This is a genomic window from Curtobacterium pusillum, from assembly GCF_007680845.1.
Lineage (GTDB): Bacteria > Actinomycetota > Actinomycetes > Actinomycetales > Microbacteriaceae > Curtobacterium > Curtobacterium pusillum_B.
Genome location: NZ_VEIY01000011.1, coordinates 1 through 57,671, shown reverse-complemented (window position 1 = coordinate 57,671; position 57,671 = coordinate 1). Strand labels below are relative to the sequence as shown.

The 57,671-nt window shown below is 71.6% G+C and carries 51 protein-coding genes, 2 tRNA genes and 1 pseudogene (1 of these 54 running past the window's edge); 8 read left to right on the top strand and 46 right to left on the bottom strand.

The genetic code is table 11. From position 1 onward, the window contains the following. On the top strand, positions 1–989 hold the 3' portion of the coding sequence (locus tag FS825_RS17625) for a beta-ketoacyl-[acyl-carrier-protein] synthase family protein (RefSeq protein WP_144715589.1). The gene continues 256 nt to the left of window position 1, outside the view; the window shows 989 of its 1,245 coding nt (coding positions 257–1,245); its start codon lies beyond the left edge, outside the window; it ends in the stop codon at positions 987–989. Between the two features lie 268 nt (positions 990–1,257). On the opposite strand, the gene FS825_RS17620 is transcribed toward FS825_RS17625, so the two are convergent. The 6 genes from FS825_RS17620 to FS825_RS17595 form a co-directional block, all read right to left on the bottom strand. Further along, positions 1,258–1,758 carry a DUF3145 domain-containing protein gene (locus FS825_RS17620; protein WP_395886540.1) on the bottom strand — a complete coding sequence of 167 codons (501 nt, stop codon included), beginning with the start codon at positions 1,756–1,758 and terminating at the stop codon, positions 1,258–1,260. A gap of 137 nt (positions 1,759–1,895) precedes the next feature. Beyond that, positions 1,896–2,714 carry a DUF1684 domain-containing protein gene (locus FS825_RS17615; protein WP_144715587.1) on the bottom strand — a complete coding sequence of 273 codons (819 nt, stop codon included), beginning with the start codon at positions 2,712–2,714 and terminating at the stop codon, positions 1,896–1,898. Next, positions 2,711–3,841: an AI-2E family transporter gene (locus tag FS825_RS17610; RefSeq protein WP_260981303.1), complete on the bottom strand. Its 1,131-nt coding sequence runs from the start codon at positions 3,839–3,841 to the stop codon at positions 2,711–2,713. The genes FS825_RS17615 and FS825_RS17610 overlap by 4 nt, the downstream gene beginning before the upstream one ends. Position 3,842: 1 nt before the next feature. Then, positions 3,843–3,917, bottom strand: a tRNA-Ile gene (locus FS825_RS17605). 13 nt (positions 3,918–3,930) lie between these two features. Further along, the gene (locus tag FS825_RS17600) at positions 3,931–5,148 is read right to left on the bottom strand and encodes a glycosyltransferase (protein ID WP_260981302.1); all 1,218 of its coding nucleotides are present in this window, start codon (positions 5,146–5,148) and stop codon (positions 3,931–3,933) included. Positions 5,149–5,275: 127 nt separating this feature from the next. Beyond that, complete coding sequence (locus FS825_RS17595) at positions 5,276–6,190, bottom strand: multidrug DMT transporter permease (RefSeq protein WP_144715583.1); 915 nt, start codon at positions 6,188–6,190, stop codon at positions 5,276–5,278. A 39-nt stretch (positions 6,191–6,229) separates the two neighbouring features. Between FS825_RS17595 and def the strand changes: the two genes are divergently transcribed. Beyond that, positions 6,230–6,805, top strand: coding sequence for a peptide deformylase (def, locus tag FS825_RS17590; protein WP_144715581.1), 576 nt, complete (start codon positions 6,230–6,232; stop codon positions 6,803–6,805). A 35-nt stretch (positions 6,806–6,840) separates the two neighbouring features. On the opposite strand, the gene FS825_RS17585 is transcribed toward def, so the two are convergent. The 11 genes from FS825_RS17585 to dusB form a co-directional block, all read right to left on the bottom strand. After that, entirely contained in the window at positions 6,841–7,329 is a 489-nt protein-coding gene (locus FS825_RS17585) for a hypothetical protein (RefSeq protein ID WP_144715579.1), read from the bottom strand. Positions 7,330–7,443: 114 nt separating this feature from the next. After that, positions 7,444–7,516 (bottom strand) — tRNA-Asn (locus FS825_RS17580). A 99-nt stretch (positions 7,517–7,615) separates the two neighbouring features. Further along, positions 7,616–8,641, bottom strand: a complete 1,026-nt coding sequence (locus tag FS825_RS17575; protein WP_144715577.1) for a D-isomer specific 2-hydroxyacid dehydrogenase family protein — start codon at positions 8,639–8,641, stop codon at positions 7,616–7,618. After that, positions 8,638–9,570 (bottom strand): ATP-binding cassette domain-containing protein, encoded by a 933-nt coding sequence (locus FS825_RS17570; RefSeq protein WP_144715575.1) that lies wholly within the window; start codon positions 9,568–9,570, stop codon positions 8,638–8,640. The genes FS825_RS17575 and FS825_RS17570 overlap by 4 nt, the downstream gene beginning before the upstream one ends. A 146-nt stretch (positions 9,571–9,716) precedes the next feature. Then, positions 9,717–11,435, bottom strand: a complete 1,719-nt coding sequence (locus FS825_RS17565; protein ID WP_260981301.1) for an ABC transporter ATP-binding protein — start codon at positions 11,433–11,435, stop codon at positions 9,717–9,719. Continuing rightward, positions 11,432–12,427 (bottom strand): ABC transporter permease, encoded by a 996-nt coding sequence (locus FS825_RS17560; protein ID WP_144715573.1) that lies wholly within the window; start codon positions 12,425–12,427, stop codon positions 11,432–11,434. The genes FS825_RS17565 and FS825_RS17560 overlap by 4 nt, the downstream gene beginning before the upstream one ends. 2 nt (positions 12,428–12,429) lie before the next feature. Continuing rightward, positions 12,430–13,527: an ABC transporter permease gene (locus FS825_RS17555; RefSeq protein WP_144715571.1), complete on the bottom strand. Its 1,098-nt coding sequence runs from the start codon at positions 13,525–13,527 to the stop codon at positions 12,430–12,432. Between the two features lie 81 nt (positions 13,528–13,608). After that, a complete protein-coding gene (locus tag FS825_RS17550) occupies positions 13,609–15,237 on the bottom strand; it encodes an ABC transporter substrate-binding protein (protein WP_144715569.1) in 1,629 nt (542 codons plus the stop codon). 774 nt (positions 15,238–16,011) lie between these two features. Further along, positions 16,012–17,940, bottom strand: coding sequence for a DNA primase (gene dnaG / locus FS825_RS17545; RefSeq protein WP_144715566.1), 1,929 nt, complete (start codon positions 17,938–17,940; stop codon positions 16,012–16,014). Positions 17,941–18,011: 71 nt separating this feature from the next. Next, positions 18,012–19,298, bottom strand: a complete 1,287-nt coding sequence (locus FS825_RS17540; RefSeq protein ID WP_144715564.1) for a deoxyguanosinetriphosphate triphosphohydrolase — start codon at positions 19,296–19,298, stop codon at positions 18,012–18,014. Then, a complete protein-coding gene (gene dusB, locus FS825_RS17535; RefSeq protein WP_144715562.1) occupies positions 19,295–20,461 on the bottom strand; it encodes a tRNA dihydrouridine synthase DusB in 1,167 nt (388 codons plus the stop codon). The genes FS825_RS17540 and dusB overlap by 4 nt, the downstream gene beginning before the upstream one ends. A gap of 47 nt (positions 20,462–20,508) precedes the next feature. Between dusB and FS825_RS17530 the strand changes: the two genes are divergently transcribed. Further along, entirely contained in the window at positions 20,509–20,994 is a 486-nt protein-coding gene (locus FS825_RS17530) for an aminoacyl-tRNA deacylase (protein ID WP_144715560.1), read from the top strand. A gap of 5 nt (positions 20,995–20,999) precedes the next feature. Here the strand turns inward: FS825_RS17530 and FS825_RS17525 are convergent, their stop codons facing one another. From FS825_RS17525 to FS825_RS17515, 3 genes are all read right to left on the bottom strand, one after another. After that, on the bottom strand, positions 21,000–21,248 hold the full coding sequence (locus tag FS825_RS17525) for a hypothetical protein (RefSeq protein WP_144715558.1): 249 nt from the start codon (positions 21,246–21,248) through the stop codon (positions 21,000–21,002). Next, on the bottom strand, positions 21,245–21,979 hold the full coding sequence (locus FS825_RS17520) for a DsbA family oxidoreductase (protein WP_144715556.1): 735 nt from the start codon (positions 21,977–21,979) through the stop codon (positions 21,245–21,247). The genes FS825_RS17525 and FS825_RS17520 overlap by 4 nt, the downstream gene beginning before the upstream one ends. A gap of 274 nt (positions 21,980–22,253) precedes the next feature. Then, positions 22,254–23,639, bottom strand: a complete 1,386-nt coding sequence (locus tag FS825_RS17515; RefSeq protein WP_144715554.1) for a glycine--tRNA ligase — start codon at positions 23,637–23,639, stop codon at positions 22,254–22,256. 196 nt (positions 23,640–23,835) lie between these two features. On the opposite strand from FS825_RS17515, the gene FS825_RS17510 reads away from it, so the two are divergent. Continuing rightward, entirely contained in the window at positions 23,836–24,060 is a 225-nt protein-coding gene (locus tag FS825_RS17510) for a hypothetical protein (RefSeq protein WP_144715552.1), read from the top strand. Between the two features lie 16 nt (positions 24,061–24,076). On the opposite strand, the gene FS825_RS17505 is transcribed toward FS825_RS17510, so the two are convergent. The 15 genes from FS825_RS17505 to hrcA all read right to left on the bottom strand — a co-directional run bounded on the left by FS825_RS17505 (position 24,077) and on the right by hrcA (position 39,486). After that, on the bottom strand, positions 24,077–24,874 hold the full coding sequence (locus tag FS825_RS17505; RefSeq protein WP_144715550.1) for an isoprenyl transferase: 798 nt from the start codon (positions 24,872–24,874) through the stop codon (positions 24,077–24,079). Then, on the bottom strand, positions 24,871–25,713 hold the full coding sequence (recO, locus tag FS825_RS17500) for a DNA repair protein RecO (RefSeq protein ID WP_144715548.1): 843 nt from the start codon (positions 25,711–25,713) through the stop codon (positions 24,871–24,873). Before recO ends, FS825_RS17505 begins: the two co-directional genes overlap by 4 nt. 332 nt (positions 25,714–26,045) lie before the next feature. Continuing rightward, a complete protein-coding gene (gene leuA, locus FS825_RS17495) occupies positions 26,046–27,821 on the bottom strand; it encodes a 2-isopropylmalate synthase (protein ID WP_144715546.1) in 1,776 nt (591 codons plus the stop codon). A gap of 210 nt (positions 27,822–28,031) precedes the next feature. Beyond that, complete coding sequence (locus tag FS825_RS17490; protein ID WP_144715544.1) at positions 28,032–29,432, bottom strand: ABC transporter permease; 1,401 nt, start codon at positions 29,430–29,432, stop codon at positions 28,032–28,034. Beyond that, the gene (locus FS825_RS17485; protein WP_144715542.1) at positions 29,429–30,181 is read right to left on the bottom strand and encodes an ABC transporter ATP-binding protein; all 753 of its coding nucleotides are present in this window, start codon (positions 30,179–30,181) and stop codon (positions 29,429–29,431) included. The genes FS825_RS17490 and FS825_RS17485 overlap by 4 nt, the downstream gene beginning before the upstream one ends. A gap of 108 nt (positions 30,182–30,289) precedes the next feature. Next, positions 30,290–30,964: a response regulator gene (locus tag FS825_RS17480; RefSeq protein ID WP_144715540.1), complete on the bottom strand. Its 675-nt coding sequence runs from the start codon at positions 30,962–30,964 to the stop codon at positions 30,290–30,292. Continuing rightward, complete coding sequence (locus FS825_RS17475) at positions 30,961–32,208, bottom strand: sensor histidine kinase (RefSeq protein ID WP_144715538.1); 1,248 nt, start codon at positions 32,206–32,208, stop codon at positions 30,961–30,963. The genes FS825_RS17480 and FS825_RS17475 overlap by 4 nt, the downstream gene beginning before the upstream one ends. A 68-nt stretch (positions 32,209–32,276) precedes the next feature. After that, on the bottom strand, positions 32,277–33,209 hold the full coding sequence (era, locus tag FS825_RS17470) for a GTPase Era (protein WP_144715536.1): 933 nt from the start codon (positions 33,207–33,209) through the stop codon (positions 32,277–32,279). Continuing rightward, entirely contained in the window at positions 33,206–34,528 is a 1,323-nt protein-coding gene (locus tag FS825_RS17465; RefSeq protein WP_144715534.1) for a hemolysin family protein, read from the bottom strand. The genes era and FS825_RS17465 overlap by 4 nt, the downstream gene beginning before the upstream one ends. Before the next feature lie 4 nt (positions 34,529–34,532). Next, a complete protein-coding gene (gene ybeY, locus FS825_RS17460; RefSeq protein WP_144715532.1) occupies positions 34,533–34,994 on the bottom strand; it encodes an rRNA maturation RNase YbeY in 462 nt (153 codons plus the stop codon). Beyond that, the gene (locus FS825_RS17455; RefSeq protein ID WP_260981305.1) at positions 34,991–36,052 is read right to left on the bottom strand and encodes a PhoH family protein; all 1,062 of its coding nucleotides are present in this window, start codon (positions 36,050–36,052) and stop codon (positions 34,991–34,993) included. The genes ybeY and FS825_RS17455 overlap by 4 nt, the downstream gene beginning before the upstream one ends. A 67-nt stretch (positions 36,053–36,119) precedes the next feature. After that, complete coding sequence (locus tag FS825_RS17450; RefSeq protein WP_144715528.1) at positions 36,120–36,473, bottom strand: histidine triad nucleotide-binding protein; 354 nt, start codon at positions 36,471–36,473, stop codon at positions 36,120–36,122. A gap of 35 nt (positions 36,474–36,508) precedes the next feature. Next, positions 36,509–37,249, bottom strand: coding sequence for a 16S rRNA (uracil(1498)-N(3))-methyltransferase (locus FS825_RS17445; RefSeq protein ID WP_144715526.1), 741 nt, complete (start codon positions 37,247–37,249; stop codon positions 36,509–36,511). Beyond that, entirely contained in the window at positions 37,249–38,361 is a 1,113-nt protein-coding gene (gene dnaJ / locus FS825_RS17440) for a molecular chaperone DnaJ (RefSeq protein WP_144715524.1), read from the bottom strand. The genes FS825_RS17445 and dnaJ overlap by 1 nt, the downstream gene beginning before the upstream one ends. Positions 38,362–38,466: 105 nt before the next feature. Further along, the gene (gene hrcA / locus FS825_RS17435; protein WP_144715522.1) at positions 38,467–39,486 is read right to left on the bottom strand and encodes a heat-inducible transcriptional repressor HrcA; all 1,020 of its coding nucleotides are present in this window, start codon (positions 39,484–39,486) and stop codon (positions 38,467–38,469) included. Positions 39,487–39,593: 107 nt separating this feature from the next. Between hrcA and FS825_RS17430 the strand changes: the two genes are divergently transcribed. Then, positions 39,594–39,983, top strand: coding sequence for a DUF4870 domain-containing protein (locus tag FS825_RS17430; RefSeq protein WP_260981300.1), 390 nt, complete (start codon positions 39,594–39,596; stop codon positions 39,981–39,983). 8 nt (positions 39,984–39,991) lie between these two features. Here the strand turns inward: FS825_RS17430 and hemW are convergent, their stop codons facing one another. Next, positions 39,992–41,209: a radical SAM family heme chaperone HemW gene (gene hemW, locus FS825_RS17425; RefSeq protein ID WP_144715520.1), complete on the bottom strand. Its 1,218-nt coding sequence runs from the start codon at positions 41,207–41,209 to the stop codon at positions 39,992–39,994. A 28-nt stretch (positions 41,210–41,237) separates the two neighbouring features. On the opposite strand from hemW, the gene FS825_RS17420 reads away from it, so the two are divergent. Beyond that, positions 41,238–41,939, top strand: coding sequence for an HAD family hydrolase (locus FS825_RS17420; RefSeq protein ID WP_186377319.1), 702 nt, complete (start codon positions 41,238–41,240; stop codon positions 41,937–41,939). Here the strand turns inward: FS825_RS17420 and FS825_RS17415 are convergent. Then, positions 41,936–42,583, bottom strand: coding sequence for a DUF1990 family protein (locus tag FS825_RS17415; protein ID WP_144715516.1), 648 nt, complete (start codon positions 42,581–42,583; stop codon positions 41,936–41,938). The two genes, FS825_RS17420 and FS825_RS17415, sit on opposite strands and share 4 nt — an antisense overlap. A gap of 134 nt (positions 42,584–42,717) precedes the next feature. Here FS825_RS17415 and FS825_RS17410 point away from each other — a divergent pair, with 134 nt between their 5' ends. After that, positions 42,718–43,236 carry a hypothetical protein gene (locus FS825_RS17410; RefSeq protein ID WP_144715514.1) on the top strand — a complete coding sequence of 173 codons (519 nt, stop codon included), beginning with the start codon at positions 42,718–42,720 and terminating at the stop codon, positions 43,234–43,236. Here FS825_RS17410 and lepA read toward each other — a convergent pair. Both lepA and FS825_RS17400 read right to left on the bottom strand, forming a co-directional pair. Continuing rightward, entirely contained in the window at positions 43,193–45,040 is a 1,848-nt protein-coding gene (lepA, locus tag FS825_RS17405) for a translation elongation factor 4 (RefSeq protein WP_144715512.1), read from the bottom strand. The two genes, FS825_RS17410 and lepA, sit on opposite strands and share 44 nt — an antisense overlap. A 73-nt stretch (positions 45,041–45,113) precedes the next feature. After that, positions 45,114–46,280: a pyridoxal phosphate-dependent aminotransferase gene (locus FS825_RS17400; protein ID WP_144715510.1), complete on the bottom strand. Its 1,167-nt coding sequence runs from the start codon at positions 46,278–46,280 to the stop codon at positions 45,114–45,116. Positions 46,281–46,471: 191 nt separating this feature from the next. Between FS825_RS17400 and rpsT the strand changes: the two genes are divergently transcribed. Then, the gene (gene rpsT, locus FS825_RS17395) at positions 46,472–46,732 is read left to right on the top strand and encodes a 30S ribosomal protein S20 (protein ID WP_144715508.1); all 261 of its coding nucleotides are present in this window, start codon (positions 46,472–46,474) and stop codon (positions 46,730–46,732) included. Between the two features lie 450 nt (positions 46,733–47,182). Here the strand turns inward: rpsT and holA are convergent, their stop codons facing one another. The 7 genes and pseudogenes from holA to FS825_RS17355 all read right to left on the bottom strand — a co-directional run. After that, the gene (gene holA, locus FS825_RS17390; RefSeq protein ID WP_144715506.1) at positions 47,183–48,202 is read right to left on the bottom strand and encodes a DNA polymerase III subunit delta; all 1,020 of its coding nucleotides are present in this window, start codon (positions 48,200–48,202) and stop codon (positions 47,183–47,185) included. A gap of 569 nt (positions 48,203–48,771) precedes the next feature. Continuing rightward, a pseudogene (locus FS825_RS19130) lies at positions 48,772–49,932 on the bottom strand (ComEC/Rec2 family competence protein); the annotation flags it as partial. Positions 49,933–50,546: 614 nt separating this feature from the next. Continuing rightward, a complete protein-coding gene (locus FS825_RS17375) occupies positions 50,547–51,350 on the bottom strand; it encodes a ComEA family DNA-binding protein (protein WP_144715504.1) in 804 nt (267 codons plus the stop codon). 184 nt (positions 51,351–51,534) lie between these two features. Further along, positions 51,535–54,087 (bottom strand): leucine--tRNA ligase, encoded by a 2,553-nt coding sequence (leuS, locus tag FS825_RS17370; RefSeq protein WP_144715502.1) that lies wholly within the window; start codon positions 54,085–54,087, stop codon positions 51,535–51,537. A gap of 54 nt (positions 54,088–54,141) precedes the next feature. Further along, on the bottom strand, positions 54,142–55,830 hold the full coding sequence (gene cydC / locus FS825_RS17365) for a thiol reductant ABC exporter subunit CydC (RefSeq protein ID WP_144715500.1): 1,689 nt from the start codon (positions 55,828–55,830) through the stop codon (positions 54,142–54,144). After that, positions 55,827–57,476 carry a thiol reductant ABC exporter subunit CydD gene (gene cydD, locus FS825_RS17360; protein WP_144715498.1) on the bottom strand — a complete coding sequence of 550 codons (1,650 nt, stop codon included), beginning with the start codon at positions 57,474–57,476 and terminating at the stop codon, positions 55,827–55,829. The genes cydC and cydD overlap by 4 nt, the downstream gene beginning before the upstream one ends. 9 nt (positions 57,477–57,485) lie before the next feature. Then, the coding region (locus tag FS825_RS17355) for a cytochrome d ubiquinol oxidase subunit II (protein ID WP_186377318.1) at positions 57,486–57,671 on the bottom strand (186 nt) is incomplete at its 5' end.

Genomic DNA, 57,671 nt, shown 5'->3' with positions numbered 1-57,671 from the left:
CCTGGGCCGACGCCGGCATCGACGCCGAGTCCGTCGTCCCGGAGCGCCTCATCGTCGACTGGGCGACCGGCATCGGCGGCGTCAACACCCTGCTCGACGCCTGGGACACCCTGCGCGAGAAGGGTCCGCGCCGCGTCATGCCGATGACGGTGCCGATGCTCATGGCGAACGGCCCCGCCGCCGCCATCGAGATGGAGTTCGGTGCCCGTGGTGGCGCCCGCACCTACCTCTCCGCCTGCGCGTCCTCGACCGAGTCCCTGGCAGAGGCGTACCGCCACGTCGCGTTCGGCGACGCCGACATCGTCATCGCCGGCGGCGCCGAGGCCGCGCTGCACCCGCTGCCGCTCGCGTCCTTCGCGGCGATGCAGGCGCTGTCGCGGCGGAACGACTCCCCCGAGACCGCCTCGCGTCCGTACGACGTCACGCGCGACGGCTTCGTGCTCGGTGACGGCGCCGCGGCGCTCATCCTCGAGTCCAAGGAGCACGCCGAAGCCCGCGGCGCGAAGATCTACGCCGAGGTCGCCGGCGCCGGCATCACCTCGGACGCGTTCCACATCACCGCGCCGGACCCCGAGGGCAGCGCCGCCGCCCGGGCCGTGCTGCAGGCGCTCGAGCACGCCGACGCCTCCCGCGAGGACGTCGTGCACGTCAACGCCCACGCCACCTCCACCCCCGTCGGGGACGTCGCCGAGTACCACGCCATGCGTCGCGTGTTCGGCGACCACCTCGACAGCGTCGTGGTGTCCGCCACGAAGGCGTCGACCGGGCACCTGCTCGGTGGTGCCGGGGCGATCGAGGCGGTCTTCACGGCCCTCGCCTTGCACAACCGGGTCGCGCCGCCGACGATCAACCTCACCGACCAGGACCCGGAGATCGTCATGGACGTCGCGCGCGAGCCGCGGGCGCTGCCGGACGGCGACCTGCTGGCGGTGAGCAACTCGTTCGGCTTCGGGGGGCACAACGCGGTCGTCGCGTTCCGCTCGGTCTGACCCCGCTCGGCCTGGAGGCCCGTCCTGCGTCCGCAGGGCGGGCTTCCGTCGTCCCGGGGCCGGTCACGTCGCGTGCCCGTCTCCGCGCCCGTGCCCGTGTCCGTGCCCGCGCCCGTCTCCTCCGCCAAAGCGACAGATCCCGGCGATCGCACACGTTCGTGCCGCGAGAGCGACAGATTGCCGCCGACAGTTCGCGGCAGAGTGTCGCTTTCGCGAGCCGAGGGCCGCGGGCCGCGAGCCGCGAGCCGCGAGCTGCGCGCGAGCGCGGTCAGCCGACTCGGTGCAGCCAGACGACGGGGTTGCCCTCGGCGGCGTGCCGGAACGGCTCGAGTTCGTCGTCCCACGCCTGACCGAGCGCCAGCCGGAGCTCCCGGTGGAGTTCGAGGGCGTTGCTGCCGGCGACCTCCATCGCGTAGCGGACGCGGTCCTCGGGCACGACCATGTTCCCGGTGACGTCCGTCTGGGCGTAGAACACACCCAGGTCCGGCGTGTGCATCCACCGCCCGCCGTCGGACATCGAGGTCGGTTCCTCGGTGACCTCGTACCGGAGGTGCTCCCACCCGCGCAGGGCGGAGGCGATCGCCGCACCCGTGCCGACCGCGCCGGTCCAGGTGAACTCGGTGCGCCGGGCACCGTCCTGCGCCGGCTGGTCGAGCCACGAGAAGTTCACGGCACGGCTCATGGCGCGACCTGCTGCCCATTCGACGTGTGGGCAGAGCGCGCGTGGTGAGGAGTGCACGTAGAGCACCCCGGTGGTCGTTCCGTCCACGATTCCTCCGATTCGTCAGGTGCGACTTCCCCATCGACCTGGAACCACGGAGGTTCGTTCGGAACCATCGATATCCGATTGTGATGTCCCGAAGGACACGCCCATTATGCAGCCTGGGCGCTGGGAACGCCAGACGGTCAGTGGAACACGTGTCCCGAGGCGTCGACCGGGTGCCGCTCCCCCGCCGTGATCGGCACCGGGATGCGGTTCTGCTCGGGCGGGATGGGGCACGCGAACTGGTACGAGAACGCGCAGGGCGGCAGGACGAGCAGGTTCCAGTCGAGCTCGACGTCGGCTGCGGTGCCGGGGTCGTCGAGGTAGAGGAAGCGCCCCATCGAGTACGTGCTGCCCGGGTCGTCCTCGGGCAACGCGCTCGTGGCGTCCTGCACGATGAGCTGCAGGCGCGCAGCGCCGCGGAACGGGGCGGAACGCACCGCCACCAACCGCACGTCCACGCCACCGGAGGCCGCGCTGCCGACGGTCGTGTCGACGTGGCCGGCGACCTCGAGCGGATCGCCGGCGGCGTCGAGGACGCTGCCCCGCGCCTCCAGGCCGTCGACCGGTGTGTACCTGCCGGACGTGACCCAGGCGTCCGTGCGGTCGAACCGCGCGATGCGGGCGAACCGGGCGATCGGCTCGGCGGACGGGTCCCACACGCGGAGCATGCCGGCCGAGACCGTCCCCGCGAAGCCGTCCGGGAACGCGACCGTGGACGGGACGACGGCTCCGTCGCCCGCGACCAGCACGGTGCCGTCGATCGTGACGCCGTCGACGACCACGCCGTCGTCGGTCGACGCGGTGACCGACAGACCGCCGGGAGCCGGAGCCCACTGTCCGGGGACCGGCCAGACGGGCTGCGGGTGGTCGACGTGCTGCGCGTTCACGAGCGCGAGCGGCCCACGGGGGCCGCGTGCCCAGCGCTCCCGCTCGGCGACGTGGTCCGCGAAGCCGCTCACGCCTGTTCCTGCCGCGGGTAGATGACCTTCTGCACGATGATGATCACCGACGCTGCCACGGGCAGGGCGACGAGGGCACCGAGCACCCCACCGATCGTGCCGCCGGCGACCGCAGCGATGACCACGAGCGCGCCGGGCACCTGGACCGCGCGGGACATGATCCGCGGTGAGATGACGTACGCCTCGACCTGCATGTACACGAGGTAGTAGATCGCGGCGGCCAACGCGGTCGCGGGCGACGCGAACAGGCAGAGCAGCGAGATGACGATCGCGGCCGCGAGCGTGCCGACGAGCGGGATGAGCGACCCGAGGAACGCGAACGACGCCAGCAGTACCGGCAGCGGCGCCCCGATGATGAGCAGGAACACCAGGCTGAGGATGCCGTTGATGAGCGCCTGCGAGATCTGCCCGACGACGTAGCGGCCGACCGCCTGGGTGATCTGCTCACTCACGTCGATGAAGTTCTGCCGGCGTGAGGCCGGGACGAAGCGGTAGGTCATCGACTTCATGCCGCGCATCGACGCGAGGAAGTAGAGCATCAGGATGATGACGATCACGGCGCCGGTCAGTCCGGACAGGATCCCGCTGCCGACCGCCAGGATCCCGCCGCCGAGGCTCAGGAGGTTGCCCGGGTTCTCGACGAAGGACTGCAGCGACTGCAGCGCGTGGTCGATGTCGAACGACCCCGAGAACTGCTTCGAGAGGTCCTGCACCCAGTCCTGCTGCGAGATGTCCTGGACGACGTCCGGGAAGTTCTGGATGAGGTTGGTCGCCTGCTGCACGAGGATCGGGACCACCGCGAAGACGACCCCGGCGAACGCTGTGAGCACACCCACCACGACGACGGTGATCGCGACCCACCGCGGGACGAACCGCTCGAGGAAGGACACGAGCGGGTCGATGCCGAGCGCCAGGAACAGGGCCACGCCGATGTAGACGAGGACCGTGGACAGCTGGTGCACGATCGACCCGGCGACGAGGGCGACGAGCACGCCGATCGCGCCCATGAACCCGATCCTGAAGGCGTTGACGCGCACGCCGGTGCCGCCCCTGGTCACCTCGAACGTCACGTTCGGGGTGGGGCTGTGGTCGTCCAGCTGGCTGTCGCGCTTCTTCGGCAGGTGCACGTGGGGCGGGCGGGACTCGAACCCGCGGATCGTTCGGTTATGAGCCGACTGCCTTGACCAGCTTGGCTACCGCCCCTCGCCGGGGCCCGTCAGGCCACCGGCTCCCCACGATACAGCGCCTCGAACGTCGAGAGCGTGCGGTTGATGTCGTGTGCCTCGATCATCGTGAGGCTGCGTTCCCGCATGGCCACGTAGTCGTCGTCGGAGGCGGTCAGCACCGCCGCGAGCTTCGCCGCGAGGTCCGATGCGTCACCCGGGGTGAACAGGTACCCGTTGCCGTCGATGAGGTGCGGGAGGGCCATCGAGTCGGCCGCGACGACGGGCAGGCCCGACGCCATCCCCTCGAGCGACGAGATGCTCTGCAGCTCGGCGGTGGAGGGCATCGCGAACACCGTGGCGTTCGTGAGCGCCTCCTGCTTGACCTCGTCCGACACGAACCCGAGGAAGCGGACGCGGTCCTGCAGGCCGAGCTCCGCCGCCTGTGCCTTGAGCTTCGGGATCATCTCGCCGTCGCCGACGATCGTCAGCGTCGCGTGCAGCTCGGGCGGCAGCTCCCCCAGCGCAGCGACGAGCACGTCGAGGTTCTTCTCCGGGGCGACCCGGCCGACGAAGACGATGTCGTTGCCCGCGGGACGACCCGGTCGCGCGACGTATCGCGAGGCGTCGATCCCGCACGAGATCGCCAGGACCCGCTGGCCGGCGATCGCGCGACGGAGGTAGTCCGCCGCGAGGTTCGTCGGCGTCGTGATCGTGTCGGCGAGTCGGTAGGTCTTCGCCGCGTCCCGCCACGCGATCTTCAGGGCGATCGGCAGCGTCCACTTGCCGAAGGGCGTGTACTCGAGGAGGTTCTCCGGCATGAAGTGGTTCGTCGCCACGACCCGGATGCCGCGCTCCTTCGCCTCGTGCACGATCCCGCGGCCGATGATCACGTGGGACTGGATGTGCACGACGTCGGGCTGCACGGCGTCGAGGATGGGCGCCGTCCACTTCCGGACGCTCCACGGCCACACGAACCGCAGCCACGGGTGCAGCGGCCACTTGTACGACTTCAGCCGGTGAACGACGAGCGTGACGCCGTGCAGCTCTTCGTCGAAGGTGCCGTACTGGCGGCCGAAGGCGGGGGCGACGACGTGGACCTCGTGCCCGCGCTCGGTGAGCCCGACGGCGAGCTGCTCGGCGAAGGTCGCGGCCCCGTTGACGTCGGGGGCGAAGGTGTCCGCGGCGATCAGGACACGCAGCGGTCGGTGTCCGGCCGTCGCACCCGTCGGCTCGGCAGTTGCGCTGGCGGTGGTGGCGTCGTCTGACACGGCTGGCGTCGTCCTCTCGTGGGCGATTGCTGGTCGTCCCTCGACGGTACCGCACCGCATCCGCAGGGCACGTCCGCCTCGCGGCGGACCCCGTCACACCCAGGTACGACGCGGCGCGGCCCGACGCTCAGGCCCGGGACTGCGGGTGGTACTTCGCGAGCATGAACACCCCGGTGATCGCGATCGCCGCTGCCACGACGAACCCGGCGACGGCGATCCAGGGCGCCCCGGACGCCTCGTCGAGCACGACCACGCCGATGCCGACCGCCACGATCGGGTCGATCACCGTGAGCCCCGCGATCACCAGGTCAGCCGAACCGCTCGAGTAGGCGTTCTGCACGAAGTACCCGCCGAGCGACGCCGCGACGACCACGCCGATGATCGCCAGCACGGTGAGCCAGTCGAACGTGTGGTTCACGAACCGGTTCAGGGTGACCTTCGCCAGCGTCGCCACGAACCCGTAGAGGACGCCGGCACCGACGATGTAGTAGAGCGCGCTCTTGTGCTTCGCGACCAGGCGGAAGGACACCAGCACCAGCACGAGCACGACCGCGAGGATCACCAGCACCGTCACGAGCTGCTGCCGGGTGATGGCGCTCTCGTGCCCGACGAAGGCCGCGATCCCGACGAAGATCGCGACACCGATGATGCACGTCCACACCGCACGGCGGGCCCGCCTGCCGAGGGGGACGCCGCTCGACCGTGACGAGAACCACGTGGTGATGACGAGCGCGACCGCACCGAGGGGCTGCACGACGATGAGCGGTGCGAACGTGATGCTGATGAGTTGGAGGACCACCGCGATGCCGAGCATGAGCGTGCCGAGCACCCAGTAGCCGCTCGAGACCAGCCCGACGACGTGCCGGACGCTGAGCCCCTTCGACTGCCGACCCAACCGGGCTTCGACCCGCTGGACCCCCCGGCTCTGGAACTGCGCGCCGAGGGACAGGAAGACCGCGCCGACCAGCGCGACGGGGATCATGAGCGCCTGGAACGGCGTGAGGTTGCTCACGGCGTCCGGGATCTGGAGGTCCGACGTCACGCGTCGAGGGTACCGGTCCCCGCCGGATAACCTGGGTGAATGGCCGTTCTCCCGATCCGCATCACCGGCGAACCCGTCCTGCACGAGCGTGCAGCCGAGGTCACCGCGTTCGATGACGACCTCCGTTCCCTCGTCGCCGACATGTTCGAGACCATGGACCTGGCTCCCGGGGTCGGGCTGGCCGGACCCCAGGTCGGCGTCGGCAAGCGGCTCTTCGTGTACTCGTGGACCGACGACGACGAGGTCCTGCACCGCGGCGTCGCGGTGAACCCCGTCCTGTGGACCACTCCCCCGGTCCCCGAGTCGGTGGAGGAGCTCGACGAGGACGAGGAGTCCGAGGGCTGCCTCTCGGTCCCGGGCGAGCGCTTCCCGCTCCGCCGCTCCGAGGGCACCCTGCTCCGCGCGGTCGACGAGCACGGCGAACCGTTCGAGGTCGAAGCGCACGGCTGGCTCGCCCGGATCTTCCAGCACGAGTACGACCACCTCGACGGCTGGCTCTACGCCGACCGCCTCGTGCACCCGTTCGGCAAGCAGGTCGCGAAGGCGGTCCGCAAGAACAGCTGGGGCGTGCCCGGCAAGTCGTGGCTGCCCGGACGGGACCACCCCGAGGGCTGACGCGGGCGCACGCCCACCGGTCCAGGAGGCGCGGCTCAGCTCCGCCAGGCAGCGACCGCGTCCCGCAGGTGGCCGGTCTCCGGGTGCCCGGGACAGTACTCGAGGAGGCCGGCGGCGACGTGGGCCGCACGGGCACTCTCGACGGCGCCGACCCACGGCCCGGTCCCCCGCTCGGCGCACGTGGCGGCCAGTTCCTCCAGCGTGGCGTCGCCGTCGGTCGCGTCGACGGCCGCGCGCTGCTGCGGCGACATCTCCGTGCCGGTGATGCGATCGGCGCTGCAGTCGGTCCGGTCGTCGTCCCACACCGCCGAGTACGTCGTGTACGTCTCGGTCCGGCCGGCCGACCCCGTCGCGCACACGAACGCGAAGACGACCGGCGACGTGCCGGAGGCCGAGACACCAGACGTCGAACCGGCGTCGAGGGAGTCCTCGGGGTCGGAGTCCGCGTCCGCCGTACACCCGGTGAGCCCGATCGCCGCGGCGACGAGGACGCCCACGGTGAGGGCTCGGCGCACGGTGATCACCTGTGAACGCTAACAGCTTCCGTCCAAGCATCAGCTGGCAGAGCCGTACGAGAAGCCCGGGCACGCCCGAGGAGAACACGAAGGCCCCCACCGCGAACGGTGGGGGCCTGTCTGCTCCCCGAGTTGGACTCGAACCAACAACCTGCCGGTTAACAGCCGGCTGCTCTGCCAATTGAGCTATCGAGGATCACTGTCCGCTGGCGGAAGACGTGCGAACAACGGGTAACAGCATAGCAGCAACCCGGAGCCGCCTCGCGCATCGGACGTGCATCCCGGGCGTGCCGCCTCAGTACCCCGCGACCGGGTCCACGACCCCGACGAAGCCCTCGCCGGCACCACCGAGGAACGCCTCGGTGTTCGCGCGCACCCGCTCGGCGAGCAACGGCGCCACCATCTCCGGCGTGTCCGCCTGGTGCGGCGTGATGATCGCACCCGGCTCGTCCCAGAGCGGGTGCCCGTCGGGCAGGGGCTCCGGGTCGGTGACGTCGAGCCCGGCTGCGGCGATCGAGCCGTCCCGCAGCGCCTGGACCAGGGCGTCCGTGTCGACGAGCCCACCGCGCGCGATGTTCACCAGCCGCGCGGACGGCCGCATGATCGCGAACTGGTGCGGGCCGAACAGCTTCGCCGTGCCGGACGTCATCGCCGCGGCGATCATCACCACGTCGGCGTCGGGCAGGACCTCGTCGAGGGCGTCGGTGGTCACGGTCCGGTCGGCACCGGGCACCGGGTCGGACGAGCGCCGGACCACGGTCACGGAGACCTCGAACGGCGCCAGGAGGCGGATGTACTCTTGCGCGATCCCGCCGGCCCCGATCACGACCACGTTCCGGCCGTAGAGCGAGACGCCCTCGGGCTCGGTCGCCCAGGAGCGTGCACGAGCGCGCTTCTGCAGCACCCGCAGCGTGCCGAGGGTCAGCGCGAGCGCGTGCTCGGCGACGGGTTCGGCGTACGCGCCCTTGGCGGAGGTGAAGAGCACGCGGTCGCCGTGGGACGCGATGAGCGAGGCGAAGGCGTCGACGCCGGCGAACGGCAGCTGCACCCAGCCGACACCGGGTGCGTCGTCGAGCGCCGCCGCGAGCCCGGCCGGGTCCCGCGGGTCGAGCCACACGAGCCCTGCGGTGTCCGGGCCGAGCGCGGCGACGGTCCCGCCCGCCGACGCGACGGCGTCCTCGTGCAGCGCGGTGCCGGCACCGGCGGGCAGGATCGCGACCGGACCAGGGGTGGGCGGCGCGACGGGCAGTGCCGCACCGGCGTCGGTCACGACCGCGCGGTGCCCTCGCGCCCCGCGGTCCTCGGACGTCGACGTGCTCATGCGTTCTCCTGCCGTTCGGTCCGGGGTCCGGTGCCGGCCGCCACCGGGCGACGCGGTGCAGACGACCGGCGGGGCGGGGTCACCGCGGCCGGACGGCGCTTCACCGGTCGCGCTGCGGTGGCCGCGAGCGTCTTGACGTACGGGTCGACGGGGTTGTCGAGCACCTCGTCGAAGGTGCCGAGCCCGACGAGTCGGCTCTCGGCCATGATCGCGACGCGGTCGGCGAGTGCCCTGGCCTCCCGCAGGTCGCTGGAGACGACGACGGCCGAGAACTGCCGGTTCCGCTGCAGGGTCGCGAGGGCTTCGAGCACCGACTGGCGCACGAGCACGTCCACGCCACGGGCGGGTTCGTCGGCGACGAGCAGCTGCGGCTCGAGGACGAGTGCCCGGGCGAGGGCGACGCGCTGCCGCTGCCCGCTCGAGAGCTCCCAGGTGTTGAGGCGCATGACCCCGAGCGGCAGGTGCACGGCGTCGACCAGGCGCGCGACGATGAGCCCGGCTTCCTTCCGGTCGAACCGGCGGTCCCGGGCGTAGATCGGTTCGGCGATCGCCTCGCCCACGGTGAGGTCGGGGCTGAGCCGGTCGGCACCGTCCTGCGGCAGGTAGCCGATGCGGCCACTCAGCCGCTCGAGCTTCCGGGAGGTGGCGCGCAGCCCCCGCGTCTTCTGCCCGAGGACGGTGAGCTCGCCCCCGACGATGTGCCGGCGGTGGGCGCCCTCGCCCTCGCCGGTGGCGCCGAGCTGCCCCGCGATCGCCGCGGCGAACGTCGACTTGCCGGAACCGGACTCGCCGAGCACGGCGAGGATCTCGCCCTGCCGGACGGTGAGGCTGACGCCGTCCACGGCACGGATCGTGTCCGTCCCGCGTCCGCCCCGGTACTCGATCGACACGTCGTCTGCGACGACCGCCGGTCCGTTGACCGCGATCATGGGTCCCCTTCCACGCCGCCCCCTGGCGGCGGTTCGCGACGGGCCGGCGCCGGCCGGTCGTCGTGCGTGGTGCCGTGGAGGTGACAGCCAGGAGGCGCGGCGCGCGTGGTCGACGCGGGTCGCGCCTCCTGGCTGGTGACGTCGGGTCAGGACCCGGCGCGCTCCAGTTCCACCAGCGTACGCCGTCGCTCGGCCTGCTCCGCCGGGTCCGGCACCGGCAGCGACGCGAGGAGCCGCTGCGTGTACGGGTGCTGCGGGGCGCCGAGGACCTCGGCGGTGGTGCCGGTCTCCACCAGGTCGCCGCGGTAGAGCACGGCGATCCGGTCGGAGAGGGCGCCGACCACGGCCAGGTCGTGGCTGATGAACAGCGACGCGAACCCGAGGTCCTGCTGGAGCTCGAGGAACAGCTCGAGCACGCGCGCCTGCACCGACACGTCGAGCGCGCTGGTCGGCTCGTCGGCGATGAGCAGCTTCGGCCGGAGCGCGAGCGACCGGGCGAGGGACGCACGCTGCCGCTGGCCGCCGGAGAGCTCGTGCGGGTACCGGTCACCGTAGGAGGCCGGCAGCTGGACCGCCTCGAGCAGCTCGCCGACCCGCTTCCGGGCAGCGCGCGGGCTCGACGCCTCGCCGTGCACGACGAGCGGTTCGGCGACGCACTCCGAGATGGTCAGCAGCGGGTTGAACGAGGTCGCCGGGTCCTGGAAGACGAACCCGATGTCCTTGCGGTGCCGCTTGAAGTCCCGCTCGCGGTACCCGAGCATCTCGGTGCCGAGGACGTTGAGCGAGCCGCCCGTGACCTTCGTCAGCCCGGCGATCGCCCGGCCGATGGTGGTCTTGCCCGAACCGGACTCCCCCACCAGGCCGAGGACCTCACCGGGGCGGATGTCGAGGTCGACGCCCTTGACCGCCTTGAACGCGTGCGCGCCGAGCCGGCCCGGGTACTCGATCTCGAGCCCCTGCGCGGACACCAGGGGCTCGACGTCCGAGGTGATCGCGGCGCGGCGGGCCGTGCCGGTGGACGCCTCGAGCCGGGGCACCGCGGCGAGCAGCCGCTTCGTGTAGTCGGCCTGCGGGGACGCGAACAGCTGCCCGACCGGGGCCTCCTCGACGACCTCGCCCTGGTACATCACGGCGACGCGGTCGGCCAGGTCGGCGACCACGCCCATGTTGTGCGTGATGATCACGATCGCGGTGCCGAACTCGTCGCGGCAGCGGCGGAGCAGGTCGAGGATCTCCGCCTGCACCGTCACGTCGAGGGCGGTCGTCGGCTCGTCAGCGATGATCACGCTCGGTTCGAGGGCGAGCGCCGACGCGATGACGACGCGCTGCTTCTGGCCGCCGGAGAACTGGTGCGGGTAGTGGTCGACACGGGTCTCGGGGTCGGGGATCCCGACGCGGCCGAGGTAGTCGATCGCCTTCGCACGCGCGTCCTTCTTCGACACCCCGCCGTGCGCCCGGAGCCCCTCGGCGATCTGCCACCCGACCGTGAAGACCGGGTTGAGCGCCGTCGAGGGCTCCTGGAACACCATCGCACCGGCGGTCCCGCGGAGGCTCCGCAGCTTCTGCGACCCCACCGTGACGACGTCGGTGCCGTCGAGGAGCACGGCGCCGCCGAGCGTCGCCGTCTCGGGCATGAGGCGGAGGATGCTCCGCGCCGTGACGGACTTGCCGGAACCGGACTCGCCGACGAGCGCGAGGACCTCCCCCGGGCGGACGTCGAGGCTGACGCCGCGCACGGCGTCGACGGCGCCGCCGTCGGTCGCGAACGTGACCGTCAGGTCGTCGACGACGACGACCGGTTCCGTGGTGGTGTCGCCGGCCTGGAGGCGCGTGGTGGCGCCCGGCGTCCCGGTTGCGTCCGTCATGCGGTCGCCCCTTCCGTGCTGGCGGCCTGCTTGCGCGACACCAGCTGCTTCAGCCGCCGGCGCGCACGCAGACGGGGATCGGAGATGTCGTTGAGGCTCTCGCCGATGAACGTCACGCCGAGCACGAGCACGACGATCGCGACACCCGGGAAGACACCGGTCCACCAGACGCCACTCGCGACGTCGGACAGCGCGCGGCTGAGGTCGTAGCCCCACTCGGCGCCGGACGTCGGGCCGATGCCGAAGCCGAGGAACCCGAGGCCGGCGAGCGTGAGGATCGCGTCGCTCGCGTTGAGGGTGAGGATGAGCGGCAGGGAGCGCGTCGAGTTCCGGAGCACGTGCCGCGTCATGATGCGCCACGGGTTCGTGCCCATCACGCGCGCGGACTCGACGAACGCCTCGTTCTTCAGCCGCACGGCCTCGGCGCGGACGACCCGGAAGTACTGCGGGACGTACACGACCGTGATCGAGATCGCCGCCGCGACGATGCCGCCGGCGTAGCTCGAGTTGCCGCCCGAGATGACGATCGAGACGACGATCGCGAGGAGCAGCGACGGGAAGGCGTAGATCGCGTCCGCGACGACGACGAGGATCCGGTCGAGCCAGCCGCCGATGTAGCCGGAGACCATGCCGAGGAGCACGCCGATGATGATCGACACGATGACGGCCACGATGACCACGAGGACCGCGGTCCGGGCGCCGTAGACGACCCGGCTGAACACGTCGAAGCCGCCGACGGTGGTGCCCCAGATGTGCGCGGAGCTCGGTGCGCCGGTGCGCGGGAAGCTCTGGCCGTCCGCGCCCTGCAGCTGGCCGAAGCCGTACGGGGCGATGAGCGGCGCGGCGATCGCGACGACGATGTACAGGGCGCAGATGACCACGCCGGTGACGAGCATGGCGCGCTGCCAGCCGGTGCTCCGGCGGAGCTGGACCACCACGGGCAGCCGCTTCCAGAGCGGCTCGTGGCGGTCGACGAGGGAGGTGTCAGCCATCTCTAGAACCTCACTCTCGGGTCGATGAGCGCCGCGACGACGTCCACGATGAAGTTCGTCACCGCGACGATGACTGCGAGCATCGCGACGATGCCCTGGACCGCGACGAAGTCGCGGGCGGACAGGTACTGGTTGAGCTCGAAGCCGAGCCCGCGCCAGCCGAAGGTGGTCTCGGTCAGGACCGACCCACCCAGCAGCATGGCGATCTGCAGACCCATCACGGTGATGATCGGGACCAGCGCCGGACGGAACGCGTGCGTCCGGACGAGCCGCGCCTCCCGGACACCGCGTGAGCGGGCCGCGTCGACGTACTCGGAACCGAGCGAACCGATCATGTTGGCGCGCACCAGCCGCAGGAAGATGCCGGCGGTCAGCAGGCCGAGCGTCAGGGCGGGCAGCACGGCGTGAGCGAGCACGTCGCCGATGATCTCGGCGTTGCCGGTGCGGAGCGCGTCGATGATGTAGATGCCGGTGGCACCGGGGATCCGGTCGAGGACGAGCTCCACCCTGGTGGACGCGCGGTCGCCGAGCGGGAGCCAGCCGAGCCACACCGAGAACACGAGCTTCAGCAGCAGACCGCCGAAGAACACGGGGGTCGCGTACGTCAGGATCGCGAGCGCACGGAACAGCACGTCGGGCCACTTGTCGCGCATGTACGCGGCGAGCATGCCGAGCGGGATGCCGAGCACGAGCGCGACGATGAGCGCGTAGAACACGAGCTCGGCGGTCGCGCCGCCGTACTGCAGGATGATCTCGGTGATCGGGCGGTTGTCCGTCGACGCGTTGCCGAAGTCGCCGCGGACGATCTTGCCGAGGTACTCCATGTACTGCACGAACACGGGGCGGTCGTACCCGGCGGCGTGCAGACGAGCCGCCAGCTGGTCAGGGGTGAGTCGCCCGCCCACCGACGCGGTGATCGGGTTCCCGATGACGCGCATCAGGAAGAACACGAGCGTCACCAGGATGAAGACGGTCGGGAAGATGAGGAGGAATCTGACGAGGACGTACCGGCCGAGTCCGCCGCCGCTGCTGCCAGCACGTCGTTGTGCCTGCGGCTTGGTGGGTTCGGACTCGATCGCCTCGGGGGTGGTGAGGGTCACGGGGAGGTGTGCCTTTCGAGGACGTGGCCAGGGGGCGTCCTGTTCGGGACGCCCCCTGGCTGTCGTCTGTGGTGCTGGAGGTTACTTGGAGAGGGTCGCGTAGCGGAACTTGAACGACGCGTCGAGCTTCAGGCCCTTGACGTCCTTGTTCGCGACCGCGACGGACTTGCCCTGCAGGAGCGGGAGGGTCGAGATCTGCTCGGCCTCACGCTGCTGCGCCTGCTCGATGAGGTCCGCGCGCTTGTCGGGGTCGGACTCCGCCTGCTCCTTGGCGATGAGGTCCTGGATGACCGCGTCGTCGTAGTGGTTGTTCACGAAGTTGTCCTTCGTGAAGAACGGGGAGAGGTAGTTGTCCGCGTCCGAGAAGTCCGGGAACCAACCGAGCTGGTACTCCGGGTAGGCGTCCTTCGTGCGCTCCTGGGCGTAGGTCGTGTAGACCGTCGACTGGATGTTCACGGTGAACAGGCCCGACTTCTCGAGCTGGGTCTTCAGCAGCGCGTACTCGTCGTCCGATGCCGAACCGTAGTGGTCCGGGGCGTACTGGATGTCGAGCTGGATCTTGCCGCTGACACCGGCGTCGGACAGGGTCTTCTTCGCCTTGTCCACGTCCGGGGCGCCGTTGCCGTCGCCGTACAGCGACTTGAACGGCGTCGCCGCACCGGTCAGGCCGTCCGGGACCATCGAGTACAGCGGCGTGTAGGTGTCGTTGTAGACCTCCTTCGCGAGCGCGTCACGGTCGACGACGTCCGCGACGGCCTGACGGACCGCGAGGGCCTTCTTCTCGTCGGCGCCGGACTGGCCGGTGCCGAACGGCTGCGTCTTGAAGTTGAAGACGACGTAGCGGATCTCGCCGCCGGGGCCGTCGGTGACCGTCAGCTTGTCGTCCTTGCGGAGGTCCGAGATGTCCGTCGGCGTCAGGGAGCGGTACGCCACGTCGACGTCGCCCTTCTGCACGGCGAGCTTGAGGTCGGTCTCCTTGGTGTAGTAGTTCGCCGTCACCTCGGAGGTCTTCGCCTTGCCGAGGAGCCCGTCGTACTTCTTGTTCGTCTTGTACTGGATGAGCTGGTTCTCCTTGTACGAGGTGATCTCGTACTGCCCGGCGAACGCCTTGCCCTTGACGATCGCGTCGGCGCTGGTGAGCTTGTCCGCGCTGAAGACGTCCTCGTCGACGATCGGACCGGCCGGGCTGGAGAGCACCTGCGGCCAGGTCTGGTCGGCGTGGTCGAGGTGGAACACGACCGTCGTGTCGTTCGGGGTGTCGATGCTCTTGAGGTTGGCGAGCAGGGACTGCGGGCCGTTCTCGTTGTTGATCTTGAGCTCGCGGTCGAACGAGAACTTCACGTCGCTCGAGGTGAGCGGGTTCCCGTTGGCGAACTCGAGGTCCTTCTTGAGCGTCACCGTGTACGTGGTGTCGTTCGTGAACTCGCCCTTGGTGGCGATGTCCGGCTTGACGTCCGGGCTGCCCACGGGGGTGTTCATGAGGAACGGGAAGACCTGGTTCTGCACGGCGAACGAGCCGTTGTCGTACGAGCCCGCCGGGTCGAGCGACGTGATCTTGTCGGTCGTCCCGATGCTCAGGCCGTTCAGGTCGGTGTCGCTCACGCTGCCGCTGGCGCAGCCCGTGAGCACCAGCGCCGTCGCTGCTGCCCCGGCGCCGAGCGCGATGCCGCGCCTGCCCCAGCTGGTGTGCTTCTTGAACACGGATGCCATGTTCGATGCCTCTCTTGGTGGTTGATGCAAGGGCCCCGGGCCGGTGGTGGAACGTCTGTGTGCCCGGCCAGGAACGCTCATTGCTATCACCCTGTCACGGAAGTACGCGAACCGGGGGCGAATTGTTTACACCGCTGTAATGCACGAGAGCGTCGCGTGGCGCATCATCCGTGCGGGGTGGGGCGGCGTGCCGCGCAGGATTGTTGCGTGGTGCAACGCGCGGGCCGGGGGCGGGGTGCACGCCCGTCTCGCGCCCCCGTGGCCGGTACCCGCTCGGCCCCGTTCGCCGACCGGGCCCTGACCTGCCCGCTCGGCGTTGCCGGCCGGCAGACTCCGCCCGCTCGGCGGCTGGCGCGCGGCGTGTTGTGCCCGCTCGAGGCCGGCGCCGCCTCACGTTCGGCCGAGTCGGGCGAGGGCGGGCTCGCTGGGACACGCCCGGCCGCGGCCGCCGAGCGGGCCCGATCGTGCCCGCTCGGAGGGGCCGGGCGGCAGGATCTGCCCTCTGGACGTCCGGTGCACGGCGTGTTGTGCCCGCTCGGGGTGGCACGCCGGGTGCACGCCCGGCCGGGTCGGGCGGCCGGCGGCCCGCAGGGACACGCCCGGCTGCGGCTGCCGAGCGGGCCGGATCGTGCCCGCTCGGAGGGGCCGGGCGGCAGGATCTGCCCGCTCGGCGTTCGGGGCGCGGCGTGTTGTGCCCGCTCGGGGTGCCGCGTCGGGGCGTCGGGACGTCGGGGCGCCGAGGCGCCGGGGCGTGGGCCGCGCGGGTGCCCGGCGCTAGGAAGCCTCGGCGTCCGCCCGGAGCCGCATCCGCTGCGCGTCGATGTCGACGAGCTGCCGCTGGATCTCCGCACGCCGGTCGGCCTGCTCGTTCGGGTCGGCCCGCTGCAACTGCCCGAGCAACGACGCCTTGCGCGCGAGCAGGTCCCGCTCCACCAGTGCCACCACGATGCTGCGGGCGTAGATCGCGAGGTCCTCGTCGTTGCGGGCGGGGATCGGCGCGAGCGCGAGCTCCTGCACGAGCCCGCGGAACGGCGCCGGCACGTCCCGCAGCAACCGGTCGAGCCAGTCCCCCGCGCCGACGGCGTCCACGTTCGCGACGACGGCGTCCCGCACGACCGAGAGCATCGGCGCCGAGAAGGTCGCCGACGCTGCCATCCCGAGGAGCTGCGCGCCGACGTGCCCCGGCTGCTGCACCATCGCCATCACGGCGTCCCGTTCCATCCGGGTGATCGGGTCGTTCGGCAGGAGCCGGAGACCAGCGACGGGCTCGTCGGGAGTGGTGACCGTCTCGCCACCGGGGCCGGTCTGGGGGGCGCCAGCCGCGCCTCCTGGACGGTCGTCCTGCCGCCCACCGGAGCCGGACGCGCTGCGCTGCCGGGCGTTCTCGACGGCGCGGCGCACCTCGGGGATGTCCATGCCGAGCCACTTGGCGGTCTCGCGCGTGTACGCCGTGGCGAGGGTGCGGTCGCGGATCCCGGCGACCACCGGTGCGGCGTCCCGGAGGCCGGCGACGCGACCCTCGGCGGTCTCGATGTCGTGCGTGGCGAGCCGGCGCCGGATGATGAACTCGAACATCGGACGCTTGGTCTCGATGAGGCGCGTCACCGCGGAGTCGCCGCGCGCCAGCCGGAGGTCGCACGGGTCGAGCCCGCCCGGCGCGACGGCGACGTAGGTCTGCGAGGCGAACCGGCTCTCCTCCGCGAAGGCGCGGGACGCGGCGCGCTGACCGGCCTCGTCCGGGTCGAACGTGAAGACGATGTTGCCGAGCTGCGACAGGTGCGCGCCCGCGGAGTCGCCGAGCATCGGCCGGAGCACCTTGATGTGGTCGACGCCGAACGAGGTGCCGCACGTGGCGACCGCGGTCGTGATGCCGGCGAGGTGGCAGGCCATGACGTCGGTGTAGCCCTCGACGATGACGACCTGCTTCTGCTTCGAGATGTCCCGGCGGGCGAGGTCGAGCCCGTAGAGCACCTGGCTCTTGTGGTAGATCGGGGTCTCGGGCGTGTTGAGGTACTTCGGGCCCTTGTCGTCCTCGAGCAGCCGCCGCGCACCGAACCCGATCGTCGCCCCGGTCACGTCGCGGATCGGCCACATGAGGCGCCCGCGGAACCGGTCGTACGGCGAGCGGTCGCCCTGCCCGGCGAGTCCAGCGGCGAGGATCTCGTCCATCGAGAACCCGCGGCCCCGGAGGTGCTCACGCGTGGCGTCGTACGACTGCGGTGCGAAACCGACGCCGAAGTGCTGCGCCGCGGCGGGGTCGAACCCACGCTCCCCGAGGAACTGGCGGGCGGGCTCGGCCGCTGCGGTCGTGAGCTGCGACTGGTAGAAGGCCAGCGCCGCCTCGTTCACGGCGATCAACCGCGCACGCTGGTTGTAGTCGGTGCGCGGCCCGTCGCCCTCTTCGTAGTGGAGCGTGAAGCCGATCTTCGCGGCCATCCGCTCGACGGCTTCCTGGAACGTCGTGTGGTCCTGCTTGATGACGAAGTCGAAGACGTCGCCGTCCTCACCGCAGCCGAAGCAGTGGTACCGGCCGACCTGCGGCCGCACGTGGAACGAGGGCGATCGTTCGTCGTGGAAGGGGCAGAGGCCCTTCAGCGAACCGACCCCGGCGGACTTCAGGGTGACGTAGTCGCCCACGATGTCGGCGATGTTCACGCGCGCGCGGACCTCGTCGATGTCGTTCCGCGCGATCCTGCCAGCCACCCCTCGATCCTAGTTCGTGGGAGCGACACCGCCCGACCGACGGGTGCCGCCTGTGGACGGCCCGCGGACTGTCAGACGGGGATGTGCACGCTCTCGTGCTCCCCCACCACGAGCCGCCGGTGCCATGCCAGCGCCCCTTGATCGGTCAGGCTCGCCACCTGGTCGACCACGGCACGCAGCCGCCCGGCATCGTCCGACGCCGCACGCCAGTCGGCCGCGAACCCGGGCTCGAGATCGGCGCTCCCGCTCGCCGCGAGGGCGTCCAACAGCTCCGTGAGGATCCGCCGCTGTTCCTCGTACACCGGCTGCCGGTCGCCGTGCGTCATCACGAAGGCCGCGACGATGCCCTTGAGCACCGCGATCTCGCCGATGATCTCGGGCGGCGTGACCACCGAGGCCGCGAACCGGACGAGCGAGCCCGACGCGTAGGACTCCCGCGTGGCCGACGTCGCCGTCCGCGCGAACCGCCCGATCAGCTGCGAGGTGAGGTTCTTCAGCCGCGCGAGGTCCCGCCGCGAACCGTCGTAGGACGTCATCCACAGCGGCAACGAGCGGAGCCGGTCGAACGCCTCGAGCAGCTCGTCGCGGCTGAGGTCCGAGCCGACCCAGGCGTGCATGGCCGACACGATGTCGTTCTCGCCCACGCGGTCGCCCAGCGCGGCGACGTCGATGAAGCCGGCGACGACCGCGTCCTCGAAGTCGTGGACCGAGTACGCGATGTCGTCGGAGAGGTCCATCACCTGCGCCTCGATGCAGCGCTGACGGCGGGGAGCACCCGCGCGGAGCCACTCGAACGCGTCGTGGTCGTCGTCGTAGAAGCCGAACTTGGTCCGGCCGGACGACGCCTCGGAGACGCCCTGCGCCGCGGGCCAGGGGTACTTGCAGCTGGCGTCCAACGAGGCCCGCGTGAGGTTGAGCCCGTACGGCCGGTCGTCGTTCGGGCCGCCGTACACCTTCGGCTCGAGCCGGGTGAGGAGCCGCAGTGTCTGCGCGTTCCCCTCGAACCCGCCGATGCCCGACGCCCAGGCGTTCACGGCCGTCTCGCCGTTGTGGCCGAACGGCGGGTGACCGATGTCGTGCGCGAGGCACGCGGTGTCCACGACGTCGGGGTCGAGGCCGAGCTGGTCGGCGAGTTCCCGGCCGACCTGCGCGACCTCGAGCGAGTGCGTCAGGCGGTTCCGGGCGAAGTCGAGCCCCGTCGTCGGGCTGAGGACCTGCGTCTTCGCGGCGAGACGCCGGAGCGCGCTCGAGTGCAGGAGCCGGGCGCGGTCACGGGCGAAGTCGGACCGACGGTTGCCGTGCGTCTCGGGCAGCCAGCGTTCGGCGTCGGCCGGGCCGTACGAGCTCGTGGCGCTCATCCGCCGCTGTGGTGCAGCTCGGCGGCGGCGAGGACCTTGCGGAACTCGGCGTCGACGTCACGGGACTCGAGCCAGCGGTCCGGCAGGGCCGTCCGCTTCGGGTGACCGGCACGACCGCGCGGCCCTTCGGCGTCGGCACCCGGGTAGGGAGCGTCGTGGTCGAGCTGGCCGAGCAGGTCGTCGATCTCCTGCAGGCTGGACGCCATCGACAGGCCGGACCGGACGTCGCCGCCGATCGGGTACCCCTTGAAGTACCAGGCGACGTGCTTCCGGATGTCCCGGGTGCCGTGGTCTTCGGACCCGAAGAACTCGACGAGGAGTTCCGCGTGCCGCTTGAACGCGACCGCGACCTCGCCCAGCGTCGGCATGTAGCGCAGGCCCTCGCCGCGGAACGCCGCTGCCAGGTCCCCGAACAGCCACGGCCGACCGAGGCACCCGCGCCCGACGACGACGCCGTCGGCCCCGGTCTCGTCGACCATGCGGAGCGCGTCCGCCGCCGACCAGATGTCCCCGTTGCCGAGGATCGGGACGTCGGTGATGGTCTCCTTCAGCGTGGCGATCGCGGACCAGTCCGCGTGCCCGGAGTAGTGCTCGTTCGCCGTGCGGGCGTGCAGCGAGATCGCCGCGACGCCGGCGTCCCGCGCGATGCGGGCAGCGTCGAGGTACGTCAGGTGGTCCGAGTCGATGCCCTTGCGCATCTTCACCGTCACCGGGACGTCACCGGCGGCCTTGACGGTCTTCGTGACGAGGTCCTGGAACAGGTCGAGCTTCCACGGCAGCGCCGCGCCACCGCCCTTGCGCGTCACCTTCGGCACCGGGCACCCGAAGTTGAGGTCGATGTGGTCCGCGCGGTCTTCGCCCACGAGGATCGTCGCCGCTTCGGCCACGGTGTTCGGTTCGACCCCGTAGAGCTGGATCGATCGCGGCGTCTCGGACTCGTGGTGCTGGATGAGCTGCATCGACACCGGCGTGCGTTCGACCAGCGCGCGGGAGGTGATCATCTCGCACACGTAGAGCCCGGCGCCGTACTCGCGGCAGAGCCGCCGGTAGGCCATGTTCGTGATGCCCGCCATCGGCGCGAGCACGACCGGCACGTCGACCTCGATCGGCCCGATGCGCAGGGGGCCGCCGACTCGCGATGCGGGCGCTTCTGTGATCGTCATACCTGTCCCATCTTCCCACGTCGGTGCGCGCCGGTAGCGTTGTCCACATGACGACCGACGCCACGACCCGATTCGACGCCGATGCCGCTGCCCGTGGGCTCCGGGTCGACGTCGTCGAACGCCCGGCCGCGGACTCCCTGCCCGAAGCGGCGGCGCTCCTCGGCATCGAGCCCGGTGACATCGTGAAGACCCTGGTCGTCAAGCGGCACGACGGCGACTTCCTGCTCGCCCTCGTCCCCGGCGGCCGGAGCGTCGCGTGGAAGAAGCTCCGCACGGTCGTCGGCGTCAACAAGCTGTCGATGCCCGACGCCGCCACCGCGCTGGAGGCCTCGGGCTACGAACGCGGCACCATCACGCCGATCGGCGCGACGGGCGACCTGCCGGTCTACGCCGACGAGCGGATCGTCGGCCGCCGCGTCGCGCTCGGCGCCGGTCGGCACGGCGCGAGCGCCTTCGTCGACGCCGACGCGCTCATCGCCGCGTACGGCGCGACCGTCGCCGACATCACGGACGAGGAACCCGTCCGCGCGTAGACGACTCAGTCGGGCACCTCGGCCCACGCGCCCTCGGCGCCCGGCACGAAGCACGAGTCGCCCTCACAGACCGGCGCACCGCCGGCGGCGACCAGCGTCAGCAGGCCGGGGCGCGCCTCCAGACCGGGTCGCGCTGCCAGGTCGGGGCGAACTGCCGAGCCGGGTCGCGCCTCCAGTCCGCTGAGCGCGTCCGGTACCAGCGGGACGGACTGGAGGCGCGGCTCGCCCCCGCCGTCGATCCGCACGCCCGTCACCGGGTCACCTCGGCGTCCGCTGCCGCGTCCTCGGCGGCGCGCTGCTCGGCCGCCGCGACGTCGGACGGCGTGGTCTCGCGCAGCGCGACGACCTGCGTCAGCACCTGCTCGAAGGCCGCCGGATCCTGCGCGCCGGAGACGCCGTACTTGCCGTCGATGACGAAGAACGGGACGCCGTTGATGCCGTAGGACTGTGCCTGCGCCTGGTCGGCGCGGACGGCTGCGAGCTGCGCGTCGTCGCGGAGGGTGCGGAGGACCTCGTCGCGGTCCAGCCCGACCTCGGCGCCGAGGTCCGCCAGCGTCTCGTCCTGCCCGACGTGCTCGCCGCGCTCGAAGTAGGCCGCGAACAGCCGCTCCACCATCGCGAGCTGCTTGCCCTGCTGCTTCGCGAGGTGAATGACCTGGTGCGCCTTCACCGTGTTGGTGTGGTGCATGGCGTCGAAGTCGTAGTCGAGGCCGACGCTGGCCGCGATGCCGCCCACCTGGTCGAGCATCTGCTGCGCCTGGTCGACGGGCATGCCCTTGTGACGGGAGAGGAACTCGGCCTCGGTGCCCTCGAAGTCGACGGGGGTGTCCGGGCTCAGCTCGAAGGAGTGGTACTCGACCTCGACCGGGCGGGAGGCGTCCGTCGCGGCGAACGCGGCGACGCCGGCCTCGAACTTGCGCTTGCCGATGTAGCACCAGGGGCAGGCGATGTCCGACCAGACATCGACCTTCACGGAGTCGTTCATGCTGGAGGCAACGCGGGCGCTGCGCGCGCATTCCCGCGGGGCGGCGCGCGCTGCGGGGCGGGGCGGGGCGGGGCGGGGCTGGCGGAACCAGGTTCCGGACACAGCACCGCGCGATTCCGCGGTGCTGTGTCCGGAACCTGGTGCGCGCGCGCCGCACCGGAGCGCGCAGCGGCGGCACCCGCGTCGAACCAGCAAAACGACCTCGAACCAGCCCCGGAGGCTGGTTCGACGTCGTTTCCGTGGTTCGATCCGCGGGCGCGCCGCGCGCCGCGCGCTACGCCCCGAGCAACCGCGCCGCGAGGTACCCCTGCAACTGGTCGAGCGCCACGCGCTCCTGCGACATCGTGTCGCGCTCCCGCACGGTGATGGCCTTGTCGTCGAGCGTGTCGAAGTCCACCGTGATGCAGAACGGCGTCCCGATCTCGTCGTGGCGACGGTAGCGACGCCCGATCGCACCTGCGTCGTCGAAGTCCACGTTCCAGTACTTGCGCAAGTCGTCCGCGAGGCCGCGCGCGACCGGCGAGAGCTGCTCGTTCCGGGACAGCGGCAGCACCGCGGCCTTGACCGGAGCAAGGCGCGGGTCGAGCCGCAGGACCGTGCGCTTGTCGACGCCGCCCTTCGCGTTCGGGGCTTCGTCCTCGTGGTAGGCGTCGAGCAGGAACGCCATGAGCGCACGGGTGAGACCGAACGACGGCTCGATGACGTACGGCACGTACTTCTCGTTGGCGGCCTGGTCGAAGAACCGGAGGTCCTTGCCGGACGCCTCGATGTGGTTGGTGAGGTCGAAGTCGGTGCGGTTCGCGACGCCCATGAGCTCGCCCCACTCGGAGCCGGCGAAGCCGAACCGGTACTCGATGTCCGCGGTGGCGTCGGAGTAGTGCGCACGCTCGCCGTCCGGGACGTCGAAGCGGCGGAGGTTCTCCGGGTCGATCCCGAGGTCGGTGTAGAACGCGACCGAGTCGGCGATCCACTGCTCGTAGTGTTCCTGCGCGGTAGCCGGCGGGACGAAGTACTCGATCTCCATCTGCTCGAACTCGCGCGTGCGGAAGATGAAGTTGCCGGGCGTGATCTCGTTGCGGAACGCCTTGCCGACCTGGCCGATGCCGAACGGGGGCTTCATGCGGCTGGTCGTCACGACCTGCGCGAAGTCGACGAAGATGCCCTGCGCGGTCTCGGGACGGAGGAAGTTCAGGCCCTCCTCCGACTCGACCGGGCCGAGGTAGGTCTTGAGCATCCCGGAGAACTCGCGGGGCTCGGTCCACTGGCCGCGGGTGCCGCAGTTCGAGCACGCGATCTCGGCCATGCCGCCCTCGGGCGCCCGGCCCTTCCTCGCTTCGAACGCCTCGATGAGGTGGTCTTCGCGGAAACGGTGGTGGCAGTGCAGGCACTCGACCAGCGGGTCGGTGAACGTCGCGACGTGACCAGAGGCCTCCCATACCTTGCGGGGCAGGATCACGGCGGAGTCGAGGCCGACCATGTCCCCACGACCCCGGACGAACCGCTGCCACCACTGGCGCTTGATGTTCTCCTTGAGCTCGACGCCGAGGGGCCCGTAGTCCCACGCGGAGCGCGATCCACCGTAGATCTCCCCCGACTGGAAGACGAAGCCACGGCCCTTGGCCAGGGCGATGACGCTGTCGAGACGGGAGGACTGTGCCAAGGAATGCTCCAGAGGTCGCCGAGCTGGGTGCTCGGTACGGAAACGTACCGGGCAAGCGTACCGGCGTTCGCGTCGGCCGGGAGGCGCGGCTCGGCCCCGGTGGACAACCACCTCCCTGCAGACCCTTGTGGAGAATCTCGCGTTTGGTATTCTGCGTTCGGCTCGCGCCCGGCGAGCTGTTCGACCCAGGCTGGCGATGGACTCCTCCGACGACGACCGGTGGCGTCGATTCCCGCGGCCGCTGCTCGTGATCGCCGTCCTGGCCGTCGGTCTGACCGCCGTGGTCGCGCTCACGGCTCTCCAGGCGAGCGTCGGACCGGGCTGGATCGCGCTGAGCGCTCGGATCGGCAGCGGCATCGTCGCCGTCGCCACCGGGCTCGTCGTGAACCGCATCACTCGACGACCACGCGGCAGGCCGTGACGCCGGAGTGCGCACCTCAGGCCGTGGGCGCGTCCACCGCCCCGCCGTACCGCCGGTCGCGACGCGCGTACTCCTCGATCGCTCCCCACAGGTCCGTGCGCCGGAAGTCCGGCCAGAGCCGGTCGAGGAACACCATCTCGGCGTACGCCGACTGCCAGAGCATGAAGTTCGACGTGCGCTGCTCCCCCGAGCTGCGGAGGAACAGGTCCACGTCGGGGAGTTCGGGCACGTACAGCCGCTTCGCCAGCGCCTTCTCGGTGACCTGGTTCGGCTTGAGGCGGCCGGCGGCGACGTCCTCGGCCATCCCCCGGACGGCGTCGACGATCTCGTTCCGCCCGCCGTAGTTGACGCACATCGTCAGCGTGCACACGTCGTTGTCCACGGTCATCCGCTCCGCGGTCTGCAGCTCGTCGATGACGCTCCGCCAGAGCTTCGGCCGACGACCCGCCCACCGGATCCGCACGCCCCACGCGTTCAGCTGGTCACGACGCCGGTGCAGGACCTCGCGGTTGAACCCCATGAGGAACCGCACCTCGTCCGGGGAGCGCTTCCAGTTCTCCGTCGAGAACGCGTACGCCGACACGTGCTTGACGCCGATCTGCACGGCGCCGGCGACCACGTCGAGCAGGGATGCCTCTCCCGCTCGGTGCCCTTCGACTCGGGTGAGGCCACGCTGGTTCGCCCACCGGCCGTTGCCGTCCATGACGATCGCGACGTGGTCGGGCACGAACTGCTTCGGGATCGCCGGGGGCTGCTCGCCCGTCCAGTCGACGGGCTTCAGCGGCTCGGACTCGGCGTACCGGCGAGGGCTCATGCAGGGCTTCCTTCGAGGTCGGACGGATCGGGCACCGCGGGCAGGGGCGGGGCCGGGGAGGCCGCGACCGCCGCCGGCACACCACCGGGGGTCGGCCGGACCGGAGCCGGGTGCTCGCTGCGGTCGACGTGCGGCAACGACCGGAGCGATCGTTCCAGGTGCCACTGGGCGTAGGCCGCGACCACGCCGGACGCCCGGGAACGCGTCCGTTCGTCCGCGGCGTCCACGACCTGCCAGTCCCCGGCGAGGAGCGACCCGAGCAGCCCCAGCGTCTCGGCGTCGAGCCGCGGCGTCCCGGGAGGAGCGGCGCGGTCCGCCACCACCCCGCCGAGCTGCACGACGAAGGCCGAGTGCGGTCCAGGCTCGCCGGTCACCGCGCAGTCGCTGAACGACGGCGCCCACCCGGCGATGCTCATGGCACGGAGCAGGTAGGAGTCGAGGGTCGCACTCGACACGTGCTCGCCACGGGCCAGCGACCGCAGCGCACCGACGAGCAGCAGGTACTGCTGGAGTCCGGCGTCCGCCTCGCTCAGCCGGTCGGCGGTCTCGACCATGGCGCTGGCGGCGGTGTACGCCCCGTAGTCGGCGACGATCTGGGCGCCGTACGAGCCGAGGGACTCCGCCTGCGTGACGATGTCGAGCGAGCGCCCTTCGTAGAACTGGGCGTCGACGACCATGAACGGCTCGAGCCGGGAGCCGAACTTCGACGCGGTCCGCCGGACGCCCTTCGCGACCGCCCGGATCTTGCCGTGCTGCCGGCTCAGCATCGTGACGATGCGGTCGGCTTCCCCGAGCTTGTGGGTGCGCAACACGACGCACTCGTCCCGGTACAGCGGCATTCGTCCAGTATCCCCCTCCCCACCGACACCTCGCGCCCGGCCCGCCCCGCCCGGCCCGCCCGTCCCGCCGAGCGCGCACAACACGCCGCTCACGTCTGCCGAGCGGGCAGGACCGGCCGCCCGGCCCCGTTCGCCCGTCCCGCCGAGCGCGCCCAACACGCCGCTCACGTCTGCCGAGCGGGCAGAACCGGCCGCTCGGCCCCGCCGAGCGGGACGTATATTGCCCGCTCGGCGGGCGGGCGGCCCGGCCGGCCGGCGGGCGCGTGGGACGCGGCACGCACGGGAGGCGCGGTGCGGGTCGGACCCGCACCGCGCCTCCTGGACGTGGCCCGTTACGCCGAGACGAGTTCCGGCGCCGCCGAACCGGACGCGGCACCCGCGCGCACCGCGCGGTTCACCGCCGAGACGATGGCCTTGAGCGACGCCGTCGAGATGTCCGCGTCGATCCCGACGCCCCACAGCCGGACGCCGTCCACGTCGAGCTCGACGTACGACGCGGCCTTGGCGTCACCGGAGGCGCTCATCGTGTGCTCCGAGTAGTCGTACAGCGTGACGTCGACGCCCTGCTCCCGCATCACCGACAGGAAAGCGTCGATCGGGCCGGTGCCCACGGCGTCCGCGGCGACCGAGCCCTCGTCGACGCGCATCGCGACCGAGAGGTTCGTCGTGCCGTCGAAGTCGCTCGACGTCGCGGTCTTCGTGATCTCGTACCGGCCCCACTTGTCGGACTCGTCGTCGGCGGGCAGGTACTCGTCGCGGAAGAGGTCCCAGATGCGCTCGGACGAGAACTCGCCGCCCTCGGCATCGGTGCGCTGCTGCACGACCCCGGAGAACTCGATCTGCAGCTTGCGGGGCAGGTCGATCGCGTGGTCGGTCTTGAGCAGGTAGGCGACGCCGCCCTTGCCGGACTGCGAGTTGACGCGGATCACGGCCTCGTACGAGCGGCCGATGTCCTTCGGGTCGACGGGTAGGTACGGCACCGCCCACTCGATCTCGTCGACGGACTTCCCCGCGGCGTCGGCCTTGGCCTGCATCGCGTCGAAGCCCTTCTTGATGGCGTCCTGGTGCGAACCGCTGAAGGCCGTGTAGACGAGGTCGCCCGCCCACGGCTGCCGCTCCGGCACGGGCAGCTGGTTGCAGTACTCGACGGTGCGCTTGACCTGGTCGATGTCCGAGAAGTCGATCTCGGGGTCGATCCCCTGCGTGAACAGGTTCATGCCGAGGGCGACGAGGTCGACGTTGCCGGTGCGCTCACCGTTGCCGAACAGGCACCCTTCGATGCGGTCGGCGCCGGCCATGTACCCGAGCTCCGCCGCGGCGACGGCGGTCCCGCGGTCGTTGTGCGGGTGCAGCGAGAGGATGACGTCCTCGCGGTGGGCGAGGTGGCGTGACATCCACTCGATCGAGTCGGCGTAGACGTTCGGCGTGGCCATCTCGACCGTCGCCGGCAGGTTGATGATCACCTTGCGGTCGGGGGTGGGCTCGAAGACCTCGAGCACGGCGTTGCAGATCTCCACCGCGACCTCGAGCTCGGTGCCCGTGTAGGACTCCGGCGAGTACTCGTAGTACACCGTGGTGTCGTGCTGCAGGTTCGCCTCGGCTGCGCGGCACAGCTTCGCGCCGTTCACCGCGATGTCGACGACGCCCTGCACGTCGGTGCGGAAGACGACCTCGCGCTGGACGATCGAGGTGGAGTTGTACAGGTGGACGATGGCCTGCTTCGCACCGTCGATCGCCTCGTACGTGCGGTTGATGAGGTGCTCGCGCGCCTGGGTCAGGACCTGGATCGTGACGTCCTCGGGGATCGCGCCGTCGTCGATGAGGGACCGGACGAAGTCGAAGTCCGTCTGCGAGGCGCTCGGGAACCCGACCTCGATCTCCTTGTAGCCCATGCGGACCAGCAGGTCGAACATGGCCCGCTTGCGGTCGGAGTCCATCGGGTCGATCAGGGCCTGGTTGCCGTCGCGGAGGTCGACGGCACACCAGCGGGGCGCCCGGTCGATGCGCTTCGTCGGCCAGGTGCGATCCGGCAGGTCGACACGGATCTGGTCGTGGAAGGGGACGTACTTGTGGATCGGCATCCCGGAGGGGCGCTGCGTGTTCTGCATCGTTTCGTCGCTTTCGTCGTCGTGCTGGTCAGCACTGCCTGTGAGCGGCCACGACGGACTCCGCGACGAGGTGGGCCGTTGTGTCAGGCCTCGTCGCGGCAGCGAAGGAGGAGGAGCGCCGAGTACATCCCGTCAACCGTAGCACCGGGGGCGTGCCGTGTGACAGCACCGACCGGACGGGAGGCCCGCGGAGTGCGCCGCACGCCCGCCTCAGTCGACCGCGAGCGCCTCGGTCGGCGGCACCCGCATCGCGCGGCGCACCGGAGCGATCGTCGCCACCACCGCGAGCACGAGCGCTCCGACCACCACGATGCCCACCGTCAGCGGCGGCAGCACCGGCGTCGTCGCGAAGCCGAGCGACCCGAGCAGCGTCTGTCCACCGACCCACCCGTAGAACGTGCCGAGCACGAGCCCGGTGACCACGGCCGCGACGACCATCTGGACGGCCTCGGTCACGATCATCCGCCGGACCTGCGCACCGGTCAGTCCGAGCACCCGCAGCAGCCCGAGTTCACGGCGGCGCTGCAGCACCCCGAGGGCGAGGGCGTTGACGACCCCCACGGCGGCGATGACGGCGGAGAACCCGACGATGACGCTGACGACGGCGCCCAGTTGCGCGAAGAAGTCCCGCTGCCCCTGCAGCGCCTCGGCGGTCATCCGGCTCTGGTCCATCGACCGCAGCTGTGCCTCGAGCACGTGCTGCATGATCCCGAGCGCGACCGCGAAGGTCACGAGCAGGGTCACCCCGATCACGAGCCCGATGGTCGCCCGGGACGAGCGCCCCGGCGCACGCATCGCGTTCCGGCCGGCGAGCAGGACCACGGGGTCGCGGTCCCCGATCCGGCCGATGGTCAGCAGCACCGGTGGCATCACGATCGTCGCCCCGACCGCGACGCCGGCGAAGGACACGAAGCCGCCGAGCGCTGCCGGCAGCACTGCCATCGGCGACGCCGTGCTGGCCAGCAGCCCGACGGCGATCAACAGCCCGCCGCCCGCCATGAGCACGATCGCCCAGACCGTGCGTGCCCGTCCGGACCGGAGGTCGTCGTGGCTCGGCTCGACGCTCGACGACAGCGCTTCGAGCGGCGTGACGGTGAGGACCCGACGCGACCCGACGGCGAACGCGCCCCACGTCGCCAGGACCACCGCGACGACGGGCAGCACGAGCTCCCACGGCACGAGCGTGTACGCGGTGTCGGGCAGGAACCCGTCGCCACGGAGGACGACCACGAACAGCGCGGACAGCACCGTCCCGACGACCGCCCCGATGACACCGCCGAGCACCCCGACGGCTAGGCCGGTGCGCGTGATCCGCGCACGCAGCGTGGCTCCGGTCGCCCCGACGAGCCGCTGCAGCGCGATGATGCGCGTCTGCCCGGCGATGAGGGTCGAGCAGGTGTTCGCGGTGACGATCGCCCCGACGTAGAGCGCGATGCCGAGGAAGAGCCACCCGACGACCGACAGGATCGCCTTGACCGGGCCGAGGTCGGCGTACCCGGTCGCGGCCAAGGCTTCGGTGACGATGCCGGGCGCGATGACGAGCGCCGAGCCGAACGTGGTGCCGAGCGCGGCGACGAGGAGGGTGGGCGCGAAGGCGCGGATGCCGTTCACGCGGCGGCCTCCATCCCGAGCATCGTCGTCGAGATCGCGGCGGCGTCCATCGCCGGGCGGTCCCCCACCACGCGGCCGTCGGCGAGGAACAGGATGCGGTCGGCGTTCGCCGCGGCGACCGGGTCGTGCGTGACCATCACCACGCTCTGGCCCCACTCGGAGACCGCGCCGCGCAGGATCTGCAGCACGTCCCGCCCGGTCCGGGAGTCGAGCGCGCCGGTCGGTTCGTCGGCGACGACGACCGCGGGCCGGGACGCCAGCGCCCGCGCGATCGCCACGCGCTGCTGCTGCCCGCCGGAGAGCTGGTGGGGCCGGTGGGTGAGGCGGTTCCCCAGCCCGAGCATCTCGACGAGCCGGTCGATCCACGCCGATTCCTCGCGCGACGGCTTGTGCCCACCGAGCAGGAACGGCAGCCGGACGTTCTCGCTGACGTCCAGCGTCGGCACCAGGTTGAACGACTGGAACACGAACCCGAGCCGGCGACGCCGCAGCTCGGTGAGGTCCTTGTCCCCGAGCCCGGTGATGTCGACCCCGTCGATCCGGATCCGCCCGGAGGACACCCCGTCGAGCCCGGCGGCGACGTGCATGAGCGTCGACTTGCCCGACCCGGACGGACCCATCACGGCGGTGAACTCCCCCGCACCGATGTCCACGCTCACGTCGTCGAGGGCGACCACTCGCCTGGTGGCGTCGCCGTAGTGTTTCGAGACGTGGTCGAGTCGGATGATCGGTTCGTGGCTGCTGGTCATGACCCCACGATGACTCCCGGAGGGCCCTCACCGCGTCCGTCCAGGGGCTCCTGTGGATGGTCCGCTCGGCTCGACCGCCTGTGCGGGGATCATCCGAGCGGATGACGCTCAGTCCGCCTTGACCACGAGCCCGTGCTCGTGCGCGAACACGACGAGCCGGACCCGGTCCCGCAGCTCGAGCTTCGTGAGGACCCGCGAGATGTGGGTCTTCACGGTCGCCTCGCTGACGTACTCGTGCTGGGCGATCTCGCTGTTGCTGAACCCCCGTGCCGCCAGGTCGAAGATCTCCCGCTCGCGGGGCGTCAGGTCGGCGAACGCCGACGGGACGTTCGCGGCCTGCACGGCGGGGTCCTCGTAGCGGCGGAGGAGTTCGCGGGTCGCCGAAGCCGCGAACACCGCCGTGCCCGCGTGCACCGTGCGGATCGCGGCGAGCAAGAACTCCGGGTCGGCGTCCTTGAGCACGAAGCCGCTGGCCCCGGCTCGGATGGCCTTCGCCGCCGCCTCGTCGAAGTCGAACGTGGTGAGCACGAGCACCTTCGCGCCGTCGGTCCCGCTGCCCTCGACGATGCGCGCGGTCGCCGTGATGCCGTCCATGACGGGCATCCGGACGTCCATCAGCACGACGTCCGGACGACCTCGCCGGACGAGCTCGACGCCCTCGGCGCCGTCGCCGGCCTCACCGACGAACTGCAGGTCGGCCTGCGAGTCGATGAGCATGCGGATGCCGGTGCGGAAGAGCGCCTGGTCGTCGACGAGGGCGACGCGGATCGGGGTGTCGTTCATCGGCCGGTGCGCTCCTGGGGGGTCGTGGTGGTCGTCGGGACGAGGCCGCGCGGCAGCTGCCCGCTGGCGGGGACGGAAGGCATGCGGACGGCGACCGTGAAGTCGTCCCCGCGCGGACCGGCGGTCAGCGTCCCCCCGGTCATCGCCGCACGCTCCCGCATGCCGACCAGTCCGTGGCCGGTCCCGGGACCGCGCGTGCCGTCGTCGGCCCGCCGGTTCACGACGGTGATCTCGACGGTGTCCGGGCGGTAGCTGAGGGCGGCGTGCACGGGCGTCCCCGGTTCACCGTGCTTCCACGCGTTCGTCAGGCTCTCCTGGACGATCCGGTAGACCGCGAGCTGCGTCGTCGTCGGCAGCCCGAGGGGGTCGCCCTCGCGCTCGATCCGGACGTCGAGCCCGACCTCCCGCATCTCGCGGACGAGCCGGTCGATGTCGTCGACCTCCGGCGTGGGCGCCAGCCCCTGCTCGTGCCGGAGCGCTCCGAGGAGCTCGCGGACGTCGCCGAGGGCCCGACGGGCGGTGGTCGAGATGGTCCCGAGTGCCTCGTCGGCGATCGCGGGGTCCGCCCGGAGCGCGTACCGGGCACCGTCCGCCTGGGCGATGACGACGGCCAGGGAGTGGGCCACGATGTCGTGCATGTCCCGGGCGATCCGGACGCGTTCCTGCTCGACGGCGACGGCACGGTCGGCGCGTGCCGCGTCGCGTTCGGCGAGCAGCTGGGCCTCCCGGCTCATGCTCGCCGAGCGTCGGGTGCGTCCGATGATCCCGGCGAGCCAGGGCAGCAGGAGGAGCAGGAGCACCACCGCGAAGTACGCGATCGCGACCTTGAGCGACTCCTGCTCGGGCGTGGACGCGGTGGCGATCCCCTGGCGCTGCCGGTAGTCGTCGAGCCCGAGGTAGAGCGCCGCCGTGATCGGCCCGGCGATGGCGGAGAGGAGCCCGGCCAACCGCACCCGACGGCTGCCGTACCGGCTCGAGGTGTACACGACCCCCGCGATGAACAGGTTCGACAGGTCCGGTTGCTGGCCCGTCACCATCTGGAAGACGGCGAACACCCACGCGGTCGCGAGCGCGAGCCCCGGCGCGACGCGCCGCAGCGCCAGCGCCGCGGTCATCCCGACGACGGTCAGGTACGCGAGCGGTGTGTCGATGCCGCGAGCCGTCGCGACGAGCACGAGCGCGCCGAGCACGACGGCGATCACGACGTCGGTGATCACCTGCGCGCGCAGCATGGGTCGGAACACCACACCACGGTACGGCCTGGAGGCGCGGCGCGCGTCCGCCTCGCGATTGACGTCCGGCGGTGGTCCGGTCAGAAGCCGAGTCGCCCCAGCTGCTTCGGGTCGCGCTGCCACTCCTTGGCGACCTTCACCCGGATGTTGAGGAACACGTGGCGTCCGCCGAGCAGCGATTCGATCTCGGCACGGGACCGCGATCCGACGTCCTTGAGCCGTTCCCCCTTGTGGCCGATCACGATCGCCTTCTGGCTGTCCCGCTCGACGAACAGGTTGGCGAAGATCCGCAGGGGGCCGTCGGGGTCGTCGTCCTCGTCGGGTTCGACGACGTCCTCGATCACGACGGCCAGCGAGTGCGGGAGCTCGTCGCGCACGCCCTCGAGCGCGGCTTCGCGGATGAGCTCCGCGATGCGCTCCTCGTCGGTCTCCTCGGTGACGGTCGCGTCGTCGTACAGCTGCGGCGACTCGGGGAGCAGCTTCGTGATCTCGTCGAGCAGGACCTCGAGCTGCAGCCCCTTGGTGCCCGAGGTCGGGATGATGCTGTCCCACTCGCGGAGCTTCGACACCGCGAGGAGCTGCTCGCCGACCCGGTCCTTCGCGGTGCGGTCGATCTTCGTCACGATCGCGATCTTCTTCGCGCGCGGGTACTGGTCGAGGGTGTCGTTGATGAACCGGTCGCCGGGGCCGATCGGCTCGTTCGCCGGGATGCAGAGCCCGATGACGTCGACGTCGCCGAGCGTCGACTGCACGAGGTCGTTGAGCCGCTCGCCGAGCAGGGTCCGGGGGCGGTGCACACCGGGGGTGTCGACGATGATGACCTGGCCGTTCGGCCGGTGCACGATCCCGCGGATCGCCCGACGCGTCGTCTGCGGCTTCGACGAGGTGATCGCGACCTTCTCGCCGACGAGCGCGTTCGTCAGGGTCGACTTGCCGACGTTCGGTCGACCGACGAACGAGACGAACCCGGCGCGGTACGGCGCTCCGCCGGCGGGAGGGGTGGTGTCGGTCATGCGTTCGGGGTTCCTGTCGTGGTGGGTTCGGCGTCCGCGAAGGCGTCCTCGACGCCGGCGAGTTCCGGTGTGCGTTCGGCGAGCACGGTGATGAGGTGTCGGCGCTTGCCCTCGACGCGGTCGGCGCGGAGGACCACGCCCGAGACGGTCACGGTGTCGCCGCGGACGGCCAGGTGGCCGAGCTCCTTGGTGAGCAGACCGCCGGCGGTGTCGACGTCGTCGTCCTCGAGCTCGATGCCGAACAGGTCGCCGAGCTCGTCGACGGGCAGGCGCGCGGAGATGCGCCACACGCCCGGTTCGACCTCGACCCGGTCGACCACGGCGCGGTCGTACTCGTCGGAGATGTCCCCGACGAGCTCCTCGATGAGGTCTTCCATCGTCACGAGACCGGCGACCCCGCCGTACTCGTCGACCACGAGCACGAGGTGGTTCTTCGCCACCTGCATGTGCCGGAGCGTGTCGTCGGCGTGCTTCGACTCGGGGACGAACTCGGCCGGACGGAGCAGGGTCGTGACGAGCTGCGCGCCGGACCCCGGGCGCTCGTAGAGCGCCCGGGAGACGTCGCGGAGGTACAGGACGCCGAGCACGTCGTCGCTGTCCTTGCCGGTGACGGGCATCCGGGAGACACCAGCGGCGAGGAACTGCTCCATGGCGGCGGCCAGCGTGTCCGAGCCGTCGACCGTGAGCATGTCGGTCCGGGGGACCATGACCTCGCGCACGAGGGTGTCGCTGAACTCGAACACGGAGTGGATGAGTTCCCGGTCGTCCTGCTCGAGGACGTTGCTCTCGGTGGCTTCGTCGACGAGGGACAGCAGCTGCTCCTCGCTCGAGACCGTCGACGCGCTCCCGCCGCGGCCGGGCGTGACCCGGTCGCCGATCGCGACGAGCAGCCCCGCGAGCGGCCCCAGCACGATCCGGACGCCGCGGACGAGGCCACCGGTCGACCCGATGAGCCGCTCGGCGTGTGCCCGTCCGACGCTCCGCGGGCTCGATCCGACGAGCACGAACGACACCGCCGTCATGATCGCCGCCGCCACGATGAGGGCGACCCACCAGGTGTCGAACACCATCACGAGGGCGATGGTCACGAGCACCGCCGCGGCGGTCTCGGCGAGCACGCGGAAGAAGTTCAGCGCGTTGACGTGGGCGCCGACGTCGTCGCCGATCGCCTCGATGGCACGGCGGTGCGCACTCCCCCGCGCGATCTCGTCGAGGTCGGCCCGGGACAGCACGGACAGTGCGGCGTCGGAGGCGGCGAGCAGACCGCCGATGACGACCAGCACGAACGCCACCGCCAGCAGGCCGACGACGAGCAGCATCAGGTCACCGTCCTCGGCGCTGCGCCGCGAAGGCGGTGAGGATCTCGCCCTGCAGCCCGAACATCTCCGCCTTCTCGTCGGGTTCGGCGTGGTCGAAGCCGAGCAGGTGCAGGATCCCGTGGCACGTCAGCAGGAGCATCTCGTCGGTCGTGGAGTGCCCGGCGGTCTTCGCCTGTTCCTCGGCGACCTGCGGGCAGAGCACGATGTCGCCGAGGAGTCCGGCGGGCGTGGGCTCGTCCTCGGTGCCGGGGCGGAGCTCGTCCATGGGGAAGCTCAGCACGTCGGTCGGCCCCGGCTCGTCCATCCACCGCACGTGCAGCTGCTCCATCGCCCCTTCGTCCACCAGGACGATCGCGAGCTCCGCGTCGGCGTGGACGTGCAGCGCGTCGAGCGCGAAGGCGGCGAGGCGCTGGATGGCGGCCGCGTCGACCTCGACGCCGGACTCGTTGTTGAGCTCGATGCTCACCAGTTCCCTCCTCGGGAGTCGTTCTGGGGGTACGGGGACTGCTGGCGGTCCTGCGGCGGCCGCCCACGCCGCTCGGCGCGGTTCGCACCGGACGGGTTCGGTGTCGGGGCGGTGCCACGACCACCGGGCCGGTGACCGGACTGCTCGGCGAGGCGTTCCTCGTCGTACACGGTGTAGGCGTCGACGATCCGCCCGACGAGCGTGTGGCGCACGACGTCTTCGCTGCCGAGACGGGCGAAGTGGATGTCCTCCACCTTGTCGAGGATCCGGGTGACCAGTCGGAGCCCGGACAGGTTGCCGGGCAGGTCGACTTGGGTGATGTCGCCGGTGACGACCATCTTCGACCCGAAGCCGAGGCGCGTCAGGAACATCTTCATCTGCTCGGGCGTGGTGTTCTGCGCTTCGTCGAGCACCACGAACGAGTCGTTGAGCGTCCGGCCGCGCATGTACGCCAGCGGGGCGACCTCGACCGTGCCTGCGGCGAGGAGCTTCGGGACCAGTTCCGGGTCCATCATCTCGTTGAGCGCGTCGTAGAGCGGGCGGAGGTACGGGTCGATCTTGTCGGTGAGCGTGCCGGGGAGGAAGCCGAGCCGCTCGCCGGCCTCGACCGCGGGGCGGGTGAGGATGATCCGGGTCACCTCGCGCCGCTGCAGCGCCTGGACGGCCTTCGCCATCGCGAGGTAGGTCTTGCCGGTACCGGCCGGACCGATGCCGAACGTGATCGTGTGCTCGTCGATGGCGTCGACGTAGGCACGCTGCCCGTCGGTCTTCGGACGCACGGACTTGCCGCGGCTCGAGACGATCGGCGTGCCGAACGTGTCGGACGGCTTGCGGTCCTCGTCGAGGAGCCGCGCGGACACCGGGATGTCGGACGGGCCGATGTCCTGGCCGCGCTTGACCATGCCGACGAGCTCGTCGACGAGGGCGTGCGCCCGGGCGACGTCGCGCTCCGGTCCGGTCAGCGAGACCTCGTTGCCGCGCACGAGCACGCGGACGCCGGGGTACTGCCGTTCGACGGTCTTGAGCAGTCGGTCCTGCGGGCCGAGCAGCTGCACCATCGCGATGCCGTCGACCTGGATCGCGACGGAGACGTCCGTCTGATCGGGCTGGGCGGGGACTGTTTCGTCAGCTGGCAAGGGTGCCTTCCTGCAGTTCACCTGCGAGTACGTGCGCGTGCACGTGGAACACGGTCTGACCGGCGGCTTCGCCGGTGTTGAAGACGAGTCGGAACTGGCCGTCGGCGCGCTCGTCGGCGATGCGCTGCGCGGTGGCGACCACGTGGGCGAGGAGGTCCGGGTCGCCTGCGGCGAGCTCGGCGACGTTCGCGTACTCCTCGGTCTTGGGGATGACGAGCACGTGGACGGGGGCCTTCGGTGCGATGTCCTCGATCGCGATCACACGGTCGTCCTCGGCGACGACGGTCGCCGGGATCTCGCGCGCGATGATCTTGGTGAAGACGCTGGGCGTGCTGCTGCTCATGGACCCATCGTAGGACGCGGGACCGACGCCCGGCCCTACCAGCGTCCGAGCCGCGTCTGCAGGACTGCCAGCGCCGCGGGCCCCGCGGTCGAGGTCCGGAGGACGGTGTCGCCGAGGCGGACCCGGACCGCTCCGGCGGCGACGAGCCGGTCGAACTCGCTGCCGTCGATCCCGCCTTCCGGTCCGACGACGAGCACGATCTCGGTGACGCCGGCCGGGGGTTCCCAGGCGGACAGTCGGACGTCGCCCACGGGGTCGAGCACGAGCGCCGCTCCGGAGCCCGGCACGACCCCGGCCGCGAGCTGCGCCGTCGTCACCGGGGCGTCGACCACGGGCACCCGGGACCGGACGGCCTGCTTCGACGCCTCGTGCGCGATCGCCGCCCAGCGCGCCCGACCCTTCTCGACCTTGGGGCCGTCCCACCGCGAGACGCTCCGGGCCGCCGACCACGGCACGATCCGGTCGACGCCGATCTCGGTCGCCGCCTGCACGGCCATCTCGTCCCGGCCGCCCTTCGCGAGCGCCTGCACGAGCGTCAGCGACGGGAAGTCCGGCTCGTCGACCACGACGCTCGACACGGACAGCGTGAGCGCGTCCTTGCCGAGTTCCGCGACCGTGCCGGTCACGACGGTGCCGCGGCCGTCGCCGAGCCGCAGGGACTCGCCCACGCGGACGCGCGCCACCGAGACGGCGTGCCGGCCTTCCGCGCCGTCGAGCGCGACCGAGTCCCCCGCCGCGACGCCGTCGAGGGTCTCGACGAGGTAGAGCGATGCCATCAGAAGTTGAAGAAGCGGTCGCGCAGCTTGCCGAACATCCCCTGCTGGAACCGTGCGAGCTGCGGCTTGGCGGCCTTGTGCGACTTCGCGAGCTGCTCGACGAGCTGCCGTTCCTTGTGGGAGAGCTTCGTCGGGGTGATCACCTGGACCCCGACACGGAGGTCACCGCGACCGCTGCCACGGAGCTTCGTGACACCGCGGTCCTTGAGCACGAGCACGTCGGCGCTCTGCACGCCGGGGCGGATCTCGAGCTCGACCGGCCCGTCGAGCCCGTCGATCGTCGTCGTGGTGCCGAGGACGGCGTCGGTCATCGCGACCTCGAGCGTGGCGAGGAGGTCGTCCCCGTCGCGGCTGAAGACGTCGTGGTGGCGCACCCGGATCTCGAGGTAGAGGTCACCGGAGGGACCGCCGGCGGGACCGACCTCGCCCTGACCGGGCATCTGCAGCCGGAGACCGGAGTCGACACCGGCGGGCACGTCGACCGGGACCGTGCGGCGGGCGCGGATGCGGCCCTGCCCCTGGCACGTCGGGCAGGGGTTCGGGATGACCGTGCCGTAGCCCCGGCAGGTGCCGCAGGGTGCGCTCGTCACGACGTTGCCGAGGAGCGAGCGGACCTGGCGCTGGATGTGGCCGGTGCCGCCGCAGATGTCGCAGGTCTGCGGGCTCGTACCAGGAGCGCAGCAGGACCCGCCGCACGTCTCGCAGAGGACGGCGGTGTCGACCTCGACGTCCTTGTGGGTACCGAAGACGACCTCGTCGAGGTCGACGTCGATCCGGAGCAGGGCGTCCTGCCCGCGCTCGGCACGGCTGCGAGGGCCGTTTCCCCGGCCGCCACCGCCCCCGCCGCCCCCGAAGAAGGCGTCGAAGATGTCGCTGAAGCCGCCGGCGTTGCCGAACGGGCTGTCGGCCTGCGGCCCGGCGTCGTAGCGTCGACGCTGCTCCGGGTCGCTCAGCACGTCGTACGCGTGCGTCACGTCCTTGAAGCGCTCGGCGGCGTCCGGGCTCGGGTTCACGTCCGGGTGCAGCTCGCGCGCGAGACGGCGGTACGCCTTCTTGATGTCGGCATCGGAGGCGTCCGGCTGGACGCCGAGGACGTCGTAGTGGTCTGCCACGTATCCCTCAGTCGGTTTCGGTTCGGTGCGGCGGTCGCCGCTGGTCGGTCTGGAGGCGCGGGTCGCGCCCGGTGGACACCGCTCGTCGGTCGCGGGTCCGGTCGGTCAATGTTCGCCCAGGAGTCCGGACAGGTACCGTGCGACGGCACGCACGGCGGCCATGTTCGTGCCGTAGTCCATCCGTGTGGGCCCGAGCACGCCGAGCCGCGCGACCGCACCCCCGGCGAGGTACCCGCCGGCGACGATGCTCGTCGCGTCGAGCCCGTACTCGGCGTTCTCCACGCCGATCCGGGCCGCCACGGCGACGTCGTCGACCTGCATCTCCCCGAACAACCGGAGCAGGGTCACTTGTTCCTCGATCGCTTCGAGCACGGGGAACAACCCGCCGGAGAAGTCCTGCTCGCTCTTGGCGAGGTTCGCGGCACCGGCCATCACGAGGCGGTCCTGCCGGTTCGCCGCGACCTGTTCGATGAGCGTCGCCACGACCACGCCGGCGAGCGGCTGGGCGTCGGGTCGGATCTGCTGCGGCACTGCACGGAGCGCCGCGGCGACGTCCTGCAGGAAGAGCCCGACCGTCGCGCCGTTGAGGACAGCACGGAGTTCGGTGAGCCCGGCTTCGTCGAGGGTGACGTCGGTCTCGACGACCCGCTGTTCGACCCGGGCGGTGTCCGTGATGAGGACGACCATCAGCCGGTTGTCGCCGAGGCGCACGAGCTCGATGTGCTGCACCCGCGCGCGCACCATCGAGGGGTACTGCACCAGGGCGACCTGGTTGGTGAGCTGGCTGAGCAGCCGGACCGTGCGGCCGAGGACCTCGTCGAGGTCGTTCGGCGCACCGAGGAACGTCTCGATCGCGTGCCGCTGCGCGCTCGAGAGCGGTCGTGTCCCCGCGAGGTGGTCGACGAAGACCCGGTACCCCTTGTCCGTCGGGACCCGCCCGGAGGAGGTGTGCGGCGCAGCGATGAGTTGTTCGTCCTCGAGCTGGGCCATGTCGTTCCGGATCGTGGCGGCGCTCACCCCGAAGGCGTGCCGCTCGACGATCGTCTTCGAACCGACCGGTTCGCGCGAGGCGACGTAGTCCCGCACGATGGCCTTGAGGACTTCGAGGGAGCGTTCGCTGACCACCGGGACCCCTTCCACTCGTTCTGGCACTCGGACGTGTCGACTGCTGATCCTACGCCCGACCACCGACCGGGCGGGACTTCTCCACAGGCCGCCGGTACGCTTCCCGCATGACCTACGGACAGCAGCCCGGCGGCCCCCAGTACCCCGCCGGCTACCAGGCACCGCAGCCGATGCGCCCCGAGGACCAGCGCCTCTGGGCCACGCTGACGCACATCGGCGGGATCTTCTCCAACTTCCTCGTGCCGCTCATCGCGTACCTCGTGCTGCGCGACCGTGGGAACTTCATCCGCGAGCACACCCGCGTCGCGCTGAACTTCCACATCACCGTGGCGATCGCCTACGCCGTCGCGGGCGTCCTGACCATCGTCCTGATCGGCGCGCTGCTGCTGCCCGTGATCGGCATCCTGACGATCGTCTTCGGCATCATGGCCGCCGTCGCCGCGAACGCCGGGCAGTTCTACCGCTACCCGCTCTCGATCGAGTTCATCAAGCAGTAGCGCCGGGCTCAGTCGAGCAGCTCGCGGACCACCGCGTCCGCGAGCAGGCGACCCTGCAGGGTCAACTCGACCCGTCCCCGCACCGCGGCCGACCCGTCCACGAGTCCACGCGCGATGAGGCCGGCGACCCGGCCCCGCGCCTCCTGGCGGAGTTCCGAGGTGGCGAGTTCCCCACGCACCCGCGCTGCGAGCAGGACGCGCTCGACGTACCGGGTCTCGTCGTCGAGGGTCTCGCGCCCGGCAGCGGGCGACTCCCCCGACAGCACCCGGTTCGCGTAGGCGGCCGGGTGCTTCACGTTCCACCAGCGGGTGCCGGCGACCGCGGAGTGCGCTCCGGGCCCGACGCCCCACCAGTCGTGGCCCTTCCAGTAGGACAGGTTGTGCCGGCTCGCGTGCGCGGAGCCGCGGGCCCAGTTCGAGACCTCGTACCAGGAGTAGCCCGCGTCGCCGAGCACCTGGTCCGCCAGCTCGTACATGTCCGCAGCGAGGTCGTCGTCCGGTGCCGGGAGCTCACCGCGGGCGACCATGCGGCCCATCGCCGTGCCGTCCTCGACGATGAGCGAGTACGCGGACACGTGGTCCGGCTCGCACGCCAGCGCGGCGTCCAGCGACGTGCGCCAGTCGGCGAGGGACTCCCCCGGGGTCGAGTAGATGAGGTCGAGCGAGACGTCGAGGCCCTGCTGCTTCGCCAGGTCGACCACCAGGGGGACGCGCTCCGGGTCGTGGGTCCGGTCGAGCGTGGCGAGGACCTGCGGGACCGCGGACTGCATGCCGTAGCTCACCCGGGTGAAGCCACCCGCGCGGAGGGTCTCCAACGAGTCGGAGTCCACCGAGTCCGGGTTCGCCTCGGTCGTGACCTCGGCACCCGGGACGATCCCCCACGTGTCGTCGATCGCGCGGAGGATCATCGCGAGGTCGGACGCCGGCAGCATCGTCGGGGTCCCGCCGCCGAAGAACACGGTCGACACCGGCCGGCGGGGCACGCCCGAACGATCGAGGACCCCGGCCGCCCACTCGATCTCCCGCACCGCGTGCCCGGCGTAGTCGTCGCGCCGGACCCCGCGGAGCTCGGACGCCGTGTACGTGTTGAAGTCGCAGTAGCCGCACCGCACGCGGCAGAACGGCACGTGCACGTACACGCCGAACGGGACGTCACCGGCTCCGGGAGCCGGGGTGACCAGTCCGTCCGCAGGAGCGGGATCGGCGATCGGGAGGGCACTCGGCATGGACTCCATTGTCCGTCATGATGGAGGCATGGAGCACCACCCCGTCCCCACCACGGTGCTGTGGGACATCGACGGCACCCTCGTGATGAACGCCTCGTCGCCGGGCAACCTGTACCACCTCGCGCTCGAGCGGGCGGTCGGGCGCGACCTCGTCCTCCGGGTCGGACACCAGCACGGCCGCACCGACGCAGGCCTCATCGCCGAGCACGTCCGCGCCCACGAACTCGACACCGACCTCATCCCCGTCGTCAGCGGCCACCTCCGCGACCTCACCGAGGAACGGCACCGCTCCGGCGACCACCGCAGCCCGGCCCCCGGCGCCGCAGCACTGGTCGCTCGCTTCACGGCCCTGGGCTGGCGGAACGGACTCCTCACCGGCAACTCCGCCTACCGTGCCCGTGTGAAGCTCGAGGGTGCCGGGTTCGACCCCGACACGTTCGACTGGGAGCACTCGTACTTCGGCGACACCGAGGTCGAACGCACCGGCGTCACCTCCCGCGCCGCCGCCGCCCTCGCTGGCACGCGCGCCGTCATCGTCGGCGACACCCCGCGCGACGGCGAAGCGGCCGACGCGGTCGGCATCCCGTTCCTCGCCGTCGCGACGGGCGTCTACGACGTCGAGGCGCTCCGGGCGACCGGCGCCGTCACGGTCGCCCGCAACTGCGTCGTCGACGCGCAGCTCATCGAGGACGCGATCGCCGCGCTGCCCCCGCTCCGCCCGGTCGACTAGTCGCCGCGCAGGGCCGCGAGGTACTTCTCCGCCATCACCTTCTGCTGCCGACGCAGCAGCGGCGCGACGAACTGCCACTTCCGGCTCGACGGCTGCGAGAACTGCCGGACCTGCAGCCACACCGAGCCGTCCGGGGTGCGTTCGACGACGAACGACTCCTCGCCCGACAGCGGATGCCCCTCGAGCGTGCCGTACGCGAAGCCCTTGCGGTCGTTCTCGTCGATGATCGACACGACCCGGACCGGAGCGTGCACGGTCTGCCCGAACGCGTGCATCGTCAGGGTCGCGCTCGTCCCCGCGGTGACGAGCGGGGTGCCGTCCGGAGCGAACTTCTCCACGCGTGGCGTCCCGATCGACGCCGGCGCGATGGGCACACCGGACTCGTCGAAGGTGACCGGGTTGTAGCGGACCTCGTCGTCGTCAGGCTGGTCCTCGACCTGCACGCGGATGCCGCTGCGTTCCTGGATCTGCCAGGTGAGCGCCTGCGTGACCGCGGTCTCGAAGCGCTGGTCGCCGTGCCCGATGCGGGACCGGGACTCCGTCGGGACGAAGCCCTCCGGCGGGTACGTCATGAGGTCCGGCGCCTGGGTCGCACCCACAGCGCCGTACGTCAGGGCGGTCCGGTAACTCCCGCGGGAACTCATGGCGCCATCGTACTTGGGCGGCGCCGCCCGACACGAACCGGCGGCCGCCGGGCGTCCACGCGGCGACGGTCCGGTTTCCGCGCACCCCGAACTGGAGGCCCGACACGCGCCCGCCACGCCCCTATCGTTGCCCCGTGCCCAGCCCCACCCCCGTCAGCTGGCGGTCCGTCGACCGCACGACCGCCGCGTTCGCGGTCCTGACGCTCGCCGCGTTCGGACTCGCCGCCACCGCGCGGGCAGCGGTCGAGTGGGCCACCGAGGGACTCGACTCCCCCGCCCGGTCCGTCGCCGCCCCGCCCGGAGCCTGGGACGTGTTCGACACCGCCAACGCCATCGCCGCGTTCGGGGCGTGCAGCGCCGGAGCGGGCGTGCTCCTCTTCGGCGCCACGCTCGTGCTCGCGGTCCGCCGGCACCGGGGACGGCTGCTGCCGCACGTGCTGGGGCTCTGCACGCTGGCGATGGTGATCGGCGCCGTGGTCGCGGGGATCGCCGCCGCGGGTCAGCCGGACTACGACGCGGCCGCCGGACTCGTGATCCTGCGGACCGCACTGGCGGGACTGGCCGGGGCGAGCCTCCCGGCACTGGGACTGGCCGCGCTGCGGGCCCGCGCTACTTCTTCTTCTCTTCGACGTCCCCGGACAGGGCAGCGATGAAGGCTTCCTGCGGGACCTCGACGCGACCCACCATCTTCATGCGCTTCTTGCCCTCCTTCTGCTTCTCGAGGAGCTTGCGCTTCCGGGTGATGTCACCGCCGTAGCACTTCGCGAGGACGTCCTTGCGCATCGCCCGGATGCTCTCGCGGGCGATGATCCGGGCACCGATCGCCGCCTGGATCGGGACCTCGAACTGCTGGCGCGGGATGAGCTTTCGGAGCCGCTCGGTCATGAGCGTGCCGTACGCGTACGCCTTGTCGCGGTGCACGATCGCGCTGAACGCGTCGACCTGTTCGCCCTGCAGCAGGATGTCGACCTTGACGAGGTCGGCCGCCTGGTCGCCGGTGGGCTCGTAGTCGAGCGACGCGTAGCCCTGCGTCTTGCTCTTCAGCTGGTCGAAGAAGTCGAAGACGATCTCGCCGAGGGGCATCTCGTAGCGGATCTCGACGCGGTCCTCGCCGAGGTACTCCATGCCGAGGAGCGCGCCGCGACGCGACTGGCAGAGCTCCATGATCGCGCCGACGTAGTCCTTCGGCGCGAGGATGGCTGCGCGGACCATCGGCTCGCGGACCTCGAGGATGCGGCCGCCGGGGAACTCGGACGGGTTCGTGACCTCGACGACGGTGTTGTCCTCGTTCATGACCTCGTAGATCACGCTCGGCGCGGTCGTGATGAGGTCGAGCCCGAACTCACGCGACAGCCGCTCGGTGATGATCTCGAGGTGGAGCAGTCCGAGGAAGCCGCAGCGGAAGCCGAAGCCGAGCGCGACGGAGGTCTCCGGCTCGTAGACCAGGGCGGCGTCGGAGAGCTTGAGCTTGTCGAGCGCTTCGCGGAGGTCCGGGTAGTCCGAGCCGTCGATCGGGTACAGCCCCGAGAACACCATCGGCTTCGGGTCCGTGTAGCCGGCGAGGGCTTCCGTCGCGGGCTTCTGCGCCGTGGTGACGGTATCGCCGACCTTCGACTGACGGACGTCCTTCACGCCGGTGATGAGGTACCCGACCTCACCGACGGAGAGCCCCTTCGTCGGCTTCGGTTCCGGAGCGGACACCCCGATCTCGAGGATCTCGTGCGTCGACTTGGTCGACATCATCTGGACCTTCTCGCGCGGGTGGATCGTGCCGTCCACCATCCGCACGTACGTCACGACGCCGCGGTAGCTGTCGTAGACCGAGTCGAAGATCATCGCGCGCGGCGGGGCGTCGACGTTGCCGACCGGAGCGGGCACGGTGCCGACGACCCGGTCGAGGAGCTCCGCGACGCCGACACCGGTCTTGCCGGACACGCGGAGGACGTCCTCCGGCTTGCCGCCGATGAGCTGCGCGAGCTCGGCCGCGTACTTGTCCGGGTCGGCCGCCGGCAGGTCGATCTTGTTGAGGACCGGGATGATCTCGAGGTCGTTCTCGAGCGCCAGGTACAGGTTCGCGAGGGTCTGCGCCTCGATCCCCTGCGCGGCGTCGACGAGCAGGATCGCCCCTTCGCACGCCGCCAGCGACCGGGACACCTCGTACGAGAAGTCCACGTGACCGGGCGTGTCGATCATGTTGAGCGCGTAGGTCTGACCGTCGAGCTCCCACGGCATCCGGACCGCCTGGGACTTGATCGTGATGCCGCGCTCGCGCTCGATGTCCATGCGGTCGAGGTACTGGGCGCGCATGGCACGGTCCTCGACGATGCCGGTGATCTGCAGCATGCGGTCGGCCAGCGTGGACTTGCCGTGGTCGATGTGCGCGATGATGCAGAAGTTGCGGATCGCTTCGGCCGGGGTCGAGGCGGGCTCGAGCGGCGCGGATGCTTGTGGGCTCACGGTTCCTCGGGGTGGTTCGGACGGTCGGACGATTGTCCCACGTCCCCGCGCCGGCGGCGCGCACCATCAGCCGTCAGACCGTCACCGTGGCGGGGGCGGGCAGCGCGCCCAGGCCGCGGCGGAGGTCCTCGGGCGTCGCCGCGAGGCACACCCGGATCCAGCCCTCGCCCGTGCGCCCGAACGCACTGCCCGGCGCGACCGCGACCCGTTCCCGGTGCAGGAACGCGAGCGCCCACGCGGCCACGTCGCCCTCGGATGCGTGGGACACGTCGATCCAGAGGTAGAACGCACCCCGAGGGTCGAGGTAGCGGAGGCCGGCCGCGTCGAGGACCTCCTTCGCGACGTCGAGGTTCGCCCGGTAGTGCTCGCGGGCCTCCTGCACCGCGGAGTGGTCCCCCACGATCGCGGCCAGGGCAGCCCACTGGTCGGGCTCGGCGACGCAGCTGATCATCGCCTCCTGCACGGTGCGCATCGTCGGCCCGAGCCCCTTCGGCGTCACGAGGTACCCGACGCGGACCCCGGTCATCGCGTAGGTCTTGCTCAGCGAGAACGCGGTGAAGACGCGGTCGTCCTCGTCGAGGCTCGCCAGGCTGACGTGGCGCGTGCCGTGGGTGAAGTACTCGTAGACCTCGTCGCTGATCACCCAGAGGTCGTGGCGCTTTGCGAGGGCGAGGAGGCCGCGGAGGGTCTCCTCGCCGAACACCGAGCCGAGGGGGTTCGACGGGGAGTTCACCACGAGGGCCCTCGTGCGTTCGGTGATGCTCGCCTCGAGGGCGTCGAGGTCCGGCTCGAACCCGTGCTGCGGCTCGAGGCGGTACGGCACCGGCGTCGCCCCGAGGATGTGCGCGTTCATCGTGAAGGTCGTGTAGCCCGGGTCCGGCACGAGCACCTCGTCCCCCGGGGACAGGACCAGGGTCATCGCCTGGAACAGGGCCTGGGTCGCGCCGACGGTGACCCAGATCTGCTCGAGGTCGACCGTCATCCGGTTCTCCCGGTGGAGCTTGGCGCGGATCGCCTCGCGCAACGGGGCGATGCCGCCGTTCGGGGTGTAGTCCGTGCGGTCCTCGGACCACGCGCGGCGGGCGGCCTCGCCGATGTGCGGGGCGACGGGGACGTCGGGTTCGCCGATGACGAGCATGGCGATGTCGGTCCCGTCCTGCTGCAGCAGTGCTGCCTGCTCGAACACTCTGCGGATGCCGGAGGCAGGGACGGTGTCGATGCGGGGCGCGAGCGATGGCATGCTCGTCACGGTAGCGAACCGGTGTTGCGACGCGGTTTCGGCGTTGCGGTGCTTTGGTTCCGCGGGTTCGTACTGGTAATGTTGGTGGCTGGCTTCCGCGTTCCCCGCCCACGGGTGGAACGCGATGCGACCAAGGGCCCCTCTACCCAGCGGTCGCGACCACCCGTAGAGACGATCAAGGAGCAACACGCATGGCGAACATCAAGTCGCAGATCAAGCGCATCAAGACCAACCTCAAGGCCCAGGAGCGCAACAAGGCCTACCGTTCGGAGCTCAAGACGGTCATCCGTCACACGAACGAGGCGATCGTCGCCGGCGACAAGGACAAGGCCGTCGCGGCCCTGACCCTCGCCTCGAAGAAGCTCGACAAGGCCGTGAGCAAGGGCGTCATCCACAAGAACCAGGCCGCGAACCGCAAGTCGGCCATCGCGAAGAAGGTCTCGGCGCTCTGATCTCCTGAGTGCTGCACGAGGGCCCCGTACCGGAAGGTGCGGGGCCTTCGTCGTTCGGCGCGCCTGCGCGCGGGCCCGGGGCGGGGCAGGCGCCGGGCGCACCGAGCGGGCATTATCCGTCACGCTCGGCGCCCCCAGGCGGCAGAGAACGCCCGCTCGGCGAACGCACGCGGCGTGTTCTGCCCGATCGACCGCCGGACCGACCCGATCCGGAGTGGCTCTGACCGGCCGACCGGTGGCGGGGTTGATCGGCCGAGGGCGCACGAACCACCGCGCGCGCCAGCCCGACCTGCCCGCGCGCTGGGTCGAACCACGGAGCCGACATCGAACCACGCCCGCACCGTGGCGCGATGTCGCATCCGTGGTTCGATGCGGCCGGAGTCGACGAGCGCGCGGCGCAAGGCGCGCAGGGCGGGCGACGGCCAGCGCGACCGCCGGGAGCGCGTGGGGTCAGCGGGACTCGCCGCGCCGGGCGATCGTGCGGACCATGACCTCGAGCGCGTAGTGCGCGTCGCGCGAACCGCCCTTCACCGCGGTGTCCGCCTCGGCGATGCTGATGATCGCGTTCGCCAGGCCCGCCTCGCTCCAGCTCGCGACGTCCCGCTGCGCCCGCTGCACCTGCCACGGGGCCATGCCGAGTGCGGAGGCCGCCTGCCCGCTCGGCCCTCGGAACGCACTGACCTTCGCCATGGTGCGGATCTTGCTCGCGAACGCGGCGACGATCGGGACGGGTGCTTCGCCCGTCGACAGCGCGTGTCGCAGCTCGACGATCGCCGGAGCCGAGCGCCCCGCGACCGCGATGTCCGCGACCTTGAAGGCGTTCGTCTCGACGCGGCCGCCGTAGTACTTGTCGACGATCTTGTCGGTGATCTCTTCTGCTGCGTCCGCGAGGAGCTGCCGGCACGCCGCGGCGAGCTCGGCCAGGTCGTCGGCGAAGGCTGCGACGAGGGTGCGCACGGCCGACGGCGCGATCTTCCGACGTGCCGCGCGGAACTCGGCTTGGACGAAGTCGATCCGGTCGGTCTCGCGCTTGAGCTCGTCGCACTGCACCTCGACCCCACCGCCGACCCCGCTGCGGATCGTGTCGAGGAGCCTCTTGCCTCGGACGCCGCCACCGTGTCGGAGCACGAGTGTGACGTCGTCCGCCGGAGCGCCGAGGTACGCGATGGTCTCGGTGATGAACGCGTCGGTGCACTTCTCGACGTTGGTGACCCGGACGAGCCGGGGTTCGCCGAAGAGCGAGGGGCTCGCGAGCGTCGCCAGCAACCCGGGGGCGTACTGGTCCGCTTCGAGGTCGTGGACCTCGAGCGCTGGGTCCTCGCCGACGAGCAGGTCGCGGAGCATGCTGCTGGCGCGCTCGGCCAGGAACGTCTCTGGCCCGGTGATGAGCACGACCGGCGCCGGTCGGATCCCCGACCAGGGGACCTGGTCGATCTTCGCAGCAGCGCGGACGGGCTTCTTGGCGGCCATGCGTCGATCCTACGGGCGACCGCCGACGCCGATCGTTCCGTCCACACCCGCAGCGCGTCCGCTCCGTCACGACGCACGACGATCGTGCCCTGCAGGTCCGTGCGGTACACAGCGGTGCCCGACCGCTCGAGCATCTCGAGTGCAGAGCGGGTGGGGTGGCCGTAGGTGTTGTCGGCCCCCACCCCGATCAGCCCGACGGGGGCGGCGAGCTCGCGGGACAGTACCGGGTCCTGGTCCGCCGATCCGTGGTGCGCGACCTTCACCACGTCGACGGACCCGGCACCGACGGCGACGCCGCGGAGCCGGCGCTGCGCGGACTCCCCCAGGTCACCGAGGAACAGCCCGGAGACGCACGCGGTGCAGCCGGGAGCGCCGTCGAACCGGAGCACCAGACTGGCGTCGTTGCCGGCGTCCCGGGTGCCGGCGCGCGGCCACAGCACCTGCCAGCGGAGGCGCCCCAGTGTCCCCACCGTGGTGTCGTCCGCCGGACGGACGTCGATGCCCGCGTCGAGCAGGGTGCGCACGACGCGGTCGTCCTCGGGACGGCCGGTGGGACCGACGAGCGCGGTCGTCACGCGGTCCGTCACGGTGCCGACCGCGCCGACGTGGTCGCGGTCGAAGTGCGTCAGCACGAGCAGGTCGATGCGGTCGACCCCGAGCAGGTCGAGGCATGCCTGCAGGCGTTCGTCGTCGTCTCCGGTGTCCACGAGGGCGGTCGCCGTCCCACCGCGCACGAGCACCGCGTCCCCCTGTCCGACGTCGCACGCCGCCACGGTCCAGTCCTGCGGGAGACCGGCGCGCACGACGAGACGGGGCACGGCCACCATCGCCGCGCCGATCACCACGACGACCGCGGCGAGCAGCAACAACCGGAGCCGCACCGGCCCGGGCGCCAGGATCGCCACCGTGACGGCCGCACTGACGAGCACCGCGACGGCCACGCCGAACACGCCTCCTGGCCACGGCACGGAGGCGAACGGGAGCGACGCGGCCCCGTGGGCGACCCATCCGATGGCACTGGCCGGAACCCAAGCGACCCCCGCGAGGACGGTGGCGCCCGCCGGCCACCACGGCGCGGTCAAGCACGCCGCGAGTCCGACGACGGTGACGACCGGTGCGAGGGGCTCGACGACGAGGTTCGCCGGGACCGCGTACGTCGGCAGGGCTGCGGAGAGCGGGATCGTCACGGGCCAACAGGCGAGCTGGGCCGACACCGGGACGGACAGCGCCGCGGCCACCGGCGCCCACAGTCGCCGTGCCAGGAGCGCCGTGAGGGGTGGTCCGAGGACGACGATGCCGCTGGTCGCGAGGACCGAGAGCGCGAACCCGAAGGACCTGGCCATCCAGGGGTCCGCGATGAGCATGCCGATCGCGGCGAGGGCGATGAGCGGCACGCCGCGGACCGGCCGACCCGTCAGGTGCACGACGAGGACCACCGTCGCCATCACCGTCGCCCGGACGATCGACGGGTCAGGGCGGACCAGGACGACGAACGCGAGCAGGAGCACGATCGCCACGGCGGCGCGCGCCCAGCGTGGGAGCCCGACCGCCCGGCCGAGGACGACGACGAGCCCGACGATGACCGCGCAGTTCGCTCCGGACACGGCGGTGAGGTGCGTCAGTGCGGTCGTCTCCATCGCGGTCTCCGTGGCCGGGTCCAGACCGCTCCGGTCGCCGATCGCGAGGCCACGGAGGAGCCCCGCCCCCGGTTCCGGCAGTGTGGCGGTCACGGACACGAACGCCGCTCGCGCACGATCCGTGAGCGCGAGCAGCCCGGTCGGGGGTTCCGTGTCGGGCTCCTCGCGGAGGAACGCGACGAAGGACGTCGTCCCACCCGGCTCGTCCCGCTCGAGCGACGCAGACGCCACGATCCGGGTGCCGGCGGCGAGGGCGCCGTCGGCGGTGGCTGCCGCAGCCGGGACGACCCGCACCGGGACGCGGAGCCCGCCGACCGTCCCAGCGCGCTCGAGTGTCGCGGCGACGGACCGGTCCCCGGGCGCGAGGTCGCGGGTGAGCACCGCCTCGATCGTGACCGGACCGGCGTCGGCGGCGTCGAGCGACGGCGGGCTCCGACGTTCCTCGCCGACGGCCACCGAGACCGCCACCACCGAACAGAACAGCGCCAGAGCGAAAACGATCCCTAGCACTCCCGACCCGCGACGACCCCGGCCGACCAGGAGCCCGGCGAGACCACCGCCCGCCAGGACGCCCCCACCGACGGCGGACCACCCGGCGGTCGCCGGTGCGCCGACGAGCACCGCCGCGCAGATCCACGCGGCGGCCACCGGCCCGGCGATCCGCACGTCGCGCAGCGCCGGTCGGAGGTCCACGCCCGCCGCGGTCGTCACACCCGCACCCGGTCGCGCAGGTCCGCGAACCGCACGTCACCGATGCCGTTGACGTCGAGCAGGTCCTCGACCGCGGCGAAGCGCCCGTGCTCGTCCCGCCACGCGAGGATCCGGCCCGCGAGCGACGGCCCGATCCCGGGCAGGGTCTCGAGGGCCGCCTGGTCCGCCGTGTTCAGGTCGACCACCGGGTCCGCCCCGGACGAGCCCCCACCGGCGCCACCAGCACCGGCTGACCCGGACGACCCGGGCGCACTCGCCGTGCCTCCGTCGACCGTCTCGGGGATGTCGGTCTCCCCCACGCGCGGGACGTACACCCGTTCCCCGTCCTCGACCACCCGGGCGAGGTTGAGCCGGCCGAGGTCGGCGTCACGGTCGGCACCCCCGGCACGGTCGAGCGCCTCCGTGACGCGACTACCAGCCGGCAGCGTCACGACCCCGGGACGAGCGACGGCACCGGCGACGTGCACGACGACCGGACCGCCCGACGCCGACGCCGACGCCGACGCCGACGCAGGCGCCGTGGGCGCACCGGAGCCACCCGGAACGCCACCGACACCGCCACCACCACCGCCACCGCCACCGCCCGGATCAGGAACGACCGACGGCGCGCTCGTCACGCTGACCCGGTCATCGCCTCCTGACCGCCCCGACCAGGACCCGAGGAGCAGCACGACGACGGCCACGCCGACGACCACTCCGGCCAGCACCACCGCGGCACGGGGCGACAGCGCCAGTCCGGCGAAGCGCGACGCTCCTTGCGCGGGCGGGGACCCGGACCCAGGACCAGACGAGGAGACCATCCCGGCACCGTACGGAGACCGGCCTCGCGGCCGGGCACCTCACGGCACACCGGTGGACGAACCGCCCGACGGCCGCCCTGTGGAGGACCACCCCGAGCACGCGCACCCGCCCGCACGCGCACCCGCACGCGCAGGCGCACCCGCGCGCACGCGCACGCGCACCCGGGCGCGCGCGCCCCGCGCCCTACCCCTTGATCGCGATGTTCACGAGCTTCGGCGCCCGCACGATCACCTTCACGATCTCCCGGTCCCCGATGTAACGCTGCACGTTCGCAGACGCGCGAGCGAGCGACTCCAGCTCCGAGGCCTCGATCGACTTCGACACCTCGAACGAATCACGGACCTTGCCGTTCACCTGCACGACCGCCGTGAGGGTGTCCTGCACGAGCAGCGTCGGGTCGGCCTTCCGCCAGCCGTGCGTGGCGACGGTGGCCTGGTAGCCCAGCTTCTCCCACATCTCCTCGCCCGTGTACGGCGCGAAGACGCTGAGGCCGAGCGTGATGGTCTCGACGGCCTCACGCACGGCGGGGTCGGCGGCACCGGGCCCGGAGTCGATCGCCTTGCGGGTGACGTTCACGAGGTCCATGAGCCGCGCGATCACGACGTTGAACTTGAAGGACTCCATCAGTCCGGGCGCATCGGCCAGGAACCGGTGCGTGACCTGGCGCAGGGCGCGGTCCCCGTCGGCCCAGACGACGTCCGGCGAGGACGTCACGTCGACCGCCAACCGGTAGGCACGCGCCAGGAACCGCGCGGACGCGGACGGCGAGACGTCCTCCCAGTTGATGTCGTCCTCCGGCGGGCCGGCGAAGCCCATGACGAGGCGGATCGCGTCGACGCCGTTCGCGTCGAGCTCGTCGCCGAGCGAGACCCCGCCCTTCGACTTCGACATCTTCGACCCGCCGGACAGCACCATGCCCTGGTTGAGCAGTGCCGAGAACGGTTCGGTGAAGTCGAGGTAGCCGAGGTCGAACAGCACCTTCGTGACGAACCGGGCGTACAGCAGGTGCAGGATCGCGTGCTCGATGCCGCCGATGTACTGATCGACGGGCGCCCACTTGCGAGCGGCGGCGGGGTCGAACGCCTGCGTGTCGTCGTTCGCCGACAGGAACCGCAGGAAGTACCACGACGAGTCGACGAAGGTGTCCATCGTGTCGGTGTCCCGGAGGGCCGGGCTGCCGTCGACGGGGTTCGGCACGTTCACCCAGTCGGTCGCGCCGCCGAGCGGCGAGGTGCCCTTCGGCTTGAGGTCGAGTCCGTCGGTGTCGGGCAGGCGCACCGGCAGCTGGTCGAGCGGGACCGGGTACTCGGTGCCGTCGGCGCCGTGGATGATCGGGATCGGGGTGCCCCAGAAGCGCTGGCGCGAGATGAGCCAGTCGCGCAGGCGGTAGGTCTTGGCGGCGCGACCGGTGCCGCGCTCCTCGAGCAGCTTGATGGCGGCCGAGATCGCGTGCTGCTTCGACATCCCGTCGAGCGGCCCGGAGTTGATCATCCGCCCTTGACCGGTGAGCGCCTCACCGGTGGTGGCAGGGTTGAGATCAGGCAGTTCAGTGGAGTCGTCGATCACCGGGATCGCCCCGGTCACCGCCGCGTTGGTGTCCACCACGACACGGACGGGCAGGTCGAACGCCCGCGCGAAGTCCAGGTCGCGCTGGTCGTGCGCCGGGACGGCCATGACCGCACCGTGCCCGTAGTCGGCGAGCACGTAGTCGGCGGCCCAGATCGGCAGGCGCTCCCCCGTCAGCGGGTGGATCGCGAAGCGGCCGAGCGGCACGCCGGTCTTCGGCCGGTCGGCGTTCTGCCGGTCGATCTCCGAGGTCTTCTGGGTCGCCGTCAGGTACGCGTCGAAGTCGACACGAACGGAAGACGGAACAGAAGGAGACGAGACTAGATCAGCCGCCAGGTCCGAGTCCGGCGCCACCACCAGGAACGTCACCCCGTGGATCGTGTCCGGGCGCGTGGTGAACACGGTCACGGGCTCGTCGCGGCCCTCGATCACGAAGTCGACGTCCGCACCGACCGAGCGGCCGATCCAGTTGCGCTGCTGCGCGATGACCTTCGCCGGCCAGCGACCCTCGAGCTGGTTGAGGTCGTCGAGCAGCCGGTCGGCGTACTTCGTGATCGCGAAGTACCACTGCGTCAGCTTCTTCTTGACGACGACGGCGCCGGAGCGGTCCGAGGTGCCGTCGGCCAGCACCTGCTCGTTGGCGAGCACGGTCTGGTCCACCGGGTCCCAGTTGACCCAGCTGTCCTTCCGGTACGCCAGCCCCTTCTCGTACATCTTGAGGAACAGCCACTGGTTCCACTTGTAGTACTCGGGGTCCGAGGTGTGGATCTCGGTGGTCCAGTCGAACGACGGCGCGTAGCGCTTGAAGGACGCCTTCTGCTGCTCGATGTTCGCGTAGGTCCAGTCCTTCGGGTCGACCCCGCGCTTGATCGCCGCGTTCTCGGCGGGCAGCCCGAAGGAGTCCCAGCCGATCGGGTGCAGCACGTTGAAGCCCTGCTGCCGCCAGTACCGCGCCACGAAGTCGCCGAGCGCCCAGTTCTCGGCGTGCCCCATGTGCAGGTCGCCGGAGGGGTACGGGAACATCTCGAGGATGTACTTCCGGGGACGCGTGTCGTCGAGGTCGGTGGTGAAGAGGCCGAGCTCTTCCCAGCGCGGCTGCCACTTCTCCTGGAGACGACGGAAGTCGTAGGCGTTCGGGTCCTCGGCGTGCTGCTCGGTGGTCACGGTCATCAAGGTTACAAGGCCTGGAGGCGCGGCTCGGCCCACCGACGTCGGCCCACCTGGTCAGGCGGTCGCGAGCCGCCCGTCGCGCATCCGGAGCGTCCGGTCGACGAGCTCCGCCGGCACCGGGACGTGCGACACGATGACGACCGTCCGGCCGTCCTGCCGCGCGGCTCCGACGAGGTCGCGGAGCACGGCGTCGCCGAGGTCGGGGTCGATGTCAGCCGTCGGTTCGTCGAGGACGAGCACCGGGAACGCGTGCAGCAGCGCCCGGGCGAGCGCGAGCCGGTGGGCCTGGCCACCCGAGACGAGCACGCCGCGCTCCCCCACCCCCGCGTCGAGCCCGCCACGCCGCGCGACCCACGCCCCGAGCCCGACCCGGTCGAGCACGGCGAGGAGGTCGTCGTCGGTCGCGGTCTCCCGCGCGAAGAGCAGGTTCTGCCGGACGGACTGGTCGAACACGAACGGGTCCTGCTCGATGAGCCCGACCCGGGCGCGGACGGCGTCCGGGTGCATGTCCTTCGCCTCGACGCCGTCGAGCGTGTAGGAGCCGCGGTGGTCGACGAACCGGACGAGGGCGTCCACGAGCGAGGTCTTGCCGGCACCGCTCGGCCCTTCGAGCACGACGACCTCGCCGGGGCGGAGGTCGAGCGTCACCCCGGCCACGGCGTCCGACGTCGCGCCCGGCCACCGCACCGACACCTCGCGCAGGGACACGGCCACGGGGCCGTCCACCACGAGCGCGTCCGGGTCGGCCGGCTCGTCCGGCTCCGGCACGATCCCGTCCGGGACCGACGCCGGAACGACCCGTTCGACGCGGTCCGCCGCCGCCCGCACACGGCGGAGCGTCAGCACGGCGAGGGGCACGCCACCGACGACCTCGAACAGGGCGAGGGGCACGAACACGGCGAGGGCCCAGAGCGGACCGTCGAGGACGCCGGAGACGACCGCGGGAGCGCCGACGGCGAGGACGCCGATCACGGCACCGCCCCCGACGAGTCCGACGAGGGCTCCGACCAGTGACTCGACCGTCGCACGGCGGCGCACGGCAGCGGTCACGCGGGCGTCGAGCCGTCCGATGTGCTCGAGTCGCTCGTCGAGCGTGCCGTACGCGGCGAAGACGTCGAGCGTCCGCACGGTGTCGAGCACGAGGTCCGCGACGTGGCCCCGTTCCGCCGCGGTGCGCTCGTCGGACCGGCGCTGGACCGAGCGCGTCACGACGGTCCCGAGCAGGGCGGCGACGGCGAGGGCGACGAGCAGCACGAGCGCAGCGGGCACGGACACCAGCGCGACCGCGACGACCGACAGCACCGCGACGATCCCCGCGGACACGAGCGGCCCGACCACCCGGATCGGCAGGTCCTGCAGTCGGTCGGTGTCGGTCACGAGGCGTGTGAGGAGGTCACCGCGTCCGGTGGACCCGAGGCCGGCGGGCGCGACCGAGGACAGCCGGCGGTACATCTCCGTGCGCACCACCGCGAGCTGCCGGAAGGACGCGTCGTGCCCGGCGAGCCGGTCGACGTAGCGCAGGGCCGCGCGGCCGAGTGCGAACGCCCGCACCCCGACCATCACGAGCGTCAGGTAGAGGATCGGCGGGTGCTCCGCGGCACGCGTGATGAGGTAGCCGCTCGCGGCGAGGAGCGCGACCGCGCAGACCGCACTGAGCGCCCCGGCTGCCACGGCCTTGCCCCACCCGGCCCCGTGCGGCATGGCGAGCCGGAGGACCGAGTCGTGTCGCGCCTCCCGGCTCATGCCCGCACCCCGTCCGCGTGGGTGACCTGTACCGAACCACCGGACTGCACGTCGACCAGGACGTCGGCGGCGGCGACCACGGCCGGCCGGTGGCTGGCGACCACGACGACCGCGCCGTCCGCCGCGAGCCGACGGAGCGTGGCGACCACGTGGGCCTCGGCTTCGGCGTCGAGCGCGGAGGTGGGTTCGTCGAGGAGCACGAGCGGTGTGGCCGCGCGGTCGGCGCGGTACAGGGCACGGGCGACGGCGACCCGCTGCGCCTGGCCGCCGGACAAGCCGCTGCCGCCGGACCCGACCTGGAGGCGCGGGTCGAGTCCCAGCCCCGCCGCGGCCAGGGCGGTCCGTACGGCGCCGTCGTCGGGGGTCGCGCTGAGCGCGACGTTCTCGGCGATCGTCCCGCGCACGAGTCGGGGGCGCTGGTCGGCCCAGGTCGTGCGCTCGGCGACCGTGGTGCCGGCCGGACCCGGCACGGTCACCGTGCCGTCGTGCGGGAGCGCACCGCGGACGGCGGCGATGAGGCTCGACTTGCCGGACCCGCTCGGGCCGGCGAGCACGACGACGGTGCCGGGGGCGGCGCGGAGGTCGACCGGCCCGATGACCACGTCGGGCCGACGGACGGTCAGCCCGTCCAGGACGAGCTCGGCGGCCGCGGGGCACGCGGCGGGAGGTGCGCTCGGCGCCGTGGTGTCGTCGAGCACGTCGAGGACGGCGGCCGAGGCCTCGACGCCGTCCTGGGCGGCGTGGAAGTCCGCGCCGACCTGGCGGATCGGGGCGAACGCCTCCGGGGCGAGGACGAGGACGAACATCGCGGCGCCGAGGCCGAGCGACCCGTCGACCAGGCGGATGCCGATCGAGACCGCGACGAGCGCCACCGACAGGCTCGCGGCGAGCTCGAGCGCGAACCCGCTGACGAACGACAGCCGGAGCACACCGAGGGTGCCGCGGCGGTACTCGTCGGTGACGACCCCGATGCGACCGACCTGGCGGCGTGCCCGGCCGAAGACCTTGAGCGTGGCCAACCCCTCGACCGCCTCGGTGAACGCGCCGCCGAGCCTCGCGAGCGCGTCGGACTGCTTCCGCTGCAACGCCTGCGTCGCCAGGCCGATGAGGATCATGAACACCGGGATGACCGGGAGTGCACAGAGGACGATGATCCCGCTCGTCAGGTCGCCGAGGGCGATCGCGACGACGAGCACCGGGGTGGCTACGGCGGTCAGTGCGAGTTGCGGCAGGTACCGCCCGAAGTAGGCGTCGAGCGCGTCGAGCCCGGGGCCGAGCGTCGTCGCGAACCCGGCGCTCGACCGCTCGGCCAACCACGACGGGCCGCGCTCGGCGGCGCGCGCGAGCACGGTCGTCCGGAGCTCGCTCTTGACCGTCGCCGCCGCCCGCGCGGCGAGGTCGTCGGTCGCCCAGGCCGCGACGGCGCGCAGGACGAACGCGCCGCCGAGCAGCGCGAGGGTCGGGGCCGACGCGGCCGGGACGCTGCCGTCGTGGACGGCGTCCACCCCGAGGGTCACGGCCGCGGCGATCCCCCATGCGATCGCGATGGTCGCGAGCGTGCGGAGGACACCGGTGCCGGCGGCCGCGACGATGGAGCCGCGCGCTGTCCGCGACAGTCTCAGGAGTCGGGGGTCGAGCGGCTTCACCGTCGCCGCCTAGTGCGCGGCCTGGAGGACCTGGGCCCGCGAGACGCGCTTGCGGAAGATCCAGTAGGTCCAGGCCTGGTAGGCGAACACAAGCGGGACGAAGATCAGCGCCACCCAACTCATCACCCCGAGCGTGTACGAGCCGCTGGACGCGTTGTACACGTTCAGGCTGTTCGCCGGGTCGTTCGTGGCGGG

Coding starts and splice junctions, on each gene's coding strand:
- def (WP_144715581.1), top strand. CDS start 6,230: ATGGCCGTTCTCCCGATCCGCATCACCGGCGAACCCGTCCTGCACGAG.
- FS825_RS17575 (WP_144715577.1), bottom strand. CDS start 8,641: ATGAGCACGTCGACGTCCGAGGACCGCGGGGCGCGAGGGCACCGCGCG.
- FS825_RS17570 (WP_144715575.1), bottom strand. CDS start 9,570: ATGATCGCGGTCAACGGACCGGCGGTCGTCGCAGACGACGTGTCGATC.
- FS825_RS17565 (WP_260981301.1), bottom strand. CDS start 11,435: ATGACGGACGCAACCGGGACGCCGGGCGCCACCACGCGCCTCCAGGCC.
- FS825_RS17560 (WP_144715573.1), bottom strand. CDS start 12,427: ATGGCTGACACCTCCCTCGTCGACCGCCACGAGCCGCTCTGGAAGCGG.
- FS825_RS17550 (WP_144715569.1), bottom strand. CDS start 15,237: ATGGCATCCGTGTTCAAGAAGCACACCAGCTGGGGCAGGCGCGGCATC.
- FS825_RS17540 (WP_144715564.1), bottom strand. CDS start 19,298: ATGAGCGCCACGAGCTCGTACGGCCCGGCCGACGCCGAACGCTGGCTG.
- dusB (WP_144715562.1), bottom strand. CDS start 20,461: ATGACGATCACAGAAGCGCCCGCATCGCGAGTCGGCGGCCCCCTGCGC.
- FS825_RS17530 (WP_144715560.1), top strand. CDS start 20,509: ATGACGACCGACGCCACGACCCGATTCGACGCCGATGCCGCTGCCCGT.
- FS825_RS17520 (WP_144715556.1), bottom strand. CDS start 21,979: ATGAACGACTCCGTGAAGGTCGATGTCTGGTCGGACATCGCCTGCCCC.
- FS825_RS17510 (WP_144715552.1), top strand. CDS start 23,836: ATGGACTCCTCCGACGACGACCGGTGGCGTCGATTCCCGCGGCCGCTG.
- FS825_RS17505 (WP_144715550.1), bottom strand. CDS start 24,874: ATGAGCCCTCGCCGGTACGCCGAGTCCGAGCCGCTGAAGCCCGTCGAC.
- recO (WP_144715548.1), bottom strand. CDS start 25,713: ATGCCGCTGTACCGGGACGAGTGCGTCGTGTTGCGCACCCACAAGCTC.
- leuA (WP_144715546.1), bottom strand. CDS start 27,821: ATGCAGAACACGCAGCGCCCCTCCGGGATGCCGATCCACAAGTACGTC.
- FS825_RS17485 (WP_144715542.1), bottom strand. CDS start 30,181: ATGACCAGCAGCCACGAACCGATCATCCGACTCGACCACGTCTCGAAA.
- FS825_RS17480 (WP_144715540.1), bottom strand. CDS start 30,964: ATGAACGACACCCCGATCCGCGTCGCCCTCGTCGACGACCAGGCGCTC.
- era (WP_144715536.1), bottom strand. CDS start 33,209: ATGACCGACACCACCCCTCCCGCCGGCGGAGCGCCGTACCGCGCCGGG.
- FS825_RS17465 (WP_144715534.1), bottom strand. CDS start 34,528: ATGCTGCTCGTCGTCGGCCTGCTGGCGGTGGCGTTCGTGCTGGTCGTC.
- FS825_RS17455 (WP_260981305.1), bottom strand. CDS start 36,052: ATGGTGCAGCTGCTCGGCCCGCAGGACCGACTGCTCAAGACCGTCGAA.
- FS825_RS17450 (WP_144715528.1), bottom strand. CDS start 36,473: ATGAGCAGCAGCACGCCCAGCGTCTTCACCAAGATCATCGCGCGCGAG.
- FS825_RS17445 (WP_144715526.1), bottom strand. CDS start 37,249: ATGGCATCGCTCTACCTCGTCGAGACCCTCGACGGCGTCGCGGCGGGG.
- FS825_RS17430 (WP_260981300.1), top strand. CDS start 39,594: ATGACCTACGGACAGCAGCCCGGCGGCCCCCAGTACCCCGCCGGCTAC.
- hemW (WP_144715520.1), bottom strand. CDS start 41,209: ATGCCGAGTGCCCTCCCGATCGCCGATCCCGCTCCTGCGGACGGACTG.
- FS825_RS17420 (WP_186377319.1), top strand. CDS start 41,238: ATGGAGCACCACCCCGTCCCCACCACGGTGCTGTGGGACATCGACGGC.
- FS825_RS17415 (WP_144715516.1), bottom strand. CDS start 42,583: ATGAGTTCCCGCGGGAGTTACCGGACCGCCCTGACGTACGGCGCTGTG.
- FS825_RS17400 (WP_144715510.1), bottom strand. CDS start 46,280: ATGCCATCGCTCGCGCCCCGCATCGACACCGTCCCTGCCTCCGGCATC.
- rpsT (WP_144715508.1), top strand. CDS start 46,472: ATGGCGAACATCAAGTCGCAGATCAAGCGCATCAAGACCAACCTCAAG.
- holA (WP_144715506.1), bottom strand. CDS start 48,202: ATGGCCGCCAAGAAGCCCGTCCGCGCTGCTGCGAAGATCGACCAGGTC.
- FS825_RS17375 (WP_144715504.1), bottom strand. CDS start 51,350: ATGGTCTCCTCGTCTGGTCCTGGGTCCGGGTCCCCGCCCGCGCAAGGA.
- leuS (WP_144715502.1), bottom strand. CDS start 54,087: ATGACCGTGACCACCGAGCAGCACGCCGAGGACCCGAACGCCTACGAC.
- cydC (WP_144715500.1), bottom strand. CDS start 55,830: ATGAGCCGGGAGGCGCGACACGACTCGGTCCTCCGGCTCGCCATGCCG.